The organism is Lysinibacillus sp. G4S2, assembly GCF_030348505.1.
In the GTDB taxonomy this organism is placed as follows: Bacteria; Bacillota; Bacilli; order Bacillales_A; family Planococcaceae; genus Lysinibacillus.
The window spans coordinates 2,364,530-2,422,200 of the sequence record NZ_JAUCFJ010000002.1; the positions used below are offsets into that span (position 1 = coordinate 2,364,530).

57 protein-coding genes, 1 pseudogene and 1 CRISPR repeat array (2 of these 59 running past the window's edge) are annotated in these 57,671 nt (G+C 35.5%); of the genes and pseudogenes, 38 read left to right on the plus strand and 20 right to left on the minus strand.

Annotation, left to right across the window (positions count from 1 at the left end; translation table 11 throughout):
* Positions 1 to 723, plus strand: the 3' portion of a protein-coding gene (locus tag QUF91_RS12095; RefSeq protein ID WP_289417930.1) for a sensor histidine kinase. Its footprint begins 276 nt before the window's first position; the window shows 723 of its 999 coding nt (coding positions 277-999); the start codon falls outside the window, past its left edge; it ends in the stop codon at positions 721 to 723.
* A 130-nt stretch (positions 724 to 853) separates the two neighbouring features.
* Here the strand turns inward: QUF91_RS12095 and QUF91_RS12100 are convergent, their stop codons facing one another.
* Positions 854 to 1,729 carry a LysR family transcriptional regulator gene (locus tag QUF91_RS12100; RefSeq protein ID WP_285398841.1) on the minus strand — a complete coding sequence of 292 codons (876 nt, stop codon included), beginning with the start codon at positions 1,727 to 1,729 and terminating at the stop codon, positions 854 to 856.
* A gap of 144 nt (positions 1,730 to 1,873) precedes the next feature.
* On the opposite strand from QUF91_RS12100, the gene QUF91_RS12105 reads away from it, so the two are divergent.
* Positions 1,874 to 3,085 carry an MFS transporter gene (locus QUF91_RS12105; RefSeq protein WP_289417931.1) on the plus strand — a complete coding sequence of 404 codons (1,212 nt, stop codon included), beginning with the start codon at positions 1,874 to 1,876 and terminating at the stop codon, positions 3,083 to 3,085.
* Positions 3,086 to 3,632: 547 nt separating this feature from the next.
* A complete protein-coding gene (locus QUF91_RS12110) occupies positions 3,633 to 4,349 on the plus strand; it encodes a toast rack family protein (protein ID WP_289417932.1) in 717 nt (238 codons plus the stop codon).
* 244 nt (positions 4,350 to 4,593) lie between these two features.
* Here QUF91_RS12110 and QUF91_RS12115 read toward each other — a convergent pair whose 3' ends face one another.
* A complete protein-coding gene (locus QUF91_RS12115) occupies positions 4,594 to 4,887 on the minus strand; it encodes a hypothetical protein (protein WP_289417933.1) in 294 nt (97 codons plus the stop codon).
* Positions 4,888 to 5,033: 146 nt separating this feature from the next.
* Here QUF91_RS12115 and QUF91_RS12120 point away from each other — a divergent pair, with 146 nt between their 5' ends.
* From QUF91_RS12120 to QUF91_RS12130, 3 genes are all read left to right on the plus strand, one after another.
* Positions 5,034 to 5,576 carry a sigma-70 family RNA polymerase sigma factor gene (locus QUF91_RS12120; RefSeq protein WP_289417934.1) on the plus strand — a complete coding sequence of 181 codons (543 nt, stop codon included), beginning with the start codon at positions 5,034 to 5,036 and terminating at the stop codon, positions 5,574 to 5,576.
* The gene (locus QUF91_RS12125; protein WP_289417935.1) at positions 5,560 to 6,666 is read left to right on the plus strand and encodes a DUF4179 domain-containing protein; all 1,107 of its coding nucleotides are present in this window, start codon (positions 5,560 to 5,562) and stop codon (positions 6,664 to 6,666) included. The genes QUF91_RS12120 and QUF91_RS12125 overlap by 17 nt, the downstream gene beginning before the upstream one ends.
* A gap of 87 nt (positions 6,667 to 6,753) precedes the next feature.
* On the plus strand, positions 6,754 to 7,278 hold the full coding sequence (locus QUF91_RS12130) for a tubby C-terminal domain-like protein (protein WP_285397418.1): 525 nt from the start codon (positions 6,754 to 6,756) through the stop codon (positions 7,276 to 7,278).
* A 137-nt stretch (positions 7,279 to 7,415) separates the two neighbouring features.
* On the opposite strand, the gene QUF91_RS12135 is transcribed toward QUF91_RS12130, so the two are convergent.
* Entirely contained in the window at positions 7,416 to 9,065 is a 1,650-nt protein-coding gene (locus QUF91_RS12135; protein WP_289417936.1) for a DUF6138 family protein, read from the minus strand.
* A 687-nt stretch (positions 9,066 to 9,752) separates the two neighbouring features.
* Here QUF91_RS12135 and QUF91_RS12140 point away from each other — a divergent pair.
* The 12 genes and pseudogenes from QUF91_RS12140 to QUF91_RS12195 all read left to right on the plus strand — a co-directional run bounded on the left by QUF91_RS12140 (position 9,753) and on the right by QUF91_RS12195 (position 24,472).
* Positions 9,753 to 10,667 (plus strand): DoxX-like family protein, encoded by a 915-nt coding sequence (locus QUF91_RS12140; protein ID WP_289417937.1) that lies wholly within the window; start codon positions 9,753 to 9,755, stop codon positions 10,665 to 10,667.
* A complete protein-coding gene (locus tag QUF91_RS12145) occupies positions 10,664 to 11,275 on the plus strand; it encodes a DUF4166 domain-containing protein (RefSeq protein WP_289417938.1) in 612 nt (203 codons plus the stop codon). Before QUF91_RS12140 ends, QUF91_RS12145 begins: the two co-directional genes overlap by 4 nt.
* A complete protein-coding gene (locus QUF91_RS12150) occupies positions 11,244 to 12,797 on the plus strand; it encodes a YndJ family protein (protein ID WP_289417939.1) in 1,554 nt (517 codons plus the stop codon). The genes QUF91_RS12145 and QUF91_RS12150 overlap by 32 nt, the downstream gene beginning before the upstream one ends.
* Positions 12,798 to 12,851: 54 nt before the next feature.
* On the plus strand, positions 12,852 to 13,289 hold the full coding sequence (locus QUF91_RS12155) for a hypothetical protein (protein WP_289417940.1): 438 nt from the start codon (positions 12,852 to 12,854) through the stop codon (positions 13,287 to 13,289).
* Between the two features lie 378 nt (positions 13,290 to 13,667).
* On the plus strand, positions 13,668 to 13,886 hold the full coding sequence (locus tag QUF91_RS12160; protein WP_289417941.1) for a hypothetical protein: 219 nt from the start codon (positions 13,668 to 13,670) through the stop codon (positions 13,884 to 13,886).
* Positions 13,887 to 13,943: 57 nt separating this feature from the next.
* On the plus strand, positions 13,944 to 15,626 hold the full coding sequence (locus QUF91_RS12165; RefSeq protein WP_289417942.1) for a methyl-accepting chemotaxis protein: 1,683 nt from the start codon (positions 13,944 to 13,946) through the stop codon (positions 15,624 to 15,626).
* A 788-nt stretch (positions 15,627 to 16,414) separates the two neighbouring features.
* Positions 16,415 to 16,715: direct repeats of the CRISPR family, unit length 34 nt; unit sequence GTCTCTTCTCGTATGGGGAGAGTGGATTGAAATG.
* Between the two features lie 95 nt (positions 16,716 to 16,810).
* Entirely contained in the window at positions 16,811 to 19,249 is a 2,439-nt protein-coding gene (gene cas3 / locus QUF91_RS12170) for a CRISPR-associated helicase Cas3' (RefSeq protein ID WP_289417943.1), read from the plus strand.
* Positions 19,250 to 19,620: 371 nt separating this feature from the next.
* Entirely contained in the window at positions 19,621 to 20,337 is a 717-nt protein-coding gene (gene cas5c / locus QUF91_RS12175) for a type I-C CRISPR-associated protein Cas5c (RefSeq protein WP_289420062.1), read from the plus strand.
* On the plus strand, positions 20,334 to 22,259 hold the full coding sequence (gene cas8c, locus QUF91_RS12180; protein WP_289417944.1) for a type I-C CRISPR-associated protein Cas8c/Csd1: 1,926 nt from the start codon (positions 20,334 to 20,336) through the stop codon (positions 22,257 to 22,259). The genes cas5c and cas8c overlap by 4 nt, the downstream gene beginning before the upstream one ends.
* 3 nt (positions 22,260 to 22,262) lie before the next feature.
* Positions 22,263 to 23,099: a type I-C CRISPR-associated protein Cas7/Csd2 gene (gene cas7c, locus QUF91_RS12185; protein WP_289417945.1), complete on the plus strand. Its 837-nt coding sequence runs from the start codon at positions 22,263 to 22,265 to the stop codon at positions 23,097 to 23,099.
* Positions 23,080 to 23,445: pseudogene (locus QUF91_RS12190) on the plus strand (CRISPR-associated protein Cas4); the annotation flags it as partial. The gene cas7c and the pseudogene QUF91_RS12190, both read left to right, overlap by 20 nt.
* An 835-nt stretch (positions 23,446 to 24,280) precedes the next feature.
* The gene (locus tag QUF91_RS12195; protein ID WP_289417946.1) at positions 24,281 to 24,472 is read left to right on the plus strand and encodes a hypothetical protein; all 192 of its coding nucleotides are present in this window, start codon (positions 24,281 to 24,283) and stop codon (positions 24,470 to 24,472) included.
* A 184-nt stretch (positions 24,473 to 24,656) separates the two neighbouring features.
* Here QUF91_RS12195 and aac(6') read toward each other — a convergent pair whose 3' ends face one another.
* The gene (gene aac(6'), locus QUF91_RS12200; RefSeq protein ID WP_289417947.1) at positions 24,657 to 25,091 is read right to left on the minus strand and encodes an aminoglycoside 6'-N-acetyltransferase; all 435 of its coding nucleotides are present in this window, start codon (positions 25,089 to 25,091) and stop codon (positions 24,657 to 24,659) included.
* A gap of 463 nt (positions 25,092 to 25,554) precedes the next feature.
* Here aac(6') and QUF91_RS12205 point away from each other — a divergent pair, with 463 nt between their 5' ends.
* The 5 genes from QUF91_RS12205 (at position 25,555) to QUF91_RS12225 (ending at position 29,076) form a co-directional block, all read left to right on the plus strand.
* Positions 25,555 to 26,130: a DNA-3-methyladenine glycosylase I gene (locus QUF91_RS12205; protein ID WP_289417948.1), complete on the plus strand. Its 576-nt coding sequence runs from the start codon at positions 25,555 to 25,557 to the stop codon at positions 26,128 to 26,130.
* Between the two features lie 359 nt (positions 26,131 to 26,489).
* The gene (locus QUF91_RS12210; RefSeq protein WP_289417949.1) at positions 26,490 to 26,690 is read left to right on the plus strand and encodes a hypothetical protein; all 201 of its coding nucleotides are present in this window, start codon (positions 26,490 to 26,492) and stop codon (positions 26,688 to 26,690) included.
* A gap of 216 nt (positions 26,691 to 26,906) precedes the next feature.
* On the plus strand, positions 26,907 to 27,209 hold the full coding sequence (locus QUF91_RS12215; RefSeq protein ID WP_285399429.1) for a GPW/gp25 family protein: 303 nt from the start codon (positions 26,907 to 26,909) through the stop codon (positions 27,207 to 27,209).
* Between the two features lie 681 nt (positions 27,210 to 27,890).
* The gene (locus QUF91_RS12220) at positions 27,891 to 28,280 is read left to right on the plus strand and encodes a hypothetical protein (protein ID WP_289417950.1); all 390 of its coding nucleotides are present in this window, start codon (positions 27,891 to 27,893) and stop codon (positions 28,278 to 28,280) included.
* A gap of 175 nt (positions 28,281 to 28,455) precedes the next feature.
* Positions 28,456 to 29,076 (plus strand): NAD(P)-dependent oxidoreductase, encoded by a 621-nt coding sequence (locus tag QUF91_RS12225; protein ID WP_289420064.1) that lies wholly within the window; start codon positions 28,456 to 28,458, stop codon positions 29,074 to 29,076.
* 762 nt (positions 29,077 to 29,838) lie between these two features.
* Here the strand turns inward: QUF91_RS12225 and QUF91_RS12230 are convergent.
* From QUF91_RS12230 to QUF91_RS12240, 3 genes are all read right to left on the minus strand, one after another.
* Positions 29,839 to 30,690 carry a hypothetical protein gene (locus QUF91_RS12230; protein WP_289417951.1) on the minus strand — a complete coding sequence of 284 codons (852 nt, stop codon included), beginning with the start codon at positions 30,688 to 30,690 and terminating at the stop codon, positions 29,839 to 29,841.
* 21 nt (positions 30,691 to 30,711) lie between these two features.
* Positions 30,712 to 31,092, minus strand: coding sequence for a hypothetical protein (locus tag QUF91_RS12235; protein WP_289417952.1), 381 nt, complete (start codon positions 31,090 to 31,092; stop codon positions 30,712 to 30,714).
* Positions 31,093 to 31,198: 106 nt separating this feature from the next.
* Positions 31,199 to 31,420 (minus strand): hypothetical protein, encoded by a 222-nt coding sequence (locus QUF91_RS12240; protein ID WP_289417953.1) that lies wholly within the window; start codon positions 31,418 to 31,420, stop codon positions 31,199 to 31,201.
* Between the two features lie 275 nt (positions 31,421 to 31,695).
* Between QUF91_RS12240 and QUF91_RS12245 the strand changes: the two genes are divergently transcribed.
* Complete coding sequence (locus tag QUF91_RS12245; RefSeq protein ID WP_289417954.1) at positions 31,696 to 32,100, plus strand: phosphoglycerate mutase family protein; 405 nt, start codon at positions 31,696 to 31,698, stop codon at positions 32,098 to 32,100.
* 78 nt (positions 32,101 to 32,178) lie between these two features.
* The gene (locus QUF91_RS12250) at positions 32,179 to 33,246 is read left to right on the plus strand and encodes an IS30 family transposase (protein ID WP_289420036.1); all 1,068 of its coding nucleotides are present in this window, start codon (positions 32,179 to 32,181) and stop codon (positions 33,244 to 33,246) included.
* Between the two features lie 600 nt (positions 33,247 to 33,846).
* Here QUF91_RS12250 and QUF91_RS12255 read toward each other — a convergent pair.
* Together QUF91_RS12255 and QUF91_RS12260 are read right to left on the minus strand one after the other, a co-directional pair.
* Positions 33,847 to 34,596 carry a hypothetical protein gene (locus QUF91_RS12255; protein WP_289417955.1) on the minus strand — a complete coding sequence of 250 codons (750 nt, stop codon included), beginning with the start codon at positions 34,594 to 34,596 and terminating at the stop codon, positions 33,847 to 33,849.
* 113 nt (positions 34,597 to 34,709) lie between these two features.
* Positions 34,710 to 34,835: a hypothetical protein gene (locus QUF91_RS12260; protein WP_289417956.1), complete on the minus strand. Its 126-nt coding sequence runs from the start codon at positions 34,833 to 34,835 to the stop codon at positions 34,710 to 34,712.
* A 345-nt stretch (positions 34,836 to 35,180) separates the two neighbouring features.
* On the opposite strand from QUF91_RS12260, the gene QUF91_RS12265 reads away from it, so the two are divergent.
* The 4 genes from QUF91_RS12265 to QUF91_RS12280 all read left to right on the plus strand — a co-directional run bounded on the left by QUF91_RS12265 (position 35,181) and on the right by QUF91_RS12280 (position 38,198).
* A complete protein-coding gene (locus QUF91_RS12265) occupies positions 35,181 to 35,933 on the plus strand; it encodes an SDR family NAD(P)-dependent oxidoreductase (RefSeq protein ID WP_289417957.1) in 753 nt (250 codons plus the stop codon).
* Between the two features lie 134 nt (positions 35,934 to 36,067).
* Positions 36,068 to 36,475 carry a DUF6157 family protein gene (locus QUF91_RS12270; protein WP_289417958.1) on the plus strand — a complete coding sequence of 136 codons (408 nt, stop codon included), beginning with the start codon at positions 36,068 to 36,070 and terminating at the stop codon, positions 36,473 to 36,475.
* Positions 36,476 to 36,613: 138 nt separating this feature from the next.
* On the plus strand, positions 36,614 to 37,207 hold the full coding sequence (locus QUF91_RS12275) for a DUF2441 domain-containing protein (RefSeq protein WP_289417959.1): 594 nt from the start codon (positions 36,614 to 36,616) through the stop codon (positions 37,205 to 37,207).
* Between the two features lie 112 nt (positions 37,208 to 37,319).
* Positions 37,320 to 38,198, plus strand: coding sequence for a hypothetical protein (locus tag QUF91_RS12280; RefSeq protein WP_289417960.1), 879 nt, complete (start codon positions 37,320 to 37,322; stop codon positions 38,196 to 38,198).
* Between the two features lie 260 nt (positions 38,199 to 38,458).
* Here the strand turns inward: QUF91_RS12280 and csaA are convergent, their stop codons facing one another.
* Positions 38,459 to 38,791, minus strand: coding sequence for a chaperone CsaA (gene csaA, locus QUF91_RS12285; protein WP_289420065.1), 333 nt, complete (start codon positions 38,789 to 38,791; stop codon positions 38,459 to 38,461).
* Between the two features lie 551 nt (positions 38,792 to 39,342).
* Between csaA and QUF91_RS12290 the strand changes: the two genes are divergently transcribed.
* The 3 genes from QUF91_RS12290 to QUF91_RS12300 all read left to right on the plus strand — a co-directional run bounded on the left by QUF91_RS12290 (position 39,343) and on the right by QUF91_RS12300 (position 41,616).
* Positions 39,343 to 40,026: a polysaccharide deacetylase family protein gene (locus QUF91_RS12290; protein ID WP_289417961.1), complete on the plus strand. Its 684-nt coding sequence runs from the start codon at positions 39,343 to 39,345 to the stop codon at positions 40,024 to 40,026.
* 233 nt (positions 40,027 to 40,259) lie between these two features.
* Positions 40,260 to 40,727 carry an NUDIX hydrolase gene (locus QUF91_RS12295; protein WP_285397991.1) on the plus strand — a complete coding sequence of 156 codons (468 nt, stop codon included), beginning with the start codon at positions 40,260 to 40,262 and terminating at the stop codon, positions 40,725 to 40,727.
* Positions 40,728 to 40,911: 184 nt separating this feature from the next.
* Positions 40,912 to 41,616, plus strand: a complete 705-nt coding sequence (locus tag QUF91_RS12300; protein WP_285397989.1) for a Type 1 glutamine amidotransferase-like domain-containing protein — start codon at positions 40,912 to 40,914, stop codon at positions 41,614 to 41,616.
* Between the two features lie 222 nt (positions 41,617 to 41,838).
* Here QUF91_RS12300 and QUF91_RS12305 read toward each other — a convergent pair whose 3' ends face one another.
* The 4 genes from QUF91_RS12305 to QUF91_RS12320 all read right to left on the minus strand — a co-directional run bounded on the left by QUF91_RS12305 (position 41,839) and on the right by QUF91_RS12320 (position 47,892).
* On the minus strand, positions 41,839 to 44,709 hold the full coding sequence (locus QUF91_RS12305; protein WP_289417962.1) for a DEAD/DEAH box helicase: 2,871 nt from the start codon (positions 44,707 to 44,709) through the stop codon (positions 41,839 to 41,841).
* Between the two features lie 305 nt (positions 44,710 to 45,014).
* Positions 45,015 to 45,821 (minus strand): ABC transporter ATP-binding protein, encoded by an 807-nt coding sequence (locus QUF91_RS12310; protein ID WP_289417963.1) that lies wholly within the window; start codon positions 45,819 to 45,821, stop codon positions 45,015 to 45,017.
* Positions 45,822 to 45,835: 14 nt separating this feature from the next.
* Positions 45,836 to 46,891, minus strand: coding sequence for a FecCD family ABC transporter permease (locus QUF91_RS12315; protein WP_289417964.1), 1,056 nt, complete (start codon positions 46,889 to 46,891; stop codon positions 45,836 to 45,838).
* Positions 46,891 to 47,892, minus strand: a complete 1,002-nt coding sequence (locus QUF91_RS12320) for a FecCD family ABC transporter permease (protein WP_289417965.1) — start codon at positions 47,890 to 47,892, stop codon at positions 46,891 to 46,893. Before QUF91_RS12320 ends, QUF91_RS12315 begins: the two co-directional genes overlap by 1 nt.
* Before the next feature lie 146 nt (positions 47,893 to 48,038).
* Here QUF91_RS12320 and QUF91_RS12325 point away from each other — a divergent pair, with 146 nt between their 5' ends.
* Both QUF91_RS12325 and QUF91_RS12330 read left to right on the plus strand, forming a co-directional pair.
* Entirely contained in the window at positions 48,039 to 49,022 is a 984-nt protein-coding gene (locus QUF91_RS12325; protein WP_285397983.1) for an ABC transporter substrate-binding protein, read from the plus strand.
* A 190-nt stretch (positions 49,023 to 49,212) separates the two neighbouring features.
* Positions 49,213 to 49,503: a DUF5316 domain-containing protein gene (locus tag QUF91_RS12330; RefSeq protein WP_289417966.1), complete on the plus strand. Its 291-nt coding sequence runs from the start codon at positions 49,213 to 49,215 to the stop codon at positions 49,501 to 49,503.
* A 232-nt stretch (positions 49,504 to 49,735) separates the two neighbouring features.
* Here QUF91_RS12330 and QUF91_RS12335 read toward each other — a convergent pair whose 3' ends face one another.
* Complete coding sequence (locus tag QUF91_RS12335; RefSeq protein ID WP_285397981.1) at positions 49,736 to 49,879, minus strand: YjcZ family sporulation protein; 144 nt, start codon at positions 49,877 to 49,879, stop codon at positions 49,736 to 49,738.
* Positions 49,880 to 50,306: 427 nt separating this feature from the next.
* Between QUF91_RS12335 and QUF91_RS12340 the strand changes: the two genes are divergently transcribed.
* A complete protein-coding gene (locus QUF91_RS12340) occupies positions 50,307 to 50,591 on the plus strand; it encodes a hypothetical protein (RefSeq protein WP_285397980.1) in 285 nt (94 codons plus the stop codon).
* 203 nt (positions 50,592 to 50,794) lie between these two features.
* Here the strand turns inward: QUF91_RS12340 and QUF91_RS12345 are convergent, their stop codons facing one another.
* Positions 50,795 to 50,983 carry a hypothetical protein gene (locus QUF91_RS12345; RefSeq protein WP_285397979.1) on the minus strand — a complete coding sequence of 63 codons (189 nt, stop codon included), beginning with the start codon at positions 50,981 to 50,983 and terminating at the stop codon, positions 50,795 to 50,797.
* A gap of 187 nt (positions 50,984 to 51,170) precedes the next feature.
* On the opposite strand from QUF91_RS12345, the gene QUF91_RS12350 reads away from it, so the two are divergent.
* Positions 51,171 to 51,380: a hypothetical protein gene (locus QUF91_RS12350; RefSeq protein ID WP_289417967.1), complete on the plus strand. Its 210-nt coding sequence runs from the start codon at positions 51,171 to 51,173 to the stop codon at positions 51,378 to 51,380.
* Positions 51,381 to 51,398: 18 nt separating this feature from the next.
* On the opposite strand, the gene QUF91_RS12355 is transcribed toward QUF91_RS12350, so the two are convergent.
* Together QUF91_RS12355 and QUF91_RS12360 are read right to left on the minus strand one after the other, a co-directional pair.
* On the minus strand, positions 51,399 to 51,704 hold the full coding sequence (locus QUF91_RS12355) for a DUF3784 domain-containing protein (RefSeq protein WP_285397978.1): 306 nt from the start codon (positions 51,702 to 51,704) through the stop codon (positions 51,399 to 51,401).
* Positions 51,705 to 51,849: 145 nt separating this feature from the next.
* Positions 51,850 to 52,266 carry a YjdF family protein gene (locus QUF91_RS12360; protein ID WP_285397977.1) on the minus strand — a complete coding sequence of 139 codons (417 nt, stop codon included), beginning with the start codon at positions 52,264 to 52,266 and terminating at the stop codon, positions 51,850 to 51,852.
* 1,037 nt (positions 52,267 to 53,303) lie between these two features.
* Between QUF91_RS12360 and QUF91_RS12365 the strand changes: the two genes are divergently transcribed.
* Complete coding sequence (locus QUF91_RS12365; RefSeq protein ID WP_289417968.1) at positions 53,304 to 55,337, plus strand: YfaP family protein; 2,034 nt, start codon at positions 53,304 to 53,306, stop codon at positions 55,335 to 55,337.
* Positions 55,338 to 55,736: 399 nt separating this feature from the next.
* On the opposite strand, the gene QUF91_RS12370 is transcribed toward QUF91_RS12365, so the two are convergent.
* Positions 55,737 to 56,246, minus strand: a complete 510-nt coding sequence (locus tag QUF91_RS12370; RefSeq protein ID WP_289417969.1) for an NUDIX domain-containing protein — start codon at positions 56,244 to 56,246, stop codon at positions 55,737 to 55,739.
* Positions 56,247 to 56,494: 248 nt separating this feature from the next.
* Positions 56,495 to 57,181 (minus strand): aspartate/glutamate racemase family protein, encoded by a 687-nt coding sequence (locus QUF91_RS12375; protein WP_289417970.1) that lies wholly within the window; start codon positions 57,179 to 57,181, stop codon positions 56,495 to 56,497.
* A 325-nt stretch (positions 57,182 to 57,506) separates the two neighbouring features.
* On the opposite strand from QUF91_RS12375, the gene QUF91_RS12380 reads away from it, so the two are divergent.
* Positions 57,507 to 57,671, plus strand: the 5' end (the start) of a protein-coding gene (locus tag QUF91_RS12380) for a helix-turn-helix domain-containing protein (RefSeq protein WP_289420066.1). The gene runs 711 nt beyond the window's last position; only the first 165 of its 876 coding nucleotides appear in the window; its start codon is at positions 57,507 to 57,509; the stop codon falls past the right edge of the window.

The window sequence follows — 57,671 nt, forward strand, 5'->3', positions numbered from 1 at the left end:
AGTAATGAAAAAACACCAAATACATTAAAGGTTGACAATGAGGATGAAATTGGACAGCTCATTCAGTCAGTTAATATGCTAATTGAGCGAACTACCTATCGGGAATTAGAGCTTAAGCAACAACAGGAGCTGCAAAAAGAGCTTCTACAAAAGCTAAGACACGACATTAATACACCGCTCACAGCGATCCGTTTACAATTATTTTATCTAGAAGATCACTATAAGGAACAACCGAAATTAGTAGAGTCCTTAAACGAGCAAATTCAATATATTGCTAGCTTAACGAATGAATTTAATTTGCAGTCCTTAGATACAATTGAAAATTCGTATGTTGTGAATGAAGAAATCCAACTCGCTGTATTGTTAGAAACGATGATAAAAAAGTGGAGCTATTTATATAGAATACATGACATCGAACTAATTTTTCATGCCGACGATAGTCATTTAATATGGACGAGCAATGAGCTATGGCTACAACGTTTATTCGATAATGTGTTTCAAAACACAATGAAACATTCAAAAGCTACAAAACTTGAGGTAACGATTAAAGAGGGCAAGGTTTATATGACTGATAATGGTATTGGTTTTGATCAGACTCATGTAGGCGAAGGTCTAGGCTTAAAAATTATTGACGATATAACAAGAATATTGAATATCACCTATACGTTACAATCAACTGGTGAAGGGACTTTTTATTTTTTTTCTTACGCTGAATATCGATAAATATTGAAAAGTGGGTGATAAATTCTAAAATTGTTCCGATAAATCTGTAAATCATTCCGATAAATTTAAAAATTAGGGCGATAAATCTAAAAATAGTTCCGATAAATTGAGATAGACCCTATTGAACGAACTAACTTCGTTCAATAGGGTCTTCAAGCAATGATTCAATGACATGTTTTAATTGAAAGATGGAAGATTGTTTACTGTCGCTCTTTTTGTAAATAAAGACAGTTTCTATTATGTTGTGGAGCTGCTGTAAATTGTAGTAGTGAATGTTCGTATAGTTATATAAATTGATTAGTTTTGTATTTAATACAGCAATCGAATTGTCTATTTGGAGGAAATCAAGAATGCTACTCACCGATTTTATTTCTTTCGTCGTAAATGGAACTTGATGCTTTTTTAGCCATTCTGACATCGCGCGTGAATACATACATCCTTTACTTAGTACAAGTAGTGTAACGGGTGAACGTTCCTCAAAATTAATGATATGTGTATTATTCGATATGACTTCAAATGTTTCGGATGCAATCATGTCATAATTTAAGTCAGGATAATGTTTAATAGGGTTACTTGTTAATGCACAATCCATTTCGGCATTGTGTACTTTTTCATTTAAGGAAGTACTAGATTCTACTGTGAAATCGACATCTAAAGGTATATTATTTGTTTGTAACGTATGCATAATGGATGCGCCATAAATTTTGATTGTTGTATGTGATGTGCCAAAGCTAATTTTAGTGATCATTTGTTCGGCCCCGATTGCTTGTAAAAATTCATCGTATTCCTCTGTCATAAGCTTTAAAAAGTTTAAATATTGTGTGCCTACATCCGTAATTTTTAATCCTTGCGGTGTCCGTTTAAAAACTTCCTGACCAATTTCAGACTCCATTTTTTTCACTTTAGACGTTAAGGCAGATTGGGTATAATTAGTCATTTCTGCGGATTTACTAAGATTTTGCCTCTCCAAAATCTCGATTTTCAATGCTATTTCTTCTATATTCATGTTGTATTTCACACACCTATTAAATTTTTTGATAGCCGCTATCATTTTCCTCCATTTTACGCATTCCTTGGGCAAGCGTAAACTCTAGATATATAAAGTTATACTGCACAAATGAATCAGTGTAACGGCATTGGAGGATTTTTTATGAATACATATTATAAATGGATCATCGTTTTAGTAGCTACGCTTTCGCAAACTGCCGCAACTTTTGTAACGTACGGCATGGGACCAATTGCTACATTTTATCAAACTGAATGGAATTTATCATCGTTCCAAGCAGGATTTATCGTTTCTGCTGTCAATATTGGGCCGCTATTTTCCATGATTGTGTTCGGCTATTTCATGGATAAGAAAGGGGAAAAACAAATCATCGGATGGGGCTCTATTTTACTAGGATTCTCAGCTTTACTGCTCATGTTGGCAAATAACTATACGGTGTTACTATTTTTATTAATAGTCGTAGGAATATGGTACGGAAGTGCGCAAACAGGGGGCAGCGCGGCCATCGTGAAATGGTTTCCAGATAAACATCGAGGGCTGGCGATTGGCATTCGACAAACAGGCATTCCGATTGGCGGCGCTTTAGCATCAGTCATCCTCACATATATGTACCATCATTATAACCTGACATCGGTGCATCTTGTACAAGGTTTGGTTGCGATTGCAGGTGGATTAATTTTTTTACTTATTTATCAAGAACCTAAAAATCATATCGCAACGGCGGCAGCATCGGTAACCTTTAAAGAAAAGATGAGTGCCATTAAAAATAACAAAGATTTATACCCGATTTATATTGTAGGTATCGTCATGATGACCTTGCAAATGATACTTGTTGCCCATTTTATGAGTTATTTACATCAAGAGGGTAATTATTCATTGACGGAGGCTGGGCAGTATTTAAGCCTTGTATTATTAGGAGGTATGATTGGAAGGGTAGCTATTGCCTGGATTAGTGATCAATTTTTTGCACAAAAACGGGAGCATTTATTAATCATGGTAATGGCTAGTGCAGTTATTTTCACAGTTCTATTGCCTTTTATATTGCAGGAGAAAAATTTAATGCCACTATTTTGCTTTGTATTAGGCTTTGTAGCGCTTGGTTGGTATTCATTGTATATTGCTTGTGTGACAGAGCGTTCAAATCCCCATTATGTTGGTCTAACCGTAAGTGCAGCCTTGACGTTGAATCAATTATTTATTGTTATTGCGCCTTCGTTATTTGGACTCATGGTAACAGTTTTTTCAAGCTATCAATTGGCGCTGGATATAGTTGCGATTTTCATAGCGCTAGGTGCAGTTAATTTATATAGATCTTTGAAAAGGCTTGAATTCAATAATCGGAGAAATGCGATATGAATAAAGAAAAAAGTTCCATTTGGATTGATGCAAATATTGCTACAGTTTGGCAAGTAATTACGGATGAAGGGCAGCTGTCACAATGGTAGGCGCCAGGTTCAACATGGAAGATCCCTAAATTAGAAGCTGGTGAAAAAATAACTTTCACGTTAATGCCGAATGCACATAATCAGCTCTCCGAAAAATTATCGATGATGTAACGATACAAGAAGTCCTTCCGAAGCGGGAGTTTCCGTTTTACTTAGAAGTGCCATAAACATTAATTGCTATTGTCCTGAAGGGGCCACTGTCACCTTTAATATGAGCGGCTATGAGGCTTCTCTTACTAATTTGAAGGCGTGATATACTTACAATTTAAAAATGAACCCTGTATGAAGGCAAAAGTGCCACAATGCAGGGTTCATTTTTGCGTGATCGTTACATATCGTTAAATGAGTCCTTACTACGTCTTAGGTCTTAGATGAATTTAATTCGGAGGGGCGTTTTTATAAATTGGTATTTTGATACAATCATGTTAGTGGTATATTATACAGCAGGAGGAATTATATTGAAAAAATTTATCGGTTTTGGATTATTAATAAGTGCTTCATTACTTGCTTTATCAGGATGTAACTCTGTCATTCCAGGCAAAACTAAAGATGAAACGATCTTAGTTGAAAAGGATGATGCAGAGAAGTTAGATGTTGAATTACAATTCGGTGTTGGAGATATGACAGTTAAAAAAGGCGCTAAAGATTGGGTTGAGGGTACTGCTCAATATAATATTAATAAACTGGCACCAAGAGTTGACTATGACTTACGCGGCAAGACTGGAGAAGTAGTGATTGATCATAAAGGTTCTACTAATGTAGGTTTAGGAAAAATAAAAAATACATGGGATATCCAACTGAATGAAGATATTCCAATGGATCTCTACGTTGAAACAGGTGCCTCAGAAGCAGAACTTGATTTACAAGGTCTGCAATTGGAAAAATTAGATATTGAAACAGGAGTTGGCGATCTCACTGTAAATTTAGGCGGAGATTGGAAAAAAAGCTTCAAAGCGAACATTGAAACAGGTGTTGGTGAAACTACTGTCGTTCTACCATCGAAGGTTGGGGTAAAGCTGACGACAGAAGAGGGCATCGGCTCTTCCAATATAGAAGATTTTATCTCAAAAGGGAATGGCGTTTATGTCAATGAAGCATATGAAAATGCGGATGTAGTGCTTGAGGTGCACTCTGAAATCGGTGTAGGCGACATTACTTTTAAATTGGATAAATAATGAAAAGTTTAGTAGGCTACTTTGGATGAAGTAGTCTGCTTTTTTTGTTCTACATACAATCTCCTGTGGGAAAAGTCGAGGATACTTGGCAGTCGGTCGGCGGAAGGTTTCTGGAAGCTTAATACATCTTGCCCGGAGAACTAGAAGCGATGGATGGAAGCGGCGAAGCGGCGGATAGAGGAGTGGAAGTGACGGATAGAAGAGCCAAGGCGACGGATAAAAGCGAAAGTGGCGGATAGAAGAGTCAAAGTCGTGGATAGAAGAGTGGAAATCGTGGATAGAAGAGCCAAAGTCGTGGATAGAAGAGCGAAAGTGGCGGATAGAAGAGCCAAAGTCGCGGATAGAAAGTCAAAGCGACGGATAGAAGAGCCAAAGTGACGGATAGAAGAGCTGAAGCGACGGTAGAAGAGTCGAAGTGACGGATAGAAGATGCAAAGCGACGGATAGAAGAGCCAAGGCGACGGATAAAAGCGAAAGTGGCGGATAGAAGAGTCAAAGTCGTGGATAGAAGAGTCGAAGTGACGGATAGAAGCGCCAAAGAACCGAGCAGCTAGGGAAACTTTATATTGCGTCTCATTTCAACATTTGATATAGAGCCATTTTATTCTATTAGAAAAAGAATTTTTTAAAAGTGAAACCTTTTGATAGGGTTAATTACTCTAAGTATTGAAAGGAGGAAACAGCATGGAACATAATATTTCAATCGTCAAACAGGCTATTGCAGGGAATAAGGAAGCGTTTGAGCAGCTACTCATTTTAGAGGAAGAAAAACTATTTTATACTGCGCTTTCTTATGTTGGCCAAAAAGAGGACGCACTGGATGCGATTCAAGAGGCAGCGTGTAAAGCCTATTTAACCGTTCATCAGCTAAAGCACCCGGAATTTTTTTCCACGTGGCTGTTTCGTATTTTAATTAATGAGTGCTACCAATTACTTAAAAAAGGGCAAAAAATTATTCCTTATGAAGAAAGTGAATTATTAAATCGTTTACAACATGAAGAAAATGTCAGTGCGAATCCCATTGATTTATCGGATGCTATACAGCATTTGAATCATTCTCAACAAATGGCCATTATTTTATTTTATTATCACGATTTACCGATTAAAGAAATTTCGGAAGTAATGGAGAAGCCGGTAAGCACTATTAAAACGTATTTGCATCGTGGTAAAAAACAGTTGAAGCGAGAATTAGAAAGGAGTGCAACGTTCAATGAAAAAGTCATTTAATGAAAACGGACCCCTTCCAGAATTCCCAAGAGATGAGGTACGAGCATCGATTACAAAAGGAATACAACAAGCAGAGGAGCAAACGAAAATGAGTCAAACACCTATCCAAATTAAAAGAAAAAGTAAACGTAAACCATTATTATATGTAGCAAGTACGGCAGCCGCATTTAGTATTATGATTGGTTCTGCAGCCTATGTATCACCAACGTTCGCAAGTACTTTATCACAGCTACCGATTGTCGGGTCGGTATTTAGTAACTCTGGCTTACTTGGGCTAAAACAAGCAAGCGAACAAGGGTTAACGAGCACTATTGGAGAAAAGCAGACAATTAACGGTATTTCCGTAACAGTAGATGAAGTACTTTATGATGAATCTAATATTACTGTAGGCATTACAATTGATTCTGAAAAGGAATTAAGTAATGAATACTTTGGTGCAGGGTTTGATTGCACTATAAATGGTAAAAATCCTGAGGCGAGTTCTGGTTCCTATGGTGAAAAAGTTTTAAGTCCGACAGTTCGTACTGGTATCGCGACATTTGATGTGAAGGACGACATGCCAGATTCCTTTGACATGGGCTTAGTGCTGGAAGGTAAAGGAGGGGAAAAATGGGAATTTACAGCGCCGGTTAAAAAAATTACGGATATTGTTTATGTTCCTGTCAACCATCAACAACAGGCAGATGGCATTCAACTAGATGTTTCAAAAATTTCATTGAGTCCTACAGGTGTATCACTGGACTATAAAGCGACTGAAAAAGGAACAATTGATAATGCACAAATAGGCGCATCGTTTATAGAATTCCGTATCACGGATGAACATGGCAAAGAAATCACTTCACATTCAGGTGGCGGAGAAGGTCATTTCAATGATGGTCTATGGAATTTTAGTAGCACAAAATCCTTTGACCCGATTTCGAAAGATGTTCAAAAATTAATTATTATACCGTATTTAATGCTTCCTTCAGGTGGTGGTGGCGTTCAAATTGATAATGCTGGGGTAGAAACGAAAATTCCTTTCGATAAATCATCCCTTAAAGAAGTGAAATTCCAGCCTTTCACAGTAGAAATCCCTTCACAACAAAAATAATGAAAAAAGCGTCAAATGCAAACTTTGTATTTGGCGCTTATTTTATGGTAGTTTTAAGAAAGCATGAGTTTTGAAGGAGCGAATAGATTGAAAATTTATACATACAAACAATCAGCGGCGATTGAGTCAACAGAGGCTGTAGCAGTTTTAAATGAAGCGGGGGAAGTGTCGTCTACGGTTCAACGCGTTTATTCTAATGGATTGAAAAAAGCGTTTGACCGCACTATGGACTATCGTTATTTTGTGCGTTTCGATGTCAGTGATGTCGCTGGTCAGCCTCTTTTCACTTGTAAAAAGGTGTCACGTCGTGGCCGAGTGCATTTCAAAGGCAAGGATTTCATCACAGGGAAGGACTATATGATTGCTTATGATGGCTGGCAAATTATGATCCCTGATTTAATCATTACAGATGGCGAGCAAAAAATTAATCTGAACAAAGAGATGGAAGACTGGTCCGTATTTTCTCTAGAGGATCAACCAATTGCACGTTGGCAGGCTATTTTTTGTGAGACTCATTTTGAAATTACTCTGCAAATTGAAGACAATAGCCCGATACAGCATGAAGCCTTTTTTATTGCGATTGGACAGGCAGTGTTGTTTGTTGGCGCGTGAAATGTCGATAAATTTGAAAAAGTAGGAGATAAACTGAAAAAGTTAGGTGATAAATCTTTGTAATAAAGTATGGAGCAAATCTAAAGTGCATGTTTTGAAAAAAATAATCAAAACATGCTCTTATTTAATGTGGCAGATCAGGTCATTTCGATTTGAAGCGCCAATAGCTGCTCCAATGCTTCTTTTAATGGCGGTTGTGCCTTTTGGGCTACTGCTTCAAGTTTCTCCATGCTTCCAAAAATCCGGCGCAATACCATTTCGTATTCATAAATTTCTTTGCCTTTCAGCGCCTCGACAAGCTCAGGACTGTCGATGGTTAGATTTTTGACCAACGTGCCTTCATCAATCCCTCCTAGCAAAATGGATACAATTACTGGCATAAGCTCTATCTTTACGCCATGTGCCTCAATAAACGTCTCCGCATAGCTATCCTGCGCTGACTGATGCTCTGTATCTACGAGTTCCATATAGCGACAGACTAGTGGAAAATAATCTTCGCTGTATAAGCCAAGGCCCATTGCTGCATAAGTGCCTGGCATGACCGATTCCTCGCTCGGCTCTACATCCTCGTACCATGCGAACTCTTCCATAGCTGTATCCACATATTCTGCAAGCTTCGGGAACAAAGCAGGGTAGCTAAGCGCATTGGCGAAAAACTGATGTAGCTCGGACTTCGCCAGTTCCTTCAAAGGAAGGAAGTTCTTTTGGCTACTCTTTAACTTCAGCTGATAACTTTTAGGGAACGCTTGTTTCAAAAGATTGATAATATAATCCAACGCTTCTTTATAAGCAAGTTCTTCTTCGGAAAGAATGCAGATTTCTATCGTTTGTGTAATATCGTTGTTTCTGCCTTCTATCAGCTCTCCTCGATATGTATGAGCAAATTTACCGCTACCATTTTTCAAATAATCTGCAGCTTCCTTAGACCCCAATTGTACAGCAAGTTCCATATATTTCTGTGGGATATCCGTCTCTGTAAATCCAATTTGCAATGCCGCATAAAGAAAGAAATCCATTTCTCTAGTATCTACGGAAGGATGATCCTCTTTCAAAGTCCAGGTCATATCATAATCACCGGATCGGGTAAAATGCTGCAGTAAAAAGTAATCATTCACCCATTTTTTTAACGCCAAAGTATAACGACTAATCAAACCGTTTTTGAGCTCTTGATTAGTATTCAGCTTGTCGGAGAGACGACGAATCAACGGATCAATTACTACCACTTCCTGTTTCATTAGATCAGAATTGACCAAATGATAGGCGAAAAAGAAAACGTCTTTCTCATCAGGTAATACGGGCGAATCAGAAAGAATCCTCGTCTGAATAAAATGATCCAGCGTGTTTTGGAGTTGGTTCAACTTGGGCTCATTCAACAGCTGTTTGTTAAGGGTTAATTTCGACCTCTCCCACTCAAACTCAAATACAACTTCAAGTTTGTAATCAAAGAAACGAGATCCTAGTTCCTCCGAGCGGAATAGGTCATCCACAAGCCCGCACAAGGCAGGGAAGAACTCATCTATCAGAAGTTCATCGGTCAACTCCATGATGTAAGCATCTGCTCCGAATTTATTCGAGCTGGATAATGATAATTTGGAGAAATCTATTTGAAATTTACCTTTAGACCAAGTAAACTTGCCTTTTCTCCATGCCACTCTGAGGTAGTTATGAACTCCAGCTTGTAACGTTCTTTGATTCTCAAACTCATTGATTCTTTTGCTTTCTTGTTCGTAAATTGTAGTGATTTCTTTCCATACCTTATTTAGCAAAGCTTCTGCTGCCTGATTCAACGATCCTCCTCCTAATATAGTGTTGTAGTTAATATAAGTAAAAGCTGTAATGTTTCTACTTGATATATTTTACACTAAAAGCGAACATCTTAAATGCTTGTTCATCTCCGTTTTGTGCTAACTCTACTAATAATACTTGCTTTGTAGTAATGAAAATCGCCTCCTTCCGACTATTAGACTTGGCAAATCGTCATTTCGATTCAATTATTTTTATTTTATTGGAATTTAATGCTTAAACCCTAATTTATGGTGATTAATCAATTTACTGCTATAATAGTATAAATTGATTTTCAAATGGAGGTAAGTAATATCTGGGGATTTAAAGAATATTATTAGCTGTTGCTTTCATTATGTTGAATTTCGAATGGTATTTTATTTCAATAATAAAGAGCAATCGATTGAAGTGAATTTTCATTGAATCCCTTTGAGGAACAAATTAAAAGTATCGGTCTCATTAGCACTCAAAATGGGAAGAAAAAGAGATTTATGACTAGTAGATTTGCAAAAAAAGATATAAGTAAGAGTGATGAAAAGGATTAGTTATACAAGCTATAAAAGAGGAACGACATTTCTTTTAACGATTGATCAAGCTGGAGAATTTCTCTTCTTTCCAGGTAGCAAAATAAAAACAGCGGGAAAAATTTCAAGAAAATGAATAGTGCTTTACATCGAGAAGGGAAGAGAGACATGAAAAAAAAGCCGATTTTTGTGGAGATAGAGATAAATGCTCCCATCGACGAGGCGTGGACCTATACACAAAATCCAAAGCTGCATGAGCAGTGGGATTTACGTTTTACCTCTATTACATATTTAGAAAAAAATTCGCCGGATGAGCCACAACGATTTACCTATGAAACAAAGGTAATGCCAGGCTTGAAGGTGAGTGGCTGGGGTGAGAGTAAAGGGGAGCATCATAAAGAAGATGGCAGCAGAACATCCTCGTTACATTTTGGGACACCTCAAAAAATATCACCAATTGCAGAAGGGAAAGGATATTGGCAGTATATTCCTCATGATAAGGGACTCACATTTTTAACACAGTATGACTATGATGTTCGCTATGGAAAATTAGGAAAGTTATTTGATAGAGTGTTTCGTCCAATAATGGGCTGGGCAACAGCTCTTAGCTTTGATGTCTTAAAAAGATGGCTTGAAAAGGGAGAAAATCCTTCTTCTCAGTATCGTCGCTTCTTTTTAACATTTCTAATCAGTGTGCTTTTTTGTTTTGTGTGGTTGTACCATGGCCTTGTGCCGAAAATCATTATGCAGCATCCTACTGAGGTGATGATGATTGAGGAATTATTAGGTGGAGAGAACAGCAAGGTAAGTCAAATTGTTAGAGGGGTTGGCATTGCAGAGATCATCTTTGCACTTTTTTGGCTGTTACCTCGAGGGAAGCGCTTCATGTTTGGAGCTCAAATTTTACTATTTCCGCTTCTAACATTAGGGGCCATTTTAGCAGATAAAACGATTGCCACTGCTCCGTTCAATCCGGTGACATTCAATCTGGCTTTATGGGTATTGTCCATTATTGGGTTTGTACTTTGTAAAGATATACCGAGTGCAAAAAGCTGTAAGCGAAAGCGAGGAGGAACATCATGACGATTTATCAAACTTTATTAGGTGAGGATTTTTCTCGACTTCATCCAATGCTGCAAAAGCGTTATGCATTACCTGTAGAACAGCCTTTTTATGCTATTGGTGTAATGCATAAAATTGAGTCTGGTGCAAAGTGGCTGCGTCCCTTTTATGCGATGGCGACTAAAACTAGATTTTTGTTTCCTGAATCTGGTGAAGATGTGCCGTTTACAATTTGTAATACTTGTCGAGCATTGCCAAGCGGGGAACTAGAAGTATTGTGGGAGCGTACTTTCTATTTTTCTAACAAAACAAGACATTTTGATGCGAGGATGACGATTGATCCAGTTCAAAAAATAGTTAAGGATTACCTTGGCTCCCCAGCTCTTTTTTATTCGGATTTGCATTTTGCGGTGACACGTGAGGGGAGACTGGTCATTCGTTCTGGAGTTCAACGATTTGTAATGCCCCAAATAGAATGTTCGATACCAAAAATGTTGGAGGGACGTGTTGTTGTTGAGGAAGGATTTGATGAGATAAGGAATGTCTTTACGATTCATGTGTCCATTCATAATCCGTTGATAGGGAGGCTGATGATGTATGCTGGTGAATTTACGCAGCAATCTATGTAGCCCTGTCCCACTATTCGGGCTTGTGCTGTCGGTCGTTTGTTATTTCTTTAGCCCGCAGCCTGAATATATGATGCTACTGACAGTTGCACAGCTTATTTTTGTGCCTACAATGGTGAAAATGGTTATAGACTTTAACAAAGTCGGCGATGCCATTGTTGTTGTGATGATGGTTACTATTACGATGCTCCACTGGTGGTCTGAAGGTTGGATAGCAATTATTCTTGCACTTATTTATGTTGTTTATACGGCGTTTATAGCTTTACAAGGTGTGAAGCGGTTTTTACAGCGAGGCTTTACAAACATGGCTGAGATTTCGATTGATGTTGGGCTTATTTACATATTTATTGGGGGACTTTGGTTTTTTGCTTTTATTGCCAACATTGATACAGGTTTTTCATCATTGATAACGTGGTTAACAGCTATTCACTTTCATTACTCGGCTTGTTTATTAGCGATATCGATCGGTCTTTTTGGGCGAATACATAAGAGTAGATGGTACAATGCGGTCGTTGTTATTTTATTGACAGGCCCGCTTCTTGTTGCACTCGGAATAACGTTCTCTACAATGCTAGAAATTGTTTCAGTGACACTTTATATTGTTGCTATTTACAGCTTATTTTTCCTAGCTCTAAAAACGAAACTCCCTCGTGGTCAAGGTTTGCTTTTACGAATTTCCTATGGGTCTCTATGTATCACAATATTATGGTCGTTCATGTATGCATTTGGTCATGTTATAGGGAATGCCTATGTAGGAATACCAGAAATGCTAAAGTTTCATGGGGTCATAAATGGTGTTTTCTTCGGTAGTATGGGGGTACTAGCTTGGGCAATCCTTATTCCAGAATCGAAACATCAACCATTTCATTTTCCAGTTAGCCAAATTCGGGGGAAATTAAGAGAACGAAAAGATCCGCATCCTGGTTTAGTTGATGCGCTTAGTGACTTTGTTGAAACGGCAAAGCTGCCTCATGTGATCCCACATTTTTATGAAGAAACAAATCAGTATCGTTTGCAGGCATCTGTAAAGTGGAAACTATGGTTTAAACCGTTTGCTTTGATTTATCAAGGCTTAAGTCGTTTCATGCAACAACTGAATTTGCCCTTTTCTAGTAAGCGAATCGAGATGACAGGTATGATTGTTAAAGTAGATGAGCAGCAAGATGGGCGACTAGCTCCACGTGCATGGATTCGGAAAATAGATAAACAAACTACCTTTGTTGCCATCTATTCAAAGCATACAACAGGGGAAACAACCTATATGAATATTGCGCTCCCACTGCCTTTTTCAACAATGATTGGGGTGTTATATTTATATGAAGATAATGGAGATTTACATTTAACAAGCAATCATGCTGGAGATGCAGGAATATATTTAGCGATTAATCGTTTTTTATTGAGACTTCCTTTACATGAACATTTTGTCATTACCGCAGAAGATGAAACAACACTAACTGCCATACATAAAATGCGGATTTTTGGTGTATCATTTTTACAAATTGACTATCAAATTACAAGGAAATAGATAATTATTGAAGGCGTCTGTTTGCAGAAGGAGCATAATGACAGGGGTGATTTGTTGCGCTTAACAAAAGGAATTTCAGGTTTTGATGCAGATCATTTAATTGAACAGGATATGTGGACATTCCAGTCAATGGTATATCATTTAGTTACAAGTGAAAAGCGGGCGAAAACGTTACAATTTATCAATAACCCTCACTTTGTTTATATGCAAGCAGTGATTCAATTGGCGAATGAACAATTTACAATTCTACATCACAGACTTATGCCCTATGTTTCATTTGCTAAGTATGATGAGGAACTAAGTTTTCAATTTGTAACAAAAACTCACCTGCACAAATATTTTCCGATGCGTAAATGTTTTGAAGCCGTCACACTCAATACTTTGTTAACACGAGATAAGGAGCTACACAGCTTATCTGAAGTAGAGTGGAAGTATATTTTATATTTTGATAGTAAAACAATTGGAGACGTTATATTTAATTGTTGGGATTGATGATAGTTTTTCTATAGAATGGAATAGCTCATTTATAGGGCTGTTCTTTTTTTAGAACAAAAGTCTTGTTTAACTATTTTAAAGTAGTTCATCCGTTTAATTAATAATGTTAATGGAAGATGCTAGAAAATACATAAAAATCACCTAGTTATTTCATTTGATATAGGAAAAATTCACAAATCACCATAGTCCTATTTAAAAATGGTAGATTAATATTGATAGATAAAATTCAAGATTAGGGGCTTATCACCAAAAGTTGTGGATGACATTTGTTAAGACATATACCTTGTATATTAGTTACCGGTTGGGCGACTCCTTAGGACTATCGGATGCCCTCAGGAAGCTCTGCTCTGCACGAAAGCAAAGCGTCAGCAACAAATGTTTTCTGTAGCGAAAGCAAAGCGTCAGCAACAAATGTTTTCTGTAGCGAAAGCAAAGCGTCAGCAACAAATGTTTTCTGTAGCGAAAGCAAAGCGTCAGCAACAAATGTTTTCTGTAGCGAAAGCAAAGCGTCAGCAACAAATGTTTTATCTGTGCGAAAGCGAAGCGTCAGCGACAAAGCGCTCAGTCGGAACGGAAATCAACCACACATTATGAGTGATGAGCCAGTTTAGGCACATTTAAGTTGTATTTGGAAAATAAGGAGAATTTGAAATGAACTTTAAGTCAATTAGTAAAAGAATCGTTTTTTCCTTCAGTATTGTAGTAGCAGTTGTGATTTTATACATAGGTTACAATTTTTATGCAGTCAAGCAAAGTAATAAAGCAACAGAACAAATTATTGATGAAGAATTGCAATTACTAATTACTGATTATGAGGAAGCTCAAACGATAGGGCTAAGAATTGCCGCAATTAGAGGATATATACTTTCTGGTGATGACAAGTATAAGGAAATTTTCGAAGATAATGTAAAGCATGCTCAAGAAAATGAAAAAATACGTTTAGCATTGACAGATTCGGAAGATTTCAATAAATATGCAAAAATGGCTAAGGAATGGACCCGCTATGTTAGAGAAGAAGTATTTGATGTTTATGATCAAGGCCAGGTTGAATTAGCGAAGGAAAATTTAGCTAGTATGAGTGAAAAGGCTACGGAAATACGTGAAGGCTTTGAGGGGTTAGCCGAGGAACGGAAGCAATCGATAAATGCGTTGGGCGCAGACATTATTAAAGCAGGAGAGACTAAGCAGCTTACAGGTACGATCGTCGGTGCTGTGATTGTTATCGTTGCAATGATCATTGCATTGTTTAGTGCTCGAGTAATTTCAAGACCAATCATCACAGTGACAAATCGTATGCAACAAATTACTGAAGGTGATCTAAGTGAGCCTCCACTTATTGTGAAATCAGAAGATGAAGTAGGGCAACTTATGGAAGCGACTAATACGATGTCGGATATTTTGAATCGTTTATTAAAGCAAATTCAAACAGTATCAAATGATGTAGCTGCACATAGTGAAGAGCTCATGCAATCATCGACAGAGGTGAAGACTGGTACGGAACAAATTGTCGATACAGTAGCTGAAATTGCTAATGGCACAGAAATGCAGGCAAGTAACGCATCAGATGTAGCTACAACAATGGCTGAATTCACCTTAAAGATGACAGATGTCAATAACAGCAGTAAGGATGTTCATCAGTATTCTCAAAACGTCATGGCTTTAACGAAAGAGGGCCAAGGATTAATGGACGCATCCACTGAGCAAATGACATCCATTCATCACATTGTGAAGGATGCTGTTTATAAAGTGGACGAACTGAGTAAACAAACACAGGAAATCTCAAAAATCGTGGCTGTTATACAGGATATTGCTGCGCAAACGAATTTACTAGCGCTCAATGCTGCTATAGAAGCGGCGCGCGCAGGGGAGCATGGGAAAGGTTTTGCGGTCGTTGCAGATGAAGTTCGTAAACTCGCTGAACAAGTAGCTGTCTCTGTTGACGATATCACGGGCATTGTTCAAAGAATTCAGCAAGATTCTAACATGGTGACATCTTCACTGGAAACTGGCTTTGGCGAGGTTGAAAAAGGTACAACCCAAATCGCTTCGACAAATGAAACTTTCAGCCAGATTGCAGAGGCTGTGTACTCGATGTCAACGAATATTGACAGCATGTCGATAAAGCTAGAAGACGTAGTACAAAATACTATTAATATTCATAAATCAGTGGATGAAATTGCCGCTATATCAGAACAATCAGCAGCAGGAATTCAAGAAACCTCTGCAACAATCGAACAAGCAGCAAGCTCTATGGATGAAATCAACAATAGTTCAGTAAATTTAGCGGACATGGCGGAGAATTTAAACGACCTCACTAGAAAGTTTAAATTATAACTCAGCACAACTCTAAAATTGTTTAGATTTTCTTTATGATGAAATGAAAAAAATGATAAGAATAAACATGAAACCAGCAATTGACGACAATGAATCGGGTAATTGCTGGTTTTGTTTTGTTTGAAAAGATGTGATGTGGCTTAAAAGAGAGGATGCATTTAGAAGATAATCAGGTGTAAAATAATAGTAGGTGTGTTGATTAACCATTTTTATCCACCTTAATTAAATTAGAAGGAACTGATTTCCGCTACGGGCTACAAGCTCTTCATCATAACATGTGGTTGATTTCTTTGATAGAAAGAGCTTGGTTTCGATAAATGCCCAAATAGTTTCGATAAAATGAGGTTTTGTTTCGATAAATGCCCAAATAGTTTCGATAAAATGAGGTTTTGTTTCGATAAAAGCTCAAATAGTTTCGATAAAGAGCGATTTTGTTTCGATAAATCTTCAAAGTATCCCTATAAAACGAACGAAAGTAGCTTTAGCGATTCTGTTTTGGGACTCGACACTAAATAGTAATAAGAAAAACCCTTTCATCGATCAATAATAAACCTATTTTTTCCTAATCAACACGCCTAAAATAATAGTTTTATTTTAGGTTTATACTACAATGTTTTGTTATAATTAGGTGAGGTGCGAATAGCAAGCTGACATAATTTTTAGATGGATCCGAGAATTCATTTAAAAATGAGTGTTTAATTTTTAATGTTTTATTTCAAAAAGACTATATGTATTAATTGTTTTGTTAATAAGTTGATTTATTTATTAATATTATGTTGAAATTTGTAGTCTCTTCTCGTATGGGGGGAGTGGATTGAAATACGCCATCCATGCGTCAACCCTCCCAACTAAACGTCTCTTCTCGTATGGGGAGAGTGGATTGAAATGCTTAAATTTAATTTTTCAGGTGGTCTTAGTCCTGTCTCTTCTCGTATGGGGAGAGTGGATTGAAATGTTACAAGAGTGGGTATCGGAATTTTTCATAAGGGTCTCTTCTCGTATGGGGAGAGTGGATTGAAATTGCATCACGACCAGTTACAACGGTTCTTAATGATGTCTCTTCTTGTATGGGGAGAGTGGATTGAAATTTTAGTTTGAAAATCAGAAAAATATAGATGGTATCCCGTCTCTTCTCGCATGAAGAGACTAGATTGAAAATTATTTAATTAAGAAGGTGAATATAATTGTCGGTCAAAGACTTTATTGCGCATATACGAACTAGTGACGGGGCGGAGCAATTGTTAGTAGATCATTTAAAAGAGGTGCAATATATTGCTGAAGAAATTGGACAGAAAATTGGGCTTAAGCATGTAACAGGACTTGCAGGTATGTTACATGATATGGGCAAATTTAGTGAAGCGTTCCAGAAATATATTCGCGATACGGTGGCAAATCCATCTGATCCACCAAAACGTGGGAGTGTTGATCACTCAACGGCTGGTGGCAAATTTTTGATGGAGCATTTTCAACGTGAAAATCCTGTTTCCCCTTTTTTAGTAGAGTGTGTTGCTAATGCTATTTTTTCACATCATGGACAGTTACTAGATATGGTAGATATGGATGGGCAGTCGCCTTTTGTGAATCGGCTGACATCTGAAAAGAATATTGATTTTTCACAAGTGAAACAGCGTTTTTTACGAAATATGTATGATTTATCCTATATGAAAAATTACGTTATAAAGGCTGCAAATGAATTGGAAACGTATCTTATAAATAAACTGAAAAATGCGAAAACAACAGAGGGAGTAGCTAGTGTCATACAAAAAGAAATAAGTTTTGTCACGGTATTTATTTTTAGTGCTTTGATTGATGCAGACCGTCGCAATTCTCGAGCATTTGAGGAACAAGAGAAAATTACAGCTTTCGATGTTCAATCACTTTGGCAAACTTTTGAAGAACACTTAAATAAAAATTTGATCGAAAAGCAGAAAAATTCTTTACCTAACGAAGTTACACGTTTACGCAAACAAATGTCAATAGATTGTCTTGATAAAGCATCACTACCAACAGGTATTTATACACTATCTATTCCTACAGGCGGTGGAAAAACATTAGCAAGTCTTCGTTTTGCCCTGCGACATGCACAGCTCCATCAAAAGCAACGTATTATTTACATAGTCCCGTACACGACCGTTATTGAGCAAAATGCACAAGAGGTGCGTGAAGTTTTACAGGCTGAAGATTATGTATTGGAGCATCACAGTAATGTAATTGAGGATACTGAACACAATGGAAATCTATCCTTTAAGGAATATCAAGTGGCAAGAAGGTTGAATATAGCAAAGGATGATTGGGATGTACCAATAATTTTTACGACGATGGTACAATTTTTAGAGACGTTTTATAGTGGTAAGTCGCGTAATATGAGAAGGTTACATAACTTAGCAAACAGCATTCTTATTTTTGACGAAGTGCAATCCGTACCGATTCATTGTGTATCTTTGTTTAATGAGGCGTTGAATTTCATGAAAAATACATGTAATACAACATCTATACTATGTACAGCTACACAACCTGCTCTACAGCTTGTAAGCAATAATATTGAGATTGATGAGGAACTTGTAGAAGACTTACCAACGATTATTCAAGCATTTAAACGTACTTCCATCACACCGCTCTTAAAAAATAAGGGGTGGAACACGGAGGAACTAAGTGGTTTTGTTGAAGAATCATTAATCACACGTAACAATGTATTAGTTATTTTAAATACAAAAAAAGCAGTTCGTGACTTATACGAACAATTTAAATATGCTGATTTTGATGTTGTACATTTAAGTACTGGCATGTGTCCTATGCATCGAAAGAAAAAAATTGAAGAGATGAGACAGAAACTTCATAGAAAGGAAAAGTTTGTTTGTATTAGTACTCAATTGATTGAAGCAGGGGTGGATATAAGCTTTAAGTGTGTTATCCGCTCGTTAGCTGGATTAGACTCTATTGCTCAGGCTGCAGGACGTTGTAATCGTAATGGTGAGGTAGAAATACAAGACGTATATGTCTTTAACCATGCAGAGGAATCGCTCAGCAAGCTACCAACTATTAAAATGGGCGGGGAATGTTCGCGTTATATAATGAAGGATTTACAGGATAATCCTGCACTATTTGGTGGTAATTTAATGTCAACCGAAGCAATGATGCATTATTTTAATCGTATTTATCGTGCGTTTGATTCAACGTTGAATTACCCATTACCAAAACTTAATACAACAATTTATGAGTTATTGTTTCGTTTAGATACAGATGAGAATAAAGCATATATTAAAGGACCTGGTAGGTATTATCCATTAGCAACCTTAGCTAGTTATAAAACAGCTTTTTCTTATTTTGAAGTGATTGACGCCAATACACAGGGTGTACTTGTGCCTTATGGTGAGGGGAAAGATCTTATTAGTCAGCTCGTAGATTGTGAGCCAATCGATGATTATCAAGTATTTTTGAAAAAAGCGCAGCAATTTAGCGTAAACTTGTTCCAACATGATTTTGAGAAATTAAAGCAAAATAATCAGCTGATTGTTGTACAGTTTGGATCCTTTAATATGTATGCTGCAAAGGAAACGGCATACGATGATCAATTTGGAATAAGTGTTCAAGGAGAAGCACAGTTAGAGGATTGTATTATTTAAAAATGAAAAGCAGCTCATTGCTTTTCGTGTAGTGAGCTGCATTCAAACTTAAATGATATAGTATATTTTTCAATCCACGCTATTAAGCGACATTAATAATAATAGCATAATTCTTGAGGAGTTAAAGTTTTAATTTAAATAAATGTTCATATATTATATTTATTTAATGTTTGTCAGGTAACTAATAATAGATTTACAAAACAGTATTATTTTGGAATAATAGGCTGTAGATAATTCTTAAATAGATTATTACTCTCTAGGAATTTTTGAGTGTGAAATTCTACTTTTTAATTTTCTCACTTTCAATAAGAAGAGAATTTCCCTCAATAATCCACAGAGAAGTTGTGCAAGGAGGTGACAAAATGGCAAAAATACGAAATCAAATTGAATTTGAAGTATATGGTTCTTATGCATTATTTACAGACCCACTTATGAAGCTAGGTGGTGAAAAGATGACGACACAAATTCCTAGCTACCAAGCACTTAAAGGGATCGTGGAATCGATTTACTGGAAACCATCTATCATTTGGTATATTGATGAAATTCGTGTAATGAATGCTATTCGAATGGAATCGAAGGGTGTACGACCGATTGATATGTCGGGGGGGAATACGCTTGCCAATTACAGTTATTTGCGAGATGTACGTTATCAAGTAAAGGCACATTTTGAGTTTAATAAAAATCGAATGGATTTAGAGCAAGACTTCAACGAGAATAAACATCACAATGTAGCCAAGCGTTGTGTCGAAAAGGGTGGACGTCGTGATGTCTTTTTAGGAGCAAGGGAATGTCAGGCTTATGTAGAGCCGTGTGATTTTGGTGCTGGAGAAGGTTTTTATGATAATTATGATGAGGTGCATTTTGGTACGATGGTGCATGGCTTAAATTATCCTGATGAAACAGGACGTAATATGCTTGAAACAAGACTTTGGCAACCTAGAATGAAAAACGGTTATATTTCTTTTATTCGTCCAGATGAATGTTCGCTTGTCCGTCCAATTAAGGAAATGCATGCAAAATCGTTTATTTTAGGAGAATCAATGACAGCTGTGGAGGATGAATACGAGGAGCTGGAGGTGAAAAAATGAGTTATTTACGTGCTTTGTATAAAACCTACGAAGAAAATGAAGCGCAAGTAGGCGAAATTTTCTCGAAAGAAACAAAAGATAAAAAAGTGCTTGAATATACACTACTGCCCATTTCACATACAACTCAAACCGCACATATTGAAATGATCATTAATCTTGAAGGTACACTGTATGACGCAAAAGTAATAGAAAAAATCAATACGATTTTACCGTTTACAGAAAGCTCTGGCAGTCGTTCAGGAAAAAATTATGTATCTCATATGTTACAAGATAAGCTGATGTATGTAGCGGGCGATTATGTTGCTTTTACGCAAGAAGAAGATAAGAAAGATGCACATTTATATTATTTAGAACAGCTCGGAGAATGGTGTAATTCGCCCTATAGTCATCCGCACGTACAAGCAATATATGAATATGTAAAAAAAGGAACGCTCATTCAAGATTTGGTGGAGTGCTCTATTTTACACCTTACAGATGCAGGACTATTGCGTTCAAAATGGGATACAAAGCAGGATGGGGACAAGCCACCTATTTTCCAGATGCTTGCAGGTGCACAGGAAAGCGCTTTTGTTCGTTTTAATGTTCATGTACCTGGAGATGTAATTGATCCTGTTTGGAGTAATAAGGATATTTATAATGCCTATAGTCAATTTTATAATACAAAGCTGCAAGAAAGTGATATTTGTTATGTGACAGGTGAATATTTACCATTTACCGTGCGTCACCCTAATAAGTTACGTAATTCGGGTGATAAGGCTAAGTTAATATCAGCAAATGACGGTACTGGTTTTACATACCGTGGTCGTTTTAAGGATAGTTTTGAAGCGGCTAATATTAGCTATGATGTTTCGCAAAAAGCGCATAATGCATTAAAATGGCTGATTGAACGGCAAGGAAAGCATGTAGATGGACGCATTTTCCTTGTATGGGGCTCAAAAAATCCTGATATGCCATATGTAGCTGATGATTTATCAAGTGATGTTTTTAAAGGCTTGAATTTCTTCTTGGAGCAACGTGATGCGATGCTTTTGCAAAAAGCGGATACAAAAAAGGTTTTAGCCGACCAGCATAGCCAAATTATTAGCGGCATCAAAAAGAATATGGATATTCAGGAACATGATGATGAAAAGGTATATATATTAACGCTTGATGCAGCAACACCAGGACGATTGGCAGTACTTTATTATCGGGATTTAGATATCAAAGAGTATTTTGCTAAGCTACTAATCTGGCATGAGGATTGCAGCTGGCGTCATACAAGGAAAAAGAATGATGAATGGGTGCAGTACTTCGGATCTCCATCCTTTTATACAATTGCACATGCCGCATATGGTCCGAGACCTAGTGATAAGATTGTCAAAAGTGTCATGGAGCGAATGCTGCCTTGTATACTTGATGGACGGAAAATTCCAATTGACATTGTACGTAGTTCGATTACACGCGCCTCTAACCCACAATTTTACAACCAAGCGTGGGAGTGGGAACAGGTACTAGGAGTTGCATGCTCACTGGCTAAAAAACATTACTATGACAAAGAAGAGGAGGTTTATACTGTGGCACTCGATACTACAAACCCAGAGCGTGATTATCTATTTGGTCGTTTACTTGCGGTTGCGGATGTATTAGAACGGAATGCGTTAGGTAAAGAAGAGAACCGACCAACAAATGCCTTACGTTATATGAATGCATTCTCTCGACACCCAGCAAGAACATGGTCTACAATTCAGCGTAATCTACAACCTTATCAAATGAAGCTAAGAGACAAAGGGATTTATTATACAAAGCTTATTGATGAAATTGGTGCGCAAATGAATATTAACGACTTCACCGATGTACCACTAACTGGTAAATACTTACTTGGCTACTACAGCCAGCGACAAGCACTGTACACAAAAAAAGAGAAAAATGAAGAGGAGAGTTAAACGATGACAACATTAGATCATAAAATTGATTTTGCGGTTGTATTTTCTGTACAAAATGCCAATCCAAATGGTGATCCATTAAATGGAAATCGGCCGCGTCAAAATTACGATGGTTATGGTGAAGTATCAGATGTTTGTATTAAGCGTAAATTACGCAACCGCCTACAAGATATGGGGGAAGCAATTTTTGTACAATCTGATGATCGTAATAATGATGGCTTTAAAAGTTTAAACGATCGTGTAGATGCGATCCCAGAGCTTAAAAAGATTAAGGCTGATAAAAAAGGCAATGCAGATGTGTATGCAACGATTGCAAGTAATACTTGGTTTGATGTACGTGCATTTGGGCAAGTATTTGCTTTTAAAGGAGATTCTTTGTCTGTCGGTGTACGTGGTCCAGTATCTATTCATCCAGCGATTAGTCTTGCTCCAATCGACATTACAAGTATTCAAATTACAAAAAGTGTAAATTCTGTGACGGGCGATAAAAAAGGCTCTGATACAATGGGTATGAAGCATCGAGTTGATTTTGGTATCTATAAGTTTTTTGGGAGTATTAATACACAATTGGCTGAGAAAACAGGCTTTACAAATGATGATGCTGATAGATTAAAAGAAGCATTAATTACATTATTTGAAAACGATGCTTCCTCTGCTCGTCCAGAAGGATCGCTAGAAGTACATAAAGTGATTTGGTGGGAGCATAATTCAAAACTTGGCCAATACTCATCAGCTAAAGTTCACCGTTCATTAAAGGTAGAAGGGGAATCTATAGCTGATTTAACAATCTTAGTTGCGCCATTAGAAGGGCTGAAGGTAAATGAGCTGGACGGTAAGTGATGATGTCGATTATTTAATGTTATCGGGTATTCAGCATTTTCGCTTCTGTCCACGACAATGGGCGTTAATTCATATAGAACAGCAATGGGCAGAAAATGGTTTGACGATTGAAGGCCAACATGTTCACGAAAAAGCAGATCAACCATTTCTACGTGAAAAGCGGGGAAGTAAATTAATTGTGAGAGCGATGCCGATTCGCTCTCGTAGTTTAAAGACAAATGGTATTTGTGATGTTGTAGAATTTCACGAACATAAAGAAGGTGTTCCTATACATGGCGAGACAGGCACTTATATACCAATTCCAGTGGAATACAAGCGTGGAAAACCAAAGAAGGGACAGGAGGATGGCATGGTATTAAAGAATTAGAATGTAATAATTTTTAGCAAAAATCGTTCGAAGTTATAATTTTTTTATGGATTTTTGCAGTCGCTCTCTGTGTGGAGAGCGTGGATTGAAATACATCATTTGCTAAGTCTGGCCAGAAATAATGCGTGTCGCTCTCTGTATGGAGAGTGTAAATTGTAAGCCCGTACACAAAATAATGGTATAAATGAGCAGCATCTCCCGGTACGATGAAAGTATCTACAAGAAGGAGGTGCTTTTCATTTGTCACAACAAAATTGATGATTGTCCCCGTCACGCTCCAGCCTGATGTTAACAAGTCTACTTTGAAAGTCTGTTAAATCAAGCATGAACAATCAATAACCAAAAATCTCAAATATAGGTTAGGATATTGCTGGCATATAAAACAATTTCCCCTAAAGTATTAACGAAAAAGTGCAAATACTGAATATAAAAGTAGGGAAAGTAGTTTCAATTATTTGAAAAAATGCTTTTGAAATAAAAAGCATTGTAATAGCTGAGGAAAAAGCGATTTTTATTGCAATTTATTTATGTTGATGAAAAATGTAAAAATTCGACAAAATTGCTCGATATTTTTTACAATAGAATTACTATATGAAAAGCATTGTTATAGTAACTTCATCGGAAATTATTATAAAATAATATCAATGTTTTTTTAAATAGTTAAAATATTATTGAAATAAAGTGGATTTTGCATTGATTATTTTCTGCTATTTATCCTATAATTAGTATAAATGGTTTATGAAATCGTAGTACTAGTTTCTTGTTTGTGAAATGATCGTGAAATAATAAATTATTGATGAAATGAGGTGAAAAGGTGTTTGGGCTTTCAAAAGAAGAAATTATGTTAATGCTAGAAAAAGTGGGGTTAGAAGAGAAGCAAAAAAATGCAATTGTGGACATACTATATCTTAACAATATGCGAATTGAGCAACAACTAGCATTTATTATCCATCTAATAATAGACGAACGCGAAAGAAATATTTCAAACAATACATATTTAAATTAGAAAATGTCGAAAGATAAGACATTTGACTTTGACACATTACATATTGTTTTGTTCATGAATTTAATAATTTCAAAATATTGTTAATATCCTTCTCTTTTTTAATTTATCTGCTATATTTAGAAAATCACAAGAGCTCTATATTTACAAATGCTCTTGTGATTTTTCTTTTCAGGCAACCACTTATTTATAATTCCTTCTTAAAACAAATAATGCGGTTAGCCTCTGTGAAGCCTAGTTTAAGATGGACGGCTAGACTTTCGAGATTTTGTAATTCACAATCGCTCGCAAATTCAATACATCCCTTACGTTTAGCCCACTGCTCACAACTCTCGACAAGTAGCTTCGCAAAGCCTTTCTGTCGATTTTGTTCTTTTACGAAGAGTCCTTCTAAGTAGCCGACTGGGTTTGAGTTGGTACCTTCGACATAATCTGTTCGGAGTTGACATTGTGCAAAACCGACTGCTTCATCATCCTCATAGGCAATAAAGATCGCAGCGTTTTCTGCGTTAATTAGTTGCCCCATCTCCTCGCCAAACTCTTCTAACATATGATTTGGCCAAAGTTGTAGTGCTAATAATGCTGTTGTTTGCACATCTTCCATAACTGCTTGTTTAATCATATAAAGTCTCCTTCCTTTGAAATGGTAAAAACTGAAACTTTTTATTGTTCAGAACGTAAAGATATAAGATACAAAATACAGGGATGGCTAGTGCTTTGAAACAAGCGTTACTTGTACTTGATGTTCAAATTGATTACTTTAGTGATAATGACCTTATAAAAAGGGCTGAAGAACTAAAGATCCCTATCATCTATATTAGGAATGAATTGGAGCGAACGCAATTACTTTCGAATTTTTACGAAGATTCAATGCTATAAAAGGAAGTAAAGGTGCTAAATTGGATGAACGACTAAAAAATGCTAGCTTCATAAACATCTTTAATTCTAAGTTCCCGGCAAATTTTTGAAAAGAAAAATGAAAAGGGGAAACCTGGGTGACAATTTTACAAAAACTGATACAACACACAAAAAGGATGGCTTTGTATTACAGGGATTAAATAATACATAAAAATGGAGGTTTTATTATGAAAAGATGTGAATGGGTCAAGCTAGATGAACCTTTATATGTTGAGTATCATGACAAGGAATGGGGCAAACCCGTCTATGATGATCAGCATTTATTTGAGATGCTCTGTTTAGAAGGGGCACAGGCTGGACTTAGCTGGTGGACAATCCTACAAAAGAGAGAGGGCTATCGGGCTGTTTTCGACCAATTCGATGCTTCGAAAATCGTACTCTATACGGAGGACAAGCTACAGGAGCTTAGTCAGGATTCTCGTATCGTGCGAAATAAATTAAAAATTGCAAGTGTCGTGACGAATGCTCAAGCTTTTTTACGAATACAAGAGGAATATGGGTCGTTCTCTAAATATATTTGGGGCTTTGTGGATCATCAGCCTATCATCAATGAATGGTCGTCAATAGGTGATGTGCCTGCTACAACGGAGATTAGTGAACGAATGAGTAAGCAATTAAAAAAAGATGGCTTTAAATTTGTTGGTAGTACCATTTGTTATTCATTTATGCAGGCAACAGGGATGGTTAATGATCATGTCCTAGATTGCTTTTGTCGTAGTGAGAACTTAGATGATGAAATTTGATGACATCGAGGCACAGTAACGATATTTGTAACAGGTGGGATTAGACCTATGAAATCCGAACAATTATGCCGAGAAAACAATTGCTTCCAGAACTAAATGAGCGGCGTATTCATTGCGATTTTATTAACACAGTATAATCGTCTCTCGTTCACAGCTAGTAACATCAATTTAAAAGCCATAGATATAGCATCCTCAACAATAACTTGAAACAACCCAAAAAAGGTGGCGGCAATTACAGCAACTTCATTAAGGTATGATGTCACTGCCTCTGTGTATCCGTCATGTGATTGAGGCTACGGAAGAGGGGAATGATGGAGCATCTTTTTTATTAATTGATTTCATGAAGAGGAGGAAAGAAGATGAGTCGGCACGTATCAGAAAATAAAGGAATAAAGAAGGTGAAGAGAATGGAAAGTAAAACAGTGGTCAAAAGTGGTATTAGCTTTGGCTCGGTATTAGCCATTACCATTTCTTGGAGTGTAAATCATTCAATATTATGGGCAATTATACATGGCTGTTTAAGTTGGTTATATGTAATTTATTACGCAATAATAAGATAAATTGTGAGTTCAAAGAAGCGGGATAGATGTGGAACCTGTCGATGTGCAATTGTTTAGAAAAAATTGCAATCTATACATACAATAGTGAATGTATTTTCGTTCATAACTTATGGGCATTTAGCATAAATAACAAAGTGCTCTTTTTTCAAAGAAAAGCTCATATTATTAAAGGAAGTTTTACATTATTGCATGTATCGTAGAAGAAAGGTTGATAGGATGACACATCAAGTAACCGCCACAAGCAATATTGATTTTAATGCTACAGGCGTTGATGAAATATTACAAAATGTAGCTTTTATATTATCTACTTTCGTAATATCTTGCCCGTTATACAGAGATTTTGGTTTTAGACTAGATACTCTTACACCTTTTCAGCTTGCAAAAAGACGTAATACTGCACGTCTTATTGAAAGCATTCAACGTTTCGAGCCACGAGCCGTAGTAATAGATGTAGATTATGTTGGAGATACTTATGTAGGAAAATTAGAACCTGTTGTGAAAGTTATCGTAAATGAATAAAGTGAAACTTAAATCAGAGGGATTTTCTTCACCAATCGGGTTTTTACGGGGCAGTTCATGTCGCTGAATTTTGAGGTGAGATTTTCTTGCCTGTTAATGCGAGATAAACCTTTAAGTGAATTTCGTTTTATTTTACACAAGTTTGCCAGGCTAGTTTAATGTTAGCCTGGCAAATTATAAGTAGATTAGTTGTCAATAAAAATTATAAACATTGCTTTGTACATAGATATTTATCGAACTAAATGCATTTTCGTTAGATAACATACAGCTCTTCTGATGGCATCAATTTTATTGCAATCAATAGTAAGAGTAGTGCGAGCAGCTTCAAGGAAGTATGCACAACAATTTTTGGGATTAAAGAATAAGAAAATAAGACCTAAGAAACTACTGACACCTGTTAAGAAAGCATCTACTAATGTACCTGGCTCTAAACATCTTAAGAAATCACATGCGCAGCCTTTAAGCTAGAAAAAGATGCAATTTTTAGAGATGAACAAATAGACTTTCGCCTTAAAAATATTTGCTAATTAATTAGGAAGGAAATTATGAATGATTCAAGTATCTTCAAGCATAAAAACAACATGCTTGATGTAAATTTATGTAGTATATATTACTTATCGGATAAATGGGGTTAATTCATTGATAAAGGTACTGGATTAAAAAATGGAATGGAGAGAATATATGAAAGGATTAATAAAAGGCTGTTTTATTTTATTTTCCTTGATATTAATGATTGCGGCATTGATTAAGTATAATCAACCTTCAATTGAACAATCCATTCAAAAAAATCCTGACATAAATTATGCTGAAGAAATTGGTGGAAAATTACAAAGCACGAATTTTACGCAAAAAATTATAGTGGCGTTACGAGCGGCAGGCTATTCTCCAGATAGTACGATAGGCTATTTAATCGAATCTCCAAACAATCAAGTAATGACTATACAATTACATAATTTAGATAAATTTGATAAAAGTACAGAAAGTGAAATCCAAAATATCATTAACGTAATTGCAAAAAATAATGATCTTCATTCGTTTATCGTTGATGTCAAGCTTATTGATGCTCAGTAACAAGCTTTAACTTCTTTTAGCAGGTGTCCAAACATACGCTGAAAGAAGTTAAAGCTTCTGAACGCAATTATGACGAGGTATAAGTGATTTTTTGTTTCAAGCCAAAAAATAGTTAAAGATGACTAAATGGTTACAGAAAATTTGTGTGCTATAATCAAAAAAAGAGGTGATCATGCTGAGGATTTTAGTTTTAGGTGCAACTGGGCGCGTGGGAAGCCAAATTGTTTCCCTAGCGTTACGAGATGAACATATCGTTACAGCTTTAGTGCGAAATCCAAATAAGTTAAATGTAAGTAATGTGAATTTACATATTATTCAAGGTGATGTGCTGGAAAAAGAAGATATAGAAAATGCCCTGTCCAATGTAGATATTGTGATTAGTGCTTTAAACACGGATGGTACCAATACATTAACTAAAAGTATGCCACTGATTCTTGACGCAATGAAAAAAGTGAATGTGAAAAGAATTATAACTATTGGAACGGCAGGCATTCTCCAAAGTCATCTGACTCCAAGTATACTACGATACCAATCGAGCGAATCAAAAAGAAAATCAACCTTTGCAGCACAAGAGCATCATAATGTCTATAATTTATTGACGAAATCTGACGCGGATTGGACAATCGTCTGTCCTACATACTTACCGGATGGCGAATATACGGGCAACTATCGTATCGAACGAAGCTTTTTACCTGAGAATGGGGTTGAAATATCTGTAGCAGATACGGCAGAATTTGCCTATCAACAAATTCACAGCAAAGAATATCTGAAATCGCGTGTAGGTATTGCGTACTGAATAAGTATAGCTGTTAATTTGTGAAATCAGGTGTGTTGATTAACCATTTTTATCCACCCTAATTAAATTAGAAGGATCTGACTTCCGCTACGGGCTACTCGCTTTGTTGCTGTCGCTTCGCTTTCGCACAGAGCAAGGCTTCCTGCTAGCGAGCGTCGAGTAGCCCTTCACTACAAGCTCTTCATCATAACATGTGGTTGATTTCTTTGATAGAAAGGCTTGTTTTTCGATAAAAGCCCAAATAGTTTCGATAAAATGAGATTTTGTTTCGATAAAAGCTCAAATAGTTTCGATAAAGAGCGATTTTGTTTCGATAAATCTTCAAAGTATTCCTATAAAACGAACGAAAGTAGCTTTAACGATTCTGTTTTGGGGCTCGATACTAAATAGCAACAAGAAAAACCCTTTCATCGATCAATAATAAACCTATTTTTTCCTAATCAACACGCCTGTTGTGAAATATATCATAAAATGTACTTTTTAAGTTAACCGCAATTGTGTGTTATAGATAGTGTTATATTAAAAAAAGATATGATAAAAGTGATATCTGTTTTTGGTATAGGCTCTATTTTAGTTTTATTGGTTCCTTATCTCTTTAATTATTTTTTATAGTATGTCTGTTCCCTAAAAAAGTAAGGAAAAAAACAAGAAGCCTTTTAATTCGAAGGCATCTTGTTTTTAATAAAGAAGATCTTGTAACTCTAGACTAATAATATAAACCGTTATTGCGTAGCCATTTGCCTTAGAAATAGAGTAGTTAAATTATTCATTTTTCATCTGCATATCGATTAATTGTTGATAAATAATATCTTGATAGTTTATGTTTCGCCATAACGTAATAACATCCAATTCTGCTAGCTCTTGAAGGTAGCTTTGTATTAACTCAAATGCGATAAAATAAGCTAAACGGTTAAAGCCAAAACGTTTACCGCCATTAATAGAGAACCATTCAATGAACACTGCTCTTGCATCGAGCGAAGTTAAATCTGTTAAAAACGCTTCGATAATTCTTTGTTTATTATTCGTAGCAAATGTCATCCACTCTACGTCTTCTTGAAATGCAAAATATTCATCTTTTCTCGCACTTACTACCCTTGCAGAAAAATATGTTGCAATACCTTCCTGCAAAAGCCAAGTGAATGGGCTCTCCCAGTCTACTTTACCCCAATCAATACCTCTTTTTTCGGATAATAAATGGTGTAAAGCGTGCCCAAACTCATGAGCAATAATAATTTGCAAATGGCGGTCTTGAGGGGAAAGTTTCTCTAAGCAAAATGCAATTTCTGGTATGATTTGTCGGTAAGTAAAAGCGTTACTTCCAAATAAACCTACAATCAGATGTATATCCTTTGTAAATGTGATACCGTACATTTCTTCATAGTCCCTTGCAATAGCATTAATAAGCTCAGGCATTTTATCTTTTATTTCAATTAACGCTGAAATCTTTTCCTGGTGCTTTGGAATCGCCGTTGTCATTTTTTCATCTACATTATGGCAATGATATAGAAAGTATTCTTCAAAATGGCTTGCATGCTTTTCATAATATTCCTTTAAATAATCAATGGTAGGCAGATAGCTGTTAGTGAAATCTGTTACTGTATCATGAATGAACATGTCCGTCTCCCTTCTAGTAAATCAGCCTTCAGATAGAACTAAATAACGCTTAACAACGTTATCATTTTTCACGATTAAAATATCATCACGTTCTTTTACTGAATAAATCTTTGCCCCGATTGGTAAATGGTTTGCAGCACCATTTTTAAAATCTTCTGCTTTAGTGGCATTGAATTTTATCTCACCAAGATGTTGATCTTCATTGAGTTCAAGCTCATCAATCCATTCTATATTGGTATTGAAAATATTACCTTCCCATTGAAAAATATCTGCTCGGTCGTCCAATCTTAAAACTTCGGCTGCATCAGGTTTTTCAAAAGTAAAAGTATCTACTGTGACTGCTTCATTACAACCAACTATAAATAAATTAAACAATAACACAAATAATAAAGAGTTTTTCATCTTCAAAATACCACCTAGACAATTTTATAAAATTAATCAAAGTCAATTAACAGCCAAGTTAAAACCAAGTCTGTTAGTGATTTTTCCGTTACACAATTTCTCATAGCTAAAAATATAAATTATTGAGTATCCATCCGGCTATCCCACCTATGATACCTACAATAATTAAGGTTAGACCATGTTTTTCGGCATGATAATCACTTTTTAAAACGATGCCTATACAAACGGCTATAATACCGCGAAACAGTTGAAAAAAGACAAATGCAAACAATGCATTAATCCAACCAATTGTTATTAGTAAAGACTTGCAATTTTTTACATTTTCCATAAAGATTCCTCTTTTCACACGCATATATTGCTTTGTGTATACCATTTTATTGGGAAAAATTCTTGAAGTACATGATATATTTTGGATATAGTCAGTAACATAAACAAGAGCATTTCCATTTAAAGCATCCATCTTGTGTTGATTTTATACAAAGTCGCGATGTTTTGAAAAAGGTCACAATGCATTTGCTCTAAAATATATCAGGAGCTTTTTTAATCAACTAATGTAAGCAGGTTACTAGAAGTAAGGTTTAAAAAGATGAGGAGTGGTGATAGATGGACCTGGTATTTATTCGTCACGGTCAAGGTGAACATACATTAGATATACCAAAAAGTTTACAGATAAAAGACCCTCCATTAACAGCTAAAGGGGAGAAACAAGCAAAACTATTAAGAAATCAATTCCCTTTAACAAATGATGATATTTTAATCATAAGTCCTACTAGAAGAACTCTGCAAACTGCATTTATGTGGAGTGAAAATATAGATTGTCGTAAGATTGTAAGTCCTTTAGTTTCTCCGCGAATTTTTCCTATTATTCCAGATAAAAACACATTGCCTTGTGATAAAATAATTGATTTAGAGATAATTCAAAATGATTTTCCAACTTTCGAAATTGACACTAATGTTCCCCTAGATTTATGGTCGGCGAATTGTAAAATCAGATTAGACACTGTATAAAAAAATGCATCAAATCGGAAAAATCGTGTATTATTGGAGTTCCTACACAACAATATACAAAGGAGATTTTTCGATTTGATGCAAAAAAAGCTTAACATAAAAGGAACTCAAAAGAAACCCAGACTTACTGAAATTCAACGTGGAAAGTTAGAAGCTTACCTTGATGAAGGGAATTTATCAAAAGCTGAGATTGCCCGTAGATTGGGTGTTTGTCGTGCTACTATATATAACGAAATCAAGCGTGGAACTACTACACAAGTGAGGATAGTAAATAGTAAACGAATCTATACCACGAAGTACTTCGCTACAACGGGTCAAGCAATCACTGAACGAAATGTGGCTCGTTCTCGTAACCCTTTGAAGGTGAAGCGAGTATCGGCTTTTCTAGAATACGCAGATCAATTAATGAAGGAAAAGGAGTGGTCTCCAGACGCTGTTGTTGGTCGTACATTGCTTGATGGTAAGTTTCGTCGTGAAGAAATGGTTTGCGCAAAAACTCTTTATGCGTATATAGATCTTAGGTTGTTGAAAACTAGAAATTCTGACTTAGTTTCCAAGACATCGCGTAAAACAAAGACAGTACGTAGGGCTAGAAAAAATATAAAATGTTTAGGCGAAAGTATTGAAAAACGCCCACAGCACATTGAAACACGAGAGGAATTTGGTCATTTTGAAATCGATTCAGTGATCGGTAGAAAAGACAAAGAAGATGATGTTTTATTAACACTGATCGAACGGAAAACGCGTCGAGAATTTATTTTCAAAATGGACGGTAAGGATGCGGATTCCGTGAACTATGCGATTGAAACCATTCTAAAGAATTTTGGGGAGTTAGCACCTAAACTATTCAAATCCATTACAGCAGATAACGGGAGTGAGTTTTCAGAGCTTGCGGAAAAATGCCAAGAGTTGATGGGGATTTACTTCACACACCCCTACTCATCATGGGAGCGAGGAACAAATGAAAACCACAATAGAATGATTCGTAGATGGTTACCAAAAGGAACGTCCATAGAGAACTACAGTAGATCTTACATCCAATCTGTAGAAGATAAAATGAACCACTTGCCACGACGAATACATGGATTCAAAACACCGCATGAGATGTTTGAGGAAGAATTAAAGAGATTAAGAGAATCAGCGTAAGAAGACGTGAATCAACCAACTCTTACCCTAGGGTTAATGGGAGTTTATTGTCTATCGGTCTTTCCGCCAATTTAACAGGAACCTGGCTCCACTTCAAGGGGCAAGCCCTTTCCGTTACGCCAGAACCCTGTTTTAACCAATTGGCAGACCGACAGACAATAAACATGAAGGTGAAAAGGAACAGAAAATATACGGACATGAGATGTATTAAAAAAAGTGTCTAACTTGATATTGCAATTTACGTGAAAATAAATTCACAAAAATCGCAGAAGAATTTATTATTAATTGCAAGCTGCTACAGAAAGAAAAGATTTATATTGTTTCCCATGATGGTACCATCACTTCTTATCGTCAATTAATTTCAGGTCATAGTTTATCCAGAAAAGATTTCCCGCCAGAAACAGGGTGGTTTCAAATTACTTGTTGAACTGACGGGGGGCTTTAGTTCAATAAGGCTCATCTAATTGAACGAACTTTTTTATAAGAATCTCATACACGGTTGGTTGAAGAAAACATTTAATCAATCTTTATTCTAAAACTAAAATAAAATATCAAAGCCATTATTGTTTTAATTTCATCTTAGCTATCCTAGTATGTCTTCTAATTAGCTTCAAACTTTAAATTATTTTTAGCTTCGTCTACAAATGACCAATAGAACTGATGAAATTCGTCTGATTTCAGTTCTTCTGCTGGTGTCATTCCGTAATGCCATTGTCCATAAGTACTTCCAAGTAGCGTAATCCCTCCAACGACGACATCATAGTCATAACCACCTAAAGAATTGTGAATAGGACGCACCATACCACCTGCCACAAGACTTTTATTCGTTCCCGTCAGAATATTGTCTTGTTTATTCAAATAATCCACAAGCGTCATTTCGCCTACCTGTTTTGTTTCCTCTTCTTCAAACTTTTTTATTGCTTTCATCGCTTGTTTGTGAAGCGTTTTTCGATCAGGGGATACGGAAGAAATATATTGTGTGTGTAATTTTTTAAACACGTAATTAAAGGCCTCGATGTCGTTTCGCTTTGTATTTCGCACTGATTTTTCAGCTAAAGCTTTGATTTGGCTGATTAATACATCTTGCGGGGGAACTTTCATACCTTTCGTCGGGATGACGTCCCAATTCGGTGTATTTAAGGAACGACTTCCGAATGACAAAAGATTGATATTCGACTGCATTCCTACTTCATTTGGCGTATAGTTCCATAGTGGTTCGGAAGTCTGAACGCTTTCCTTAGAATATACATATGCTTCTGTTAAATGAGACTGATCACTTTTTATAGGGTTATTTTTATTCGTTGAGTATAAAGGGTTAGATTGTATTTGCGATAAATTAGTGATTTTCATTACTTTATTACATCCCTTTCAAATTCAAAACCATTTTTGTTATAAAAAAATTAAGAGTGCTTTTAATTAGCACTACGAACATTTATTATACTATAATTTACATTTAAATTATATTATGGCTCTTCACCAAAACGTGTGGTTGATTTCCGTTCCGACTGGGCGCTTTCCTGGGGGCGTCCGATGAGCCGCTTCACTCGCGTTGCTCGCTCCAGGGTCTCATCTGTGACGCTGATCCCCAAGGAGTCGCCCAGTCTCCACTACAATCAACTAATATACAGCGCATATATTTAAAAAAATGTCATCCATAACTTTTGGTGGTGAGCCTATATTATTACAACTAATTCAATTTGTGGGCTCATCACCATAACATGTGGTTGATTTCTTTGATAGAAAGAGCTTGTTTTTCGATAAAAGCCCAAAAAGTTTCGATAAAATGAGACTTTGTTTCGATAAAAGCTCAAATAGTTTCGATAAATCTTCAAAGTATTCCTATAAAACGAACTAAAGGAGCTTTAGCGATTCTGTTTTGGGGACGATGTAAAATGTAGAATTACTATTAAAACATTTTGCTAGGGAGGGAAGCTATGCATAACTTATCAGGAAAGGTTATCCTCATCACAGGCGCAAGCTCAGGTATTGGGCTTGCCACTGCCGAGTTGATGGCCTCTAAAGGAGCTAAAGTAATTATTAATTATAATTCAAATGTGAAGGGTGCCATGGAAGCCGTCCAACGTATTCAAGAAAAAGATGGAGACGCCATTGCAATTCAAGCTGATGTTATGAATAAAGAAGAAGTGAACTCAATGGTTGAACAAGCTATTTCTTCATTTGGCACAATTGACGTCTTAGTTAATAACGCTGGTGGTGGCATACGCCAAAGTACATTTATGGATTTGAGTGAAGAGCTATGGGAAGAAACGTTCAAATTAAATGTAAATAGTGTTCTCTTATGCTCCCAAGCTGTATTAAGACATATGATTCCGAAAAAAACCGGAAAAATTATTAATGTATCATCAACAGCTGCACGTATTGGAGGAGCAGGTGAAAGTATTCATTACGCATCTGCTAAAGGGGCGATAAATACAATGACGATTGGAATGTCCAGAGAGCTAATTGAATATGGAATTATCGTGAATGGGGTAGCACCTGGAATGGTAGAAACACCTTTTCATGATAAATTTGCACCTGGCGATAATCGACTTGAGCGTATGGCTTCATCTGTACCTATTAAACGGGCTGCAACACCTACGGAAATAGCAGAGGTAATTGCTTTCCTTTCTTCTGATGCTTCAAATTATATCCTCGGAGAAATTATAAATATTAGTGGTGGGAGATAATTAAAAAGAAGGGACAAGTGCAAGGAATAAAGATCAGAAATGGATGGTCTTCAGCTCTTTTTTCTTATTGCGTTTCAATTAATGATTTTTTGTCAAAGTAATTAAGGTAAATAGTTGCAGGGGGGAGTAATTTAATGAGTTATAAAAATACTTTTATTGAAATTTCAGAGGATTCGGTAGTTAATTCTGCTATTACACCGCTCCCAAGAAATAACAAACCTACCATAGCTTCGATTGAATATGACTTAATCAGTAATAACCCTTACAAATATACGCAGGAAGATGTCCAAATTCAAACTTATTTGATTAAAAACCAAATTAAATCAGATGAATTAGATGAAATCAGAAAACATTTTTTTCAAAAACCTAAAGCATGTTTTAGAGCTTCACCATTGGTAAAGAAGTATGGGTGGGGAATACATTACGATGATGAAGGAAAACTTGCAATATATGATGTTAATAGTGAAAGGTACGAGCAATTTCTCAAATCGGGTAATATCACTTTATTAAAAGGTATGCGTTCTATACGGAGAGGAAAATAACGAAAGAAATCACGAATCTTTTATTTGCCTTGAGTGTAAACAAAAGATTCGTTACATATTCCGAGACTAATGTACAGTGGAACAATCCCTTCTTCTTCTGTGCTGTAGTTAATTATATAGACCAACTGGAGGCAGAGCATGAACGAGAACGAATTTTTTGTTTATCATATCGTTACTAGCAATAAAATGAGCACAGGGCAGATAATTAACTTTGACAAGAACCAAAAAAACACCTTATATAGCTTCTTCTTTGATAGGGAACAATTGAACTCTAAAGGTGAAGACTTTATTAAGATTTTATACGGTCATTATACAAATGAGGGCTTGAACATTAGTAAAGAGAATACCGAAGTAGCTATTCAGTATGTAGGTCAAACAATTAGAGCTATTAGAGAAGTAGTAGTAGAAATGGTTAGACTACAAGAACATCCTGAATATCCTTCAAGATTGTCTTGCTTATACGCTGCTAAAAGTTATGAAGACGTTTTGAAATGGAAAGAAATATTTGATTCATATAATCGTAATGTTTTGCAGATTGTTAAACTTCGAGTTATTGGGAATTATTTTGAAGGTGATGCAAATCTTTTACCAAAGGAGGATGGGGTTCCTTTCTCTCAAAAAATTGAACAAGCTAGAGAATATTGGAAGGGAAATGTTAAAAATGAGCTTACTGAACTTTTGATAAACGGAAAAATTGAAGTGGTAGAAATTATTGATGATTTCTCATCTTAAATTCTGGAAAGTCTTTAAAGGCAACTTTTCATATAACGAGGAAGGATTGTTGAAAAAGATAGCGAATCTATTAAATTGGGTAGTTAACTAATTCGACTAAAAGGATTAAAAAATGGAAAAAATAAATGGAATCATTGATGTACTCATTAATAAAGGTTTAATAATAAATGATCATCTAGAATTGCAGGGGTTAAAAAGTGGTACAACTGATGGTATTTTATATACGATCCTGTTGAAAAATGTACCAACCTACGTGATAAAGATAGACCATCCTGAGATAATAACTTCCACTGAGGAATTCCTACTTGCATATAAAAATGTGACATTGTTGCCAGATGTCTTTTACACGGATAATAAAAAAGAATTTATTATTTACTCTTATATACATGGGGAAACGCACTATAATCGGGGATCGAAATTACAATGGATGAATATTTTAACTAAAACTTTATTCAATAATTATGAAAAGGTGGACAAAGATACACCTTGGGGAAGAATAAATGGGATTCATAGAAACTCCTGGTCAGACTTTAATCAAAGTAGTTTTGAGTCTGCCAAAATGAACATAGGTAAGCTTTTACCGAGCGAGGACCATAAAAGAGTAGAGTTGTTGGTAAATAGATTAAAAACTTATCATGATCAAGAGGAAAAGTATTATCTTCATGGAGATACTGGTGTTCATAATTTTGTATACTTTTCTAATGAGTTAAAAGGAGTTATTGATCCATCACCGTTAATCGGTCCCAAAATTTACGATTTTACCTATGCGTTTTGTTCTTCGCCAGATAGTCTAGATGTCAATACACTTTTTTCATCGTTTTCCTTGTGGGACGGGAATGCATCCTTTACTAAAGAACGACTTTTGGATGAAGTTGTTTTTCAATTATATACACGTATTGGAGTGTGTATTAAAGTTCATCCGCACGATTTAAATGGTTATATGGAAGCCTGGAAGGAATGGAGAAAGTATCTTCCTTCTAACTTATACTAAACTGATGTTTTAGTGGAATAAAGTGAATCGAAATAATCAAATTTAAAAACAGTTCTTGAAATTAAAGGAAAGCCAACGTTTGGATTCAAACGTTGGCTTTTATATACAGTGAAATCAATTGTTAAAGCGGCTGAGACATAAGTATATTTTCAAAGCAAAATTAATTCACACCAGAAAAACGCGAGAAATCAACGTTTATAAAATTGATCTCTCGCGCTTTTTAAGGTTTTGACCAGTTATGTCCCAGCCTCTAACTATCATTAACTAATTTTAGTTCCATTTGGTACAGATTGGTCAGGCGTTAGTAGAATCACATCGCCGTCTTCAGGCACTCCACCAATAACTAAAACTTCTGATTTAAAGCCTACCACTCGACGAGGAGGGAAATTAACAATAGCTACTACTTGCTTACCAACAATGCCTTCTGGTGTATAGCGTTTGGTAATTTGAGCAGAGGATTGCTTGATTCCCAGATTTTCTCCAAAGTCAATTTTCATTTTAATGGCAGGAACTCTTGCTTTCGGCAGTTCTTCAGCTTGAATAACTGTACCAATTCTTATATCTAGATTAATAAAGTCTTCTATAGTTGCCATAAAAGTACTCCTCGAATGAATGTAATTATGAGGCTCTTCGCCAAAACGTGTGGTTGATTTCCGTTCCGGCTGGGCGCTTTCCTGGGGGCGTCCGATGAGCCGCTTCACTCGCGTTGCTCGCTCCAGGGTCTCATCTGTGACGCTGATCCCCAAGGAGTCGCCCGGCCTCCACTCCATCAACCTATATTGCATACGTTTTAACAAATGTCACCCACAACTTTTGGTGATGAGCTAATTATGATAAATATTATCATGGAACAACTAAATACTCAAAAATTTTCAAATTGCAAAGACACTTGTGAAATTTTTTCGATGAACTTTAGTAAACGGATATATATATAATGCTTCGATAGCTACCAAATTTCAACAGAGTGAGTACATTCATTTTGGTTAGAATATGGTTTTATATACAGTTAATAATACAAAAATACAAGCATTTTTTTGTTTTAACCTCAAATAATAATGATTAGGTATCATTATTTGCAGGAGGTGAAAACTTGAGGAAATATTATCTATTGATCGCACTATGCATTTTAGGGATCTTTGTATTTTTGGTAGATGAAAAATCTTTTGCTGACAAAGGAAGGAAATATTACGAAGAAGCGGGACAAATTTTGTGGGATATAAAAACGGATGAAAAAGTAATTGCCTTAACCTTTGATGATGGTCCTCATAAAAAGTACACACCTGACGTTTTAGATATATTATCCAAATATAATGCAAAAGCCACATTCTTTATTGTGGGTGAAAATGCAGAAAAAAATCCTGAGCTTGCTTTACGCGTTTACGAAGAAGGACACGAGCTGGCCATCCACACATATACGCATCCTTTAAGAACGAATGTTTCTAAATTAATGAAAGAGATAAAACAATCACATGCAACGATTTTTGGTATAACTGGATCTTCTCCTGTTTTATTTAGACCAGTTAAAGGCCAGTATACGGATGCCATGATTGATGCAATTGTCAAAGAAGGGTATAAAGTTGTCATGTGGTCATGGCATTTAGATACATTCGATTGGAAAAATCCTGGAGAAAAGAGGATTGTTAATACTGTTTTAAAAGGTGCTAAGCCTGGAAGTGTAGTGTTATTTCATGACGGTGGTGGAAATCGTGAGCAAACCGTGAGAGCATTGAAAAAAATTTTACCAGAACTTGAGAAGCAGGGATATAAATTTGTAACGATTTCAGAGCTCCTTGATATTCAAAAATCAAGTAATAAAGATGGAAAATAATTAATGATTTGAAAGCTCGAAAAGGCAAAACTTGGTTTCTGATGTAAATTAAGTCTTGCCTTTATCAAATATTTCATAATATTAATCGCTCCTATAGTTACACTCTGCAGTTGGTTTTGAGACATTGTTTTTTGGAAGAAACCTTGTAAAATAATATTTGTAGTAAACTTTATGGTAATTTCGACCATAAATGTTTTGTGTTGGTTTCTAAAGAGGGGTGAGGGTATCATATTATGAATGACTACATTAAAACAATGAGGCAAATGATCGGGCATGAAACTCTATTGACTATTGGATGTGGAGCAATAATTGAAGATGATATGGGACGTATACTTTTACAAAAAAGGACTGACAAGGATGTTTGGGGAATCCCAGGGGGCATCTTGGAAATCGGAGAAACCCTTGAAGAGACGGTTAAAAGGGAGGTCTTTGAAGAAACTAATATTATTCTGAACAATGTGACATTATTTGGATTGTATTCAGGTGAAAATGGTTATGCAGAGTACTCAAATGGAGATAAAGTATATAGTGTTCAGATAATTTTTTACTCAAACGATTATAAAGGTACTATACAAATCAATGATGAAAGTAGTGAATTATACTTTGTATCGAGAAATGAAATACCATTAAACCTTAATCCTCACCAAGCCCCATTTATTGAGGATTGGAGCAATGATATGCCTACACCAGTAATAAAATGAAAATGTTTTTGAACTTATGGGGGAGCGTTTTTTAAGTCTAGTAATATCTCAAAAATCCAAGCAGGGATTCTTTTAATACGGCAGTATTATTAAGCTTTTACATATTTAAAAATGGACTAATGTATTATATAATCAGAAAAATGTAGTATTTTCTAAAAAATCAATAGAATGAAAGGGGAATAAGATGAAACAAATTATTGCATTAGGGGGAGGGGGCTTTTCTATGGAGCCTCATAATCCATTATTAGATACATATATTTTGCAGCAGTCTAACAAAGTTAATCCTAAAATTTGCTTTGTTCCGACCGCAAGTGGGGACTCGGAAAACTATATTTCGAGGTTTTATTCTTTTTTTGATTCACAAAAATGTATTCCGTCCCACTTATCTCTTTTTTCTCCGCCAACTCGAGATTTAGAAAGTTTTATTTTGGAAAAGGATATTATTTATGTTGGTGGGGGAAATACTAAAAATCTTTTAGCTTTATGGAAAGAATGGTCGTTAGATCGCATTTTTAAGACAGCTTGGCATGAGGGAATCCTTTTAACAGGCATTAGCGCTGGCTCAATTTGTTGGTTTGAAGAAGGAATAACAGATTCATATGGCGGAGGAGATTTAGAACCGATAAATTGTTTAGGGTTTCTTCCAGGAAGTAATTGTCCTCATTATGATGGAGAAATCAATCGAAAACCAGCTTATCATAATTTGGTCCAAACTAAAAAACTCTCATCTGGCCTTGCCGTTGATGATGGAGTGGCAGTTCATTTTATCGATCAAGATGTTCATAAAATTGTTAGTTCAAAACCTGAAGGGAAAGCATATAGGGTTTCTGTTGATGAGGGGATCAATGAGCAAGAATTATTTGTAGAATATTTAGGACATATGTATTGATTACAAATTAAAAGAAAAACCGCCCTTATGATACCGCTTCACTGTAGCAATTGTAAGTGTAAGGGCGGTTTTATTTTACTATACTCCGATCAAAAAAATCTAATGATAACTCTACTTTCGTCGTGAGTTGCTCAATAATACTATAATCTTCAGGCGGAAATACTTTATCTAAAGTATTTTTCCGTATTCTAAGTAATTTTCAACTTTAAAAATGATAGTTGGTTAAAATTTTGTCACTATTTTTTTCAACATTCCACTTGGGACGGTTTCACTATTTGAGAGACAATCTATTTCTCCAAAGACTAAAAAACTATCTTTTGCCCTTGAAATTGCTACATTCAATAAACTTTTACTAGCATCAATAAAATAACATCCATCACTCTTCCCGTATACAGTGGACATAATAATTATGTTTCTTTCTCCGCCCTGGAATGTATGAATAGTACCTACAGATACTAGTGATTTTAATTCGTTCGGTAATTCCTTTTTAATCGCTGAAACTTGCATTTTAAAAGGTGTAATTATTCCTAAAATATTTCTAGGATCTGTTTTTGAATACACTTCTTTTAATTGTTCAAAATTGTTAACTACCCAATTCGCTATTTCTTTTGCTTCTATTTCATTATATCTACTACCTGCACGTTTATTGGATTGAACACTATTGATTTGGTAATGCCCAAAATGAGGGATAGACAGTTCATTTAATTTACATTTTTTATCTTGTATTCCTAATCCTCTTTTTGGCTCTAAATTGCCTTTATAAACTAACTTGTTGCAATAATCAATAATTTCATCATAACAGCGTCTATGCTCACTTAAAAACAGTCCTCGTTCGCCAAATTTCTCATAGTTACAACTTTTACAAGCAACCTTCATCACACTAGACTCTGATGTATTTATTCCGCTTGTTGTCAAAATTTCAAATTCTTCTTTCTGGCTAATAACCCCAGCAGTTTTTGCTAAAGATAAATCGAGGTTTCTATGAATATTCCATACCGGTTCAATTTGATATATATCGCCTACTACAACAGCTCGTTTCGCTAATGAAAATGAACATGCAGCAATCTCAGGAGTGACTTGTCCAGCTTCATCTACAATTAATAAATCTATTTTATTATAGAGATATTTATGTTGTTTTTCCTCATAAGCACGAAGTAGCTTTGGTAATTGATAAAAAGTCATAACAAAACAAGGTGTGAGCATACTTAAGTTTTCATATACTAAATTCAGTACATTTTCGAAAGTCTTACCTTTTTGTTTGGCGCTAAGTCTTCTTGCTTTTAACCATCTGCATTCATAATAATGTACTGCTAGCCAAAATGATAAATATCTTAAAGAAGTATCCAAAAGACTATTTAATTGATTAATATTTGTGACACTCGAAATGTCAATGTCCTTACTTTCAATAACATTTAAACAGATTAAACTATCAATAACTTCCTGTATATTTACCTTTATTTCTTTCACTTTTTTACTTAATTGTTCTTTATCTTGAATGTTTTTCCTTACATCCTTAATAATCGAACTATAGCTTGAAATAATATCGTCTATATCCATTTGATCGTTTAGAAAATCTTCTTCAATGTTTATGAAGGTATTTATTCTATCCTGAATCTTTTGTTTAAAACTCGGCAAAAATTTTAACCAATGATAATAAAAAGGAATTTTCTTATATTCCGCTTGCCATTCATTTACTCTTAACTTCAAATTTTCTAATTGAACTTTGCCATTTTCAATTTCATTATCGATGTCTGAAATAAACGTATTGATATTTTTTTCAATTTGACAAATATCGAAATATTCATTAAATAAATTCAAAAGAATACTAGTAGCATTATTAATTTGTTTTAGCCTGTTTGAAATTTGGTTTTCACAATTATTTAAAGAATGAATGGGTGTGTTAAAATAAGTAGCACACTCTTGCATAAATTTGTCTTTAGACTTCTGAACATTTTCGGCGTTTTCTACAGTTTCAAAGAAATGATCTCCCGAAGGATTTGTATGGTGAAATCCTTTTGTTGTTGCTTCGGTCACCTTACTAGACGAAGGAAAATAAACAGCTAAACTTTTTACACCCTCTACCCATCTATTTTCTAAATTAGAATGGGACCATTTTTTTTCTATTTTCCCAAAGGACTCAATAATATTCGTAACAGCTTGATTATTTGTCGAAGAAGCTACAATGAGTGGGGCTTTTTCTTTTTTTAAAGCCTTTTCTACATATAAATTTGCCACAAGTGTTTGTAAGAGTGTTGTCTTACCAGTACCAGGTGGACCATTCACTGCTAAGACTTCACCTTCTTCCATATTATTGAAATGAATGAGGCATTCTCTTTGAGAAGGGGAAAGTCCATACTCTCCTCCCATCTGACCAATATGTTTTTGTGATTCATCCACAGAATTTTTGATCAAAGGTTTTAATTGGCTAAACTCTTTCTTGATAAAGTTTAAATATAACTTGGAATGTTTATAATTACCTTTTATCAAATCATCATATAGCGCTAATATATTTCGAGTTGCATTTATAGTTTCGTCCTTGAAAATGTAAATGGTTTCTTCCAATTCAATATCATTTACTACTAAATCCAATAGAGTATGTCCAGTGATTTGCTCATACATACATTTACACAAATTAAAATAGGATTCCCAATCAGTACATTTTTTAAATTCGTGCGAGTAAGTACTCATATAATCATCGAAAGTTTCTAAATTGCCAACAGCTACAGTTTCATCTATTAAAGGAAATAAATATTCCCTTGGTATCCAAGGTGTCTTCACTTCTGGAGGTAATAGTTTTCCTTGTGTGTTTATCAAAGCAGGAATGAAAAAAATTCCAGCTAATTCCTCAGTGTTGTTTTGGGTTTTTTCCTGACTTTTATAGATTGTTTTAATTGTCTTTGCAACAATTATTACTTCTTTAAAATCCTCCGAATGATTCTTATCTTTACTAAATAAATATTGAAACGTTATTTCTGGAATCACACCTAGTTTAAAATCTTGAAATGAAACAGTGTTATATGTACTTCTTTTAAAATCTATTGATAACTTCGCCGCTACACTATCTCTAAAATATTGGGTTATATGTAGATTCATAATTACATCCTTTCATTTTAATGGAATATTAAAGTTATAGAATACTAATAAATAACATAGTTGGCAAGTTAATGTTAGTGGGTGATTTAAGTTGTTTAACATCAAATGTTGGGGTAGGCACAAAGTGAAACTTCTACAAAAGTTCCAGCCACTGATCTGTTTGTTGCCATAAACACTGTAGAATCTTTGCTAGTTTTTTTCAGCAGGAACGGCAGGGCATTCACCGCCTTTCATAAAAAAACACGTAATCCCTAACATTTTGTAATTATGTTACAAAGATAGGGGTTACGTGTTTTACATTGCAATTATTCAGATAAAGAAATTTTCCGTCCTTTACCAAAAGGAATACATAATGGAGTGCCAAAAATAGGGTCAGTCACCATTTGACAATCTAAATCAAAGACTTGTTTTACTAACGTAGTCGTCATGATTTCTTCAGGCCTTCCTTCTTGAAAGACGCCGCGATCTCGAACGGTAATAATATGATCAGCGTACCGACAGGCCAAATTTATATCGTGTAGGACCATAACAATTGTACGTTTTTGCTGTTGATTTAATTCAAATAGTAAATCTAAAACTTCTATTTGATGTGTTAGATCTAAGTAAGTAGTGGGTTCATCTAAAAGAATAATATCGGTATCCTGTGCAAGTGTCATCGCAATCCAGGCACGTTGACGTTGACCACCTGAAAGCTCATCGACCGGTTTATCCTGCAAATGATCAACGCCCGTTGCTTGTAAGGCGTTGATCACTACCTCTTCATCTTTCTCTGTCCATTGTTTGCGCCAGCTTTGATGAGGGTAACGACCTTGTTTAACAAGTTGTAATACGGTTAATCCCTCTGGTGCTACTGGTGATTGGGGAAGAATAGAAAGTTTTTTTGCTACTTGTTTAGTCGATAATTTAAAAATATCTTGTCCATCTAATAATACAGAGCCGTTTTTAGGCTTTAATAACCGAGCAATTGAGCGTAAAAGTGTAGATTTTCCACAACCGTTGGCGCCAATTAGCACTGTAATTTCATTCATCGGAATAGATAAATTTAGATTTTCAATAATATTGGAATCACCGTAATTTAGTGTAAGTGATTGAGTTTCTAAAGTTATAGTCATAAAATTTGACTCCTTTATTTTCTAGGGTTTCTAAATAATAAATAGATGAAATAGGGGGCACCAATGGCGGCCGTAAAGACACCCGCTGGTACTTCTAAAGGACTAAATGCAGTTCGTCCGATAATATCTGCAACCATTACTAGTAAAGCGCCAATTGCGGCAGATGTAGGGATTAACACACCGAATGACGGCCCTACGATGCGTCTTGCAATATGTGGTGCCATTAAGCCGACAAAACCGATCGCGCCTGCAAATGCAATAGCACTGGCAACTAGACTTGAGCTCAAAAGTAATAGGAAGAGACGTGTTTTTTGTACAGATTGACCTAAACTAGTAGCCGTATCATCACCCAATTCTTGAACATTTAACTGTCGAGTAATAAAAAATGTTATAAGTAGGAGGACTAGTATCAATGGAACTACTATTTGAATTTGATTCCAATCTGCACTTTTAACACTCCCTGTGATCCACTTATTTGCTTCGCTTGCTTGATAGATAGGGCCAATAATCATCAACATCGTCGTAATGGCTTGCATAAATGCAGAGACGCCGATACCGATTAACACAAGACGAGTTGGTGTTACACCATCTTTCCAAGCAAATACGTAAACAATAATTCCAACGAAGGTTGCTCCAATAAAACCTGCAAGAGGTAACCATTCAATACTAACTGTTAAAGAATGATTGGAATCACTAAATATAGCTAAAAAACCAACGACCGCAGCTCCGCCACCTGCGGAAATACCAATAATATCAGGGGAGGCTAGTGGGTTTTTTATAATTCCTTGTAATATAGCACCCGCCACGGCTAAAGCCATTCCAGCAAAAGCTGCAAGAAAAATTCTAGGCATTCTGAAATCAACAATAATTAATTGATCAAACTCAGAGCCTTTGCCGAACAAAGTTTGGATCACCGTCAAAGGATTTATAAACGACTCACCAAATGAGGCACTAAAGAAAAAGACGGCAAGTGTAATGATGCCAATAAAAGTCAGTTTTTTAGAAGCTTTGACATCAAGCAAAAATGATATTTTATTTTGTAGTAAACGTACTGTTTTTAACTGTTTCATTATTTTTTTCCACCTTTTCGCGCAAGGTAAATAAAGAATGGCGTACCAATCATCGCTGTCATTACTCCTACTGGTACTTCTTGAGGCATAATGATATAGCGTGCTGCCACATCGGCTATTAGTAAAAGAATGCCACCTAATAGTGCAGCCATTGGAATGAGCCAACGATGATCTGTGCCAACAAACTTTCGCGCAAAATGGGGTACGACAATTCCAACAAATCCTATTGGACCAGCTATCGCAACTGAACCACCTGCTAATAATATGACAATAATACCTACTATAAACTTCATCCATCCTATTGGTAATCCTAGGCCTTTCGCTACATCGTCCCCAAGAGCAAGAATATTCATTTTAGAAGAGATGAATAGAGCGCCAATCCATCCAATTACTAAATAAGGTAATACAGATAATAGAATTTCAAGCTTTCTCCCTTGTACGGAACCAGCTAACCAAAACAGTACTTGATCGAGTGCTGCTTCGTTTGTTGCAAGTAATCCTTGCGTAAAGGAAGCAAATAATGCACTAATAGCGGAACCTGCTAACGTTATTTTGACTGGTGTTATTGCGTCTCGTCCAGCCGAGCTAATACCATAAACAGATAGAGCAGCTATTGTGGCACCTAAAAATGCAATCCATGCAAAGGCTTGCAAACTTGAAACATGGAAGAAAATCATAGAAAAAACGACCGCGAAGCCTGCTCCTGCATTGATTCCTAATATTCCAGGTGATGCTAAAGGATTCTTTGTTAACGTTTGCATAAGCACGCCTGTAATAGCTAAGGAAGCACCCACACATGTAGCGATGAGTGCTCTTGGAATACGAACATTTTGAATAATAATATGCTCGTTAGAATTATTAAACTGTGTAAAAGATTCAATAGTCGTTTGAATGGACGTATTTGCATAGCCGTATACAATACTGATGCCCATACAAAGGAGTAGGAGTAATGTTCCTACTAATAGTGCTAGTGTTTTTGAAAAATTATTTTTTAAAATCATCTACATTCATACTCTTTCTTTCTATATTTGTAAAAAACTATTGACGGTGATAGATTTTTACAATATGATTAATTTCGTTCTCAATCAGATGAAAATGATTCTCATTATCATCGATTATTTTATCATATACATAGGAGGAAGAAAAGATGCAAAAGAAATTTCATAAGCTACTAGCTTTGCTTGCTGTTGTCGCTGTATTTTTGTTAGCTGCATGTGGCAATAACAAGGAAAACACTAAAAAAGAAGAAAGTTCAACTAAGAGCACTGCTTACAGTGTAGAACACGCGATGGGGACAACTGAAATAAAAGACACGCCAAAACGTGTTGTTGTTTTAACAAATGAAGGAACAGAAGCACTTTTAGCTTTAGGTATTAAGCCGGTAGGGGCTACACAAGCATTTTCAGGTAACCCTTGGTATGATCATTTAAAAGATCAGATGGAAGGCGTAGAAGTTGTCGGTTATGAAATGGAAATTAACATTGAAAAAATCGCTTCTTTAAAACCAGATTTGATCATTGGAAATAAAATAAGACAAGAAAAAGACTATGAAAAATTAAGCAAAATTGCGCCGACAGTTTTCGCAGAAACATTACGTGGTGACTGGCAAGAAAACTTTAAGCTTTATGCAAAAGCGGTAAATCAAGAAGCTAAAGGCGAGGAAGTTTTAAAAGCATACGAAGATAAAGTTCTAGCTCTAAAAGAAAAGCTTGGTGATAAAACGAACCAAGAGGTTTCATTCGTACGCTTTATGGCTGATAAATCTCGAATCTACTATACAGATTCATTCTCAGGCGTTATTTTTGATTCTTTAGGATTCAAACGTGTACCAGAGCAAGCAGAACTATTTAAAGATAACGCGAAATTAGGAAACTTAGCTGTTGAGGTAGGTAAAGAAGTAATTCCTAAAATGGACGGAGATGTTCTTTTCTACTTCACTTACATGCCAACAAAAGATGAAACAGGATTAGCTACTGAAAAAGAATGGACAGAAGATCCACTTTGGAAAAACTTAAGTGCTGTACAAAAAGGCAATGTCCATAAAGTTGACGATGTCATTTGGAACACAGCAGGCGGTATTCTTGCAGCAAATATTATGCTTGACCAAATTGAAGAAATTTTTGCTAAATAACAAATCAAATTCACAAAACGCTATACTTCCATCAACAAAGGATGAATGTATAGCGTTTTTTTATGCGCTAAACGTAATTAAATTCCATAAAGGGCTAAATTCTCTGTTACTCACATTACCCAAGAAAAATTTGACTTCAATTTGAAACAAAATATGGGAGTTAGCGTAAAATAAGTAGGGGGTGTGGAGTTTGAGGTATTTATTAATTGGTGTTTTCTTATCACTATGTGCTGTCTTAATATCCATGATTTTTTGGGGAATGGAAAAAGTCTATTTAGTTACGGGGACGATCGGTTGTATCTTCATTGGCATAGCAATGATTCTTTCAGGTTCCATGGTAAGTGGGGATAGGATGAGGGCAAACCTCGCAACCGAATCAACTGAAAATAGGGATGAGCGCAATAAAATTACTACGAATTCCTTACTAATTGCTTTACCTAATATTATTGTAGCAATTTTATTTTACTATTTAAGTAAATAGGAAACGTTGAATTGTATCTAAAATAAAAGGTCACTCGGACAAAAGTGACCTTTTTGTATGAACTGAAGTGTGTAAGGCTGGTGCATGATCCTGCTATTACTATGATATGTTATTTAGCAACAGCGATTTTGGAAATGATTATTTGTGACAATGATAAATAGCATTAACTTCTTCGTTAAAAATCTGAATCGAAAGCTTATTCAATTCTAAAAAAATTAAAAAAATTTAGCTATTAATACAAGAATGTTGCGCCGACAATAATTAAAAGAATGAAGAGAACAACAATTAATACGAATGATGAACCACCGCCATAGCTACCGCCACCGCCATAGCAACTGTTGTAGTTACCAACATTTCCACCTTGCCAGTATCCCATAAAGCACCCCTCCTTTCTACTATCTATAATATGTATAGATATAAGAAGGAAGGGTGGTAATCATCTAAGTTATGAAAATTGTATTCAAGTTATAAATTAAAAAGGGTCACTCACAAAAAGTGACCCCTAGTAACGAGTATTGGAGTGCAAAGCTAAATTAGCTTTACACTACTATTATTATGATGAATTGCTTTTTTTCTATAGTGAATTGCCTGTAATAAAAATTTAATTGGAAAAGACTCCAGATTAGTTTTTTCTAAAAGATCAGGCTCATCACCATAACGTGTGGTTGATTTCCGTTCTGACTGGGGGAGTCCGATGAGCCGCTTGGGCCATTTCAAACCAAACTTTTTAGAATAATAAAATTGAAACTATTACAATTCTCAATCGTATAAATTAGAGACGGGTTCAAGGAGGTGTTGGTGCTATGCCATTTATTGGGTGGGCTATTCTAACTTTTTCAATTGTATGTTTCTTACCTTTCTTTATCTGGCTTTCTGCTAGTTATCTAGGTAACGAAGATCGCTCAAAAAGAAAAAATAACTATTGGGTATTTTTAGCAACACTTGGATTATTAAATTCCATGAATCTTTTCTTATTTAAGATTCAAGATACATATTTTTTAGCAATAACAATCTCAAGCATTTTGTTATTTAGCTTATATATGTTTTTAAATGTACGAAAAGATAAAAGAAAAGTATCATTTAGATAGTCTTTCAGGACAGCTTCGCATATGGTACATTGAATGAAGCAAAGTTCCCCAAAAAAGTAGACATTGTAATATACATGTCTACTTTTTGGGGTATTTTTTGCCTTTAAAAATTTGAAATGTACTTAGCAGACTTAATAGCACACTACAGCAAAACTCTTTTTAAAGAAAAAAATGCAGTGAAAAAGCCGATTAGAATATTCCAATCAGCTTCTGTTATTAAATTTTTTCTCTGTTTCAATACCCGCATTGAAAACAGACAATACCATAATAAAGAAAAATAGGATTTGAATGAACCTGTCTGCTGTCCAATATCCTAAATAATTCATGAAAACAAGGATGACAAATAAAATAGCAGAAATAATGGGAGAACAAAGGCGTAATTTATGGAGCATTTAAATCCTCCTTTTTTTGTTAATCAATCTAAGCTTAACATAAAAAAGGATATAAAAAGGCTCATCACCAAAAGTTGTGGATGACATTTTTAAAATTATATGCACTGTATATTGGTTGATTGGAGTGGAGGCTGGGCGACTCCTAGGGGATTAGCGTCACAGATGAGACCCTGAGCGAGCAACGCGAGTGAAGCGCTCATCGGACGCCCCCAGGAAGCTCTGCTCTGCGCGAAAGCGAAGCGTCAGCGGCAAATGTTTTAGCTGTGCGAAAGCGAAGCGGCAGCAACAAAGCGCCCAGTCGGAACGGAAATCAACCACACGTTATGGTGATGAACCAATAAAAACCTCTTTTTTGCTACTGAGAAATTTAAGGGAAGTATCCATTTCAAAGAGATGAGCTGTACAGAGTCTTTGTTTAAATAGGTTTATTAATAATGTGTGTCCACACTAAAATTGCCACTGTACCAACACATATGAAAACGGCATAGATAATACCGCTAATGTCACCCAAAAATTCTAGTCCAAAAGGTAAAAGAAAAGTAGCAATACCTACTATGTAAGAGAAAATCCCGGAGAGCTTAGCCAGTTTTTCTTTATCACCAATAAAACTGTCTTCTTGGTAACCTGCAATGAGCCACAGTTTCTTTTTAATATGAATTTGATAACCCATGAAAATAATAATGAAAGCAAGAACAATACAAATAATAAATCCACCAATCACTTAACATCACCTCATTTATTTTAGCTTTAATATATATACGAATGAAAATAATGGAGGTTTCGAAAATCATTTCTGATCATTTCTGATTTTGATAACTGAACAGTAAAAAAACTGACAACTAATGTTATCAGTAAAAAGAATGATATTACCTACCTTTATGTTTATCTTTAGACTTTTGAACTTTGATATTTCTAATATAACTTTTTCGTTCTTCTTTAAGTCGTTTGCAGGTAACTGATTTTTCTTTTTTCCTAAGCTCAAATTCAGCTTTAAGAGCTTCTTCAGCTTTAGAAGAAATACTAGGCTTCTTAAGTTCTTTAGCTACTTTTCTTTGAAGTCTTTTTGGGTTGATTTTTTTTACTTTATTTTGTTGGATAGGTATTCCACTATGTTTATCATTATTTTTGATAAAATCCAACAAATTCGTATTTACAAAATCAAAGACTTCTTGATCTTTAGGTTCTTTTCCAAAAATATACCGGTATGCTTTGTATTTGTTTTCGGAAATGTTTTCTATTAGCCCTATATAAAATTGTCCATCATAACAAATGGTTAGTTTCATAGTAGGTCCCTCCTCATAAATTAAACTTGAATGATGGACATCCCGAGGAGGGGAAGGTTACTGACACCAAAATAATGATGCATCCGGACTACCAACCGAATCGTGTTTTTTCATCCAAGTATGTATTATAAACGATTTATTATTTTTTGTAAAAAATTTCCCTGTAAAAAGTCTTAATCATATCCAAAGTATAGGTAAGAAAAAATGGTGAAGTTCAGATAACAATGAGAGAGAAGAAAAAAGGGTCACTCGAACCAAAGTGACCCTAAACCACAAACTAGGAGGCACAAAGCTAAGTTAGCTTTACACTACTATTAATATGATTTGGTAGCTATGTTTGTATAGTGAAATGCCTGTGAATTAGATTAAAAAATTAAAGTTGAAAGGGACTACTTTAACTTTTTAGATTTTGTAATATTCCCATTTTACTTTTTCTACTTGCTCTCCCTATTTATTTAAGATGTAAACGTAGCAAGGTAAAATAAAGTGGCATTTGACAAAAAGAAACCTTATTCATATAACCAAACATCGCTATGCTAGAAGACCAAAGGCAAAAAAATAATTATCAAATCAAATGCTTTGGATTTCACGTTTTGACTATTTGTTATATTTCGTTCATCATTTTCCTCAATTGTTGTTCCTTTGTCTTATGCATTTCAGCTATCAATTGAGTTATACCCTTACCTAATAGCGTGACTCCGCAAACTCCAATTCCTATTGATGTTGTTAAGAGATCACTGCCAAGGACCAAGACCTTGTCTGTTTATATATTCATAGAGTTTCTGATATATTAGTATAATAGAAAAAATTACATGTGGAGGAAATTTAAAGGTTCATCACCAAAAGCTGTGGATGACATTTTTTAAATATATGTGCTGTATATTAGTTGCTCTTCGTTCCGGCTGACGCGCTCAGTCGGTACGAAACAACCACACGTTATGGTGATGAGCCACTTTAGTGGATAATAGGTGTTAATGACATCAAGAGACACAAAAAAGTGATTTTGAAATTTTAATAGACGAAGGAGATGTTGAAAATTGAAAGAGAATAGTAACATAACAAACAATGTTTATAATAATGAGAATGATAGATATCCTGAATTTGAGAAAAATGTAAAAAGCTATTTTGATGAAGCGATTAGTAATAAAAAATTATTTAAAACAAATGTTCAAGGTCTGTTTGATTTGTATTTAGATAATTTACCAGTAGAAGCTAGACAACATTATACTTGTAGCTCTTGTAGAAAGTTCATTGAGCGATTTGGTGGTCTTGTAACGATTGATGAAAATGGCATTATGGCATCAGCTATATGGAATGAGGATATAGCTCCTCCATTTTTTAAAGCTGCTGTTTTAGCAATGAAAGATGCGGTTTTAAACTCAAAAATTATTGGTGTATTTATTTCAAACTCACCGGTATTAGGGCAGCCTAGTACTGGGAAGTGGAATCATTTATCCGTTGTTGTTCCTGAAGAAATGGTGAACCATTCTAGATTACAAACTGCGGGGCAAGTGATGGCGGAAAAGCTAGAAGAATTCAAAATGCTAACAAATGCATTACTTGATTATACTTTCGAGACAGTTGAACAAGCAGTAGTTTTATTACAATCAGAAGCATTATACCGTTCAGATAGAGTATTAGGGATAGCAGAATGGTTTAAAACATTGCATGAAAAACGAATTAGTATAGGAAACAATAATCAGAAAATAAATATTGTTTGGTTAGCTGTTGCGACAGCTCCTGCTGGATTCTGTCATGTAAGAAGTTCTATGATCGGTACATTATTAGATGACATAGCTTCAGGTATGACAGTTGAATCGGTTACACGTCGTTTTGCCGAGAAGATGAATCCAGCGAATTACATGCGCTCACAAGCTGCTCCAACGCAAAATGCTATTGTAGAAGCAGAAAAAATTGTTGAACAATTAGGAATCGCCAATTCTTTACGAAGAAGATATGCCACGTTTGAAGAGATTCCATCATTTTTGTGGGAAAATCAATCTGAGCAAAAAGTTGTTGAACAAAAGAAAGGCATTTTTGCAAATATTATTCCTAAAGTAAAAACTGCATCTCCATTATCTCTTCCTAGCACAGTGATGACGTGGGAAAAATTCCAACGAACAATACTACCAACTGCAGAAAATATGGAAGTATTGATCGATAATCCTAGTCGTTTTATGGCATTAGTTACTGCGTCTGATGAAACAGCACCAAATATTTTACAATGGAACAATACATTTAGTTGGTATTACCACGGAGGAATAGATGGCGAAATTAAACGGAGAGTAGAAAGTGCTGGCGGAAGATATGAGAATAATGAAATACGGGCTTCATTAATATGGGAAGGTTATACCGACTTAGATCTACATTGCGTAACACCAAAAGGGGAACACATCTACTATGGAGATAAAAGTGATAAATTTGGTGGATTTTTAGATATTGATATGAATGGTGGCCATCATAGAAATCCATCCCCTGTAGAAAATATTAGATGGAGTGAAAATGCTCCAGGTGGTCATTATAGATTTTATGTTCATAATTATTGTGAAAGAGGAAATGGAAGCACGCCGTTCAAAGTTGAATTAGAAGTAAACGGGAAAACATATTCATTTATCGGTGTAGCTGGTGGGGTAGGTTATGTAACGGATGTATTTGAATTTGATTATGTTAAAGGGAGTCAGCCGAATATCAGTAGTCAGTCATACGCAAGTGATGATTCATGGAGAGTTCAAGTAAATAATTTTGTGAAGGTAAATGGGATTACAACTTCGCCAAATTTATGGGGTGAAGAGCCGTTCTCTCATTCCGGAAGTCATATTTTCTTTCTATTGGATGGCGTAAAGGACACTTCGGAAGGAAAAGGTAGAGGATTCTTTAATGAAACGCTTAAAGCTGACTTAAGACAAATTAGAAAAACGCTAGAAGCCTATACCGCTAGTACACCAATTGAAGGTGCCGATCATGCAACAGCTTGTGGTGTGGGATATTCGAAAGATCAAGAATGGAATCTTACGGTTAAAGTAACAGCAAATAATTCTACTAGAGTTATTAAGATTGATAGATGGGATTAAAAGTGGGAAGTAAGTAAAAAAAAGCTCCTAGCCAAAAATTTTGACTGGGAGCTTTCTTTTGGATTTTCGTTGGCAAGTTCATCATTACAGATCATGCTTGTCCAACCGGTAACCTTCTTTCTAACACCGCGTACGTAACCAAAAAACAAGACGCACTTTATAAGGAGAACTGTTTTTAATGTTTATTGCGATGAATTTGCTTCTGTAAAATTCTAAGTCCTACAAATAATATGATTGCTCCAAAAAGTTTATAAAGAATATTCCTTGCAAAAAAGGTCTCACTTGTGATGCTCATCAACAAACTTCCAAAAAGAATAATAATAACACCGAGAAAGCCTATTAAATACCTCATGAGCCAGCCTCCTAACTGAATCAAAAAGGATACATGTTAATGAATTGCTAATCTTTAGGGCAAGAAAGTTTGCTCCTTAAAGCTTCTTGTATGATTAATTGTGAAATCTCATGGTCATTGATGACATAAGATACTTCTTCGGGTTCAACCCAAATGCGTGAAATCGTTTCATGTTCTCGAAGAAAAGGGAGGCACTTTTGAATATCCATCCTATAAAACATTTGATATCCTATTAGGGGGTACTTACCATCAGCATTAAATAAAGGATTCTCTTCGTGACTGACTTCAATTGCTCCAATATAATTGATAGGACCCTTTACATAACCTTCTTCAAATGCCTCTCTATGCAATGCATCTTCAGGTGTTTCTCCTTTCTCTATATGACCTCCAGGTAAGTTAAAACCTCTACCACTTACATGGACCAGCAAAACATTCCCTTTAAAAAAACAAACGCCATGTACACTTGTTACTTTGCTGTAATTGTCTATTTTCTTTTGTGGGAGCCAAGTTAGTTTAACATGATGCCCGCTCCAGTTCGCATAAACTTGATTGTTCATATGCTTCTTTCCTTTGGGTTTATTTTGAAATTGTATCTTTAAAATAAAGTTTGATTAAAAATATCGTGTTAACCCTTATTCTATGGTAAATAAAAAGAATCCATTAAAGATAGATAAAAATGGATTCTTATTCAGCAAATTTATGTTTCAGTTTTATAAAAAAGTCTGTTCATTTTCTACAAGTGTTGCTCAACAATCACGGTATTAGTGAAAAAATAATGAAAAAAACTTTCATCTAATAGGAAAGACTAAACTCTGTCCATTAATGATAAATATTTATGTACAACGGCTTGAGCGAGACAAGTTGATGAATCAACAAAGGAAATTTCATTGGATTTTTTAGCTGTAACAACATTTAAATCTGTACATGCAATGATAGCGGTATCAATCGTTTCAGCTAATTCTGAATAGAATTCATCCCATAATTGAAGGGATTCATTGATTTGCCCTTGTTTTATCTTTGCTATTATTTGATTTATGCAAGTTTGCCAACGATCTTGATGTAAAAAATCATAGCCTTCTCTAACTAAAGCATCTTGAAATATTCCAGACTGAACCGTTGGATTGGTGGCTAAAAGAGCTACCTTTTTTGAGTTTTTTGGTATTTCCTTTATTGTTTCATCAATCATGTTTAATAGGGGAACTGAAACTGATTTTTTAATTTGGTTAAAATAGATATGTGCCGTATTACATGGGACGGCAATAAAATCAACACCTGTTTTTTCAAGTCTGCGAGCACCATTAATAATTGCCATTTCCATGTCCATATGGTTGAGAGGTTTATCAATATAGAAAGGCGTTGGACATGAATAAATCATCATGTGAGGGAAATCAATGTCATTTATTGCCCCATATAATTTTTGGCACTGGTCTACAACTTTATCTACAAATGGCCCAGTAGATTTTGGACCCATTCCTGCTAAAATTCCAATCATAATTTTACCCCCTAAAATAATGTCACCATCTTTTCTATAAGTTTAACATAAGTTCCAATTCCCTTATAGAGAGTTATTCCACGATCCAAAGGGGCAAAACGTCGCAACTTTATTCAAAACATCGCGTATTTTTAGAAACACCATGACTTTATTTAAAACATTATATTTCCATTTTAGTTAATCGTATGGTGTATGTATAGATAAATTGCACCCAATCAATTTGGATGTAGAAATATTTCTAGATTGCCAAAATATCGCAAAAAAGATCAAAAATCATTAATTTTTATTCGGTATGATTATTAATGAAGGGGGAGGTGAAATGCAGTTGAAATATGAATGGGTTATTCAAAAAACAATAGAATGGATTGAATCTCATTTACATGAGCAAATATCCGCTGATGACATTGACGAGGTTACAGGATTTTCAAAGTATCATTTTCACAGGATTTTTCAATCTTCTGTTGGTATGTCTGTCTCAGAATATATTCGA

Bases quoted from the DNA above. Each gene is read 5' to 3' on its own strand.
- QUF91_RS12300 (WP_285397989.1), top strand. From the start codon at position 40,912: ATGAAACAAATTATTGCATTAGGGGGAGGGGGCTTTTCTATGGAGCCT.
- QUF91_RS12125 (WP_289417935.1), top strand. From the start codon at position 5,560: ATGAAAAAGTCATTTAATGAAAACGGACCCCTTCCAGAATTCCCAAGA.
- QUF91_RS12360 (WP_285397977.1), bottom strand. From the start codon at position 52,266: ATGAAACTAACCATTTGTTATGATGGACAATTTTATATAGGGCTAATA.
- QUF91_RS12220 (WP_289417950.1), top strand. From the start codon at position 27,891: ATGAAAGGATTAATAAAAGGCTGTTTTATTTTATTTTCCTTGATATTA.
- QUF91_RS12325 (WP_285397983.1), top strand. From the start codon at position 48,039: ATGCAAAAGAAATTTCATAAGCTACTAGCTTTGCTTGCTGTTGTCGCT.
- QUF91_RS12235 (WP_289417952.1), bottom strand. From the start codon at position 31,092: ATGAAAAACTCTTTATTATTTGTGTTATTGTTTAATTTATTTATAGTT.
- QUF91_RS12145 (WP_289417938.1), top strand. From the start codon at position 10,664: ATGACGATTTATCAAACTTTATTAGGTGAGGATTTTTCTCGACTTCAT.
- QUF91_RS12280 (WP_289417960.1), top strand. From the start codon at position 37,320: ATGGAAAAAATAAATGGAATCATTGATGTACTCATTAATAAAGGTTTA.
- QUF91_RS12240 (WP_289417953.1), bottom strand. From the start codon at position 31,420: ATGGAAAATGTAAAAAATTGCAAGTCTTTACTAATAACAATTGGTTGG.
- QUF91_RS12340 (WP_285397980.1), top strand. From the start codon at position 50,307: ATGCCATTTATTGGGTGGGCTATTCTAACTTTTTCAATTGTATGTTTC.
- QUF91_RS12250 (WP_289420036.1), top strand. From the start codon at position 32,179: ATGCAAAAAAAGCTTAACATAAAAGGAACTCAAAAGAAACCCAGACTT.
- QUF91_RS12345 (WP_285397979.1), bottom strand. From the start codon at position 50,983: ATGCTCCATAAATTACGCCTTTGTTCTCCCATTATTTCTGCTATTTTA.
- cas7c (WP_289417945.1), top strand. From the start codon at position 22,263: ATGACAACATTAGATCATAAAATTGATTTTGCGGTTGTATTTTCTGTA.
- QUF91_RS12295 (WP_285397991.1), top strand. From the start codon at position 40,260: ATGAATGACTACATTAAAACAATGAGGCAAATGATCGGGCATGAAACT.
- QUF91_RS12265 (WP_289417957.1), top strand. From the start codon at position 35,181: ATGCATAACTTATCAGGAAAGGTTATCCTCATCACAGGCGCAAGCTCA.
- QUF91_RS12335 (WP_285397981.1), bottom strand. From the start codon at position 49,879: ATGGGATACTGGCAAGGTGGAAATGTTGGTAACTACAACAGTTGCTAT.
- QUF91_RS12210 (WP_289417949.1), top strand. From the start codon at position 26,490: ATGAGTCGGCACGTATCAGAAAATAAAGGAATAAAGAAGGTGAAGAGA.
- QUF91_RS12160 (WP_289417941.1), top strand. From the start codon at position 13,668: ATGTTTTCTGTAGCGAAAGCAAAGCGTCAGCAACAAATGTTTTCTGTA.
- QUF91_RS12310 (WP_289417963.1), bottom strand. From the start codon at position 45,821: ATGACTATAACTTTAGAAACTCAATCACTTACACTAAATTACGGTGAT.
- QUF91_RS12230 (WP_289417951.1), bottom strand. From the start codon at position 30,690: ATGTTCATTCATGATACAGTAACAGATTTCACTAACAGCTATCTGCCT.
- cas8c (WP_289417944.1), top strand. From the start codon at position 20,334: ATGAGTTATTTACGTGCTTTGTATAAAACCTACGAAGAAAATGAAGCG.
- QUF91_RS12100 (WP_285398841.1), bottom strand. From the start codon at position 1,729: ATGAATATAGAAGAAATAGCATTGAAAATCGAGATTTTGGAGAGGCAA.
- QUF91_RS12320 (WP_289417965.1), bottom strand. From the start codon at position 47,892: ATGATTTTAAAAAATAATTTTTCAAAAACACTAGCACTATTAGTAGGA.
- QUF91_RS12105 (WP_289417931.1), top strand. From the start codon at position 1,874: ATGAATACATATTATAAATGGATCATCGTTTTAGTAGCTACGCTTTCG.
- QUF91_RS12315 (WP_289417964.1), bottom strand. From the start codon at position 46,891: ATGAAACAGTTAAAAACAGTACGTTTACTACAAAATAAAATATCATTT.
- QUF91_RS12140 (WP_289417937.1), top strand. From the start codon at position 9,753: ATGAAAAAAAAGCCGATTTTTGTGGAGATAGAGATAAATGCTCCCATC.
- QUF91_RS12375 (WP_289417970.1), bottom strand. From the start codon at position 57,181: ATGATTGGAATTTTAGCAGGAATGGGTCCAAAATCTACTGGGCCATTT.
- QUF91_RS12275 (WP_289417959.1), top strand. From the start codon at position 36,614: ATGAACGAGAACGAATTTTTTGTTTATCATATCGTTACTAGCAATAAA.
- QUF91_RS12150 (WP_289417939.1), top strand. From the start codon at position 11,244: ATGCTGGTGAATTTACGCAGCAATCTATGTAGCCCTGTCCCACTATTC.
- QUF91_RS12120 (WP_289417934.1), top strand. From the start codon at position 5,034: ATGGAACATAATATTTCAATCGTCAAACAGGCTATTGCAGGGAATAAG.
- QUF91_RS12245 (WP_289417954.1), top strand. From the start codon at position 31,696: ATGGACCTGGTATTTATTCGTCACGGTCAAGGTGAACATACATTAGAT.
- QUF91_RS12270 (WP_289417958.1), top strand. From the start codon at position 36,068: ATGAGTTATAAAAATACTTTTATTGAAATTTCAGAGGATTCGGTAGTT.
- QUF91_RS12215 (WP_285399429.1), top strand. From the start codon at position 26,907: ATGACACATCAAGTAACCGCCACAAGCAATATTGATTTTAATGCTACA.
- QUF91_RS12165 (WP_289417942.1), top strand. From the start codon at position 13,944: ATGAACTTTAAGTCAATTAGTAAAAGAATCGTTTTTTCCTTCAGTATT.
- QUF91_RS12205 (WP_289417948.1), top strand. From the start codon at position 25,555: ATGAAAAGATGTGAATGGGTCAAGCTAGATGAACCTTTATATGTTGAG.
- QUF91_RS12255 (WP_289417955.1), bottom strand. From the start codon at position 34,596: ATGAAAATCACTAATTTATCGCAAATACAATCTAACCCTTTATACTCA.
- QUF91_RS12305 (WP_289417962.1), bottom strand. From the start codon at position 44,709: ATGAATCTACATATAACCCAATATTTTAGAGATAGTGTAGCGGCGAAG.
- QUF91_RS12370 (WP_289417969.1), bottom strand. From the start codon at position 56,246: ATGAACAATCAAGTTTATGCGAACTGGAGCGGGCATCATGTTAAACTA.
- csaA (WP_289420065.1), bottom strand. From the start codon at position 38,791: ATGGCAACTATAGAAGACTTTATTAATCTAGATATAAGAATTGGTACA.